This is a genomic window from Ruminococcus sp. 5_1_39BFAA, assembly GCF_964240875.1.
Lineage (GTDB): Bacteria > Bacillota > Clostridia > Lachnospirales > Lachnospiraceae > Blautia_A.
In genome coordinates, this window is the sequence record NZ_CAXSVO010000007.1 from 1 (window position 1) to 57,671 (window position 57,671).

The window sequence follows — 57,671 nt, forward strand, 5'->3', positions numbered from 1 at the left end:
TCGACAGCAAAACCTTACATATCTATTTCTTATCAGAAAGATTCACTTTCCAAAGACACAAGATTTTTTACAGCCTCAATGGCTTCGCTGTAATAGAAGAGTGAGTAGTAATATTTCCTTGAATAGTTTGTTCCAGTTGATTACAAATACCAGTTGCAATACCTTTTCCTTGATAATCGGCATGAACAAACAGTCGGTCAAGATACCCCGTTTTGTCTATATCCCCAAAACCTACAATAACTTCATTTTCAATAGCAACTATGCTGTAATGTTCTTGAAGCGACTGGTTCCATTTTTCTAAATCCACTTGTCCTGTTGCCCATACATCCAATTGTTCTTTTGTATAATCTTTTGCATTCACTGTATGGACTGTATTATAAAACAATTCAGTTATTTCTTTGCAATCCGATGGTTGATAATCTCTAATAATCATTTTTAAGTTTCTCGCAAATTTCAAGTTGTAGGGCTGATACCATCCAACTCTTTTCATATTTTTTATATTTATAACACCATAAACAAGGTTCCTACCGTAATAAGAATTGATCCAATTGCTGATTTCCAAGTGAATTGTTCATGTAAAAATATGAAAGCAAGTATCAACGCGAGCACAACACTCATCTTATCTATAGGAACTACTTTCGATGCTTCACCTACTTGTAATGCTTTATAATAACAAAGCCAAGAGCCCCCTGTTGCAAGTCCTGATAAAATAATAAAAATCCAACTTTTCCTTGAAATATCAGTAATTCCAGAATATGTTCCCGAAACAAACACCATAATCCATGCCATTACAAGTACTACCATTGTTCTAATGGCTGTTGCTAATGTGGAATTAACACCCTCAATTCCTATTTTCGCTAAAATCGAGGTTAGTCCTTATGCTGTATCATAGTTGCTCCTAAATTATAAAAAGCCAACATTTTATATTGTGAATCGTAACGAGCTACACTTGTATAATACTTTTCAGCATGATTTAAATCTATATCAAGACAAAGCCATCCTAATGAACATAGAATTTCGGCAATCAATGTTTTATTTCCTAATTCAATAGCATGGTTTAAACAAGTTTTATATAGATCGTATACCGAAAAAACATTATTTTGATACGCATATAGATTGGCATTAGCCTTCAAATTTCGTATAAATATCCATTCTTCATTATCAAGGATCGCCGACAGCTTCATCATAGACATATCCGCAAACATCGCAAATATATTTCATTTTACATTTTCCTTTCATTTATTCATTCCGCAGGGAGTGGATATTTTTCTGGAACCCGAATATTAGCTACATGATAAAATTTATGTTTTTCTACCATATGCTTCTTCATACGACTCAAATTGTAACGATAACAATCTGCTATGCCATCCGCAAAGGAATCTGCATTACCTTCCCTTAACCGTTGAAGCGCAAGAATAACTTGCTTGTTGAGATGTGAAAGTGTATGTTTCTTGGAAGGATAATAAGCAAAATGGTGCCCCCATTCAAGAAGATGATTGGTTTCAGACAATATAACATATAAAGGTTCTAACGTGGTATTTCTCATTATGGCTTTCAAAATATCCGACAAATAAATAGAGTCAGAAGAAGTAAATCTATCTGCCAACTCGTCCAGTTCTTCTTTAGTAAACTGTGGAGCAGCAGCTAAAGCGGCAGGACGAATAATTAGTACCATTAACTGCAAAGCGTGAAGGTAACGTAGTGCTTTTTCTACATATCCGGAATTAAGAGCCAGCTGATGAAGTTTCGTATCATCCGGTTCTATCACTATAGTACCTTTACCATTTAATGTCTTTACGAAACCTCTTTGCTCGAGTTCTGATAATGCCTTTCGGACAGTCGATATAGAGACCTCATACTGGTTGGCCAGCTGTTTTTCGTATGGAAGAAACATTCCAACAGAATACTCTCCAAGATCGATTTTTAGGTTCAAGTCATCAACAATTTTTGAGTAACAATAATCCTGACCACGCATGGGATTCCATGAAAATCTCAAACCAGTTTGTGAATGACATTTTGGGGTGACCTCTGACAGATAATTTAAGGTGTTTTCGATGAATTCCGTAAGTTTCTGATACATATTTGAGAGCAGTTTGTACTTTATGTATGGATCATCGCCTTTTAAGACATCTGGAATGACATTGGCTACAGATACCGCTTCCTGTGAAAAATGCTTAGAGAAGTAAGTACACTCCTCTGTAAAGAATGTAAGTTTATTATAAAGGCCAAACGTAGAGTAGAGTTCGCTGAATAGGGAATTACCGCCTATTCTTAATATCTCATATCCTAATTTAGAGGGAGGACGCCATCCACCAGCAGTATATCCTAAACGCAATGCTTTCATAGCCTGCTTATAGTGGGGCATTATCTCCACATCACATCCCTGTAAGGAAAAAACCAAAAGTGAAGGCAGTATTAGGGCAAAAGTTTGATATACCTGTAAAATACAATCCTTTTGTTTTAGAATCTCAAAAACAGTGCTTGATGAATTACAGGTATCTTTTGTTGAAATAACAATCGGCGCAAGGCGAGGCTGAATATCAACCAGTCCTTCCGCCCTCAATGCTTCGAAAACACGGTTAATCGTATATCTGCTAACATGGAATTGTTCGCAATACATCCTTGAAGATGGCAAGGCATTTCCATGAGGTATCTGTCCATCTAAAATACACTGCTTAATTTCATTATATACAAATTCAAATTTGGTCTCTTGTGGTTTCATAACTTGCCTCCTATCTGCTTGATTATATCATGGTGAACCTATTTTGTCAGTATAAAAAACGCTTACCTATTTGCACACCTTACCAATATGGACATTGCCAGTATGTTAGGATAACAATTATAATAAAAATGCAAAATTATTAGGAAAGAGCTTAAGTATCATGGATAAACAAAAAATTTTAATTGTGGACGATTCAGAGATGAATCGAGCTCTATTGGTGGATATTTTGGAAGGGCACTATGATGTGGTAGAGGCTGAGAATGGTGTGGAAGCAATTTCTCTCCTTTCAAAGCAAAGAGCAGATTTCTCCCTTTTGCTTCTGGACATTATGATGCCTGAAATGGACGGATTTGAAGTATTAGCTTACATAAACAAATACCATTGGAATGACACCTTCGCTGTTATTATGATTTCTGCTGATGACACTCCTGCTAATATAAAGAGGGCCTATGATTTAGGGGCTTTTGACTATATCAGCCGACCTTTTGATTCAACCATTGTCCAGCGTCGAATTTCTAATACGATGTTTTTATACGCAAGGCAGCAGCGCCTTGAAAAAATTATTGCAGAACAATTTCACGAGCAGGAAAAGAATAGTAAGCTGATGATCTCAATTCTGTCTCATATTGTGGAATTCCGTAATGGAGAGAGCGGCCTACATATCCTGCATGTAAATACAATTACAAAATATTTGCTGAAGCAGTTGGTTCAGCTGACAGATCAATATCCTTTGTCTAAAGCAGATATTTCTTTGATCAGCACTGCTTCTGCGCTGCACGATATTGGGAAAATCTCAATTTCAGATGCAATATTAAATAAACCCAGCCGACTTACGGCAGAGGAATTTGAAGTGATAAAAACGCACTCAGTGATCGGTGCTAACATGCTATTAGACCTGTCCATAGAGCAGCGCGAAAATCCGCTTATTAAAGTGGCTTCTGAGATCTGCCGATGGCACCACGAAAGGTATGATGGCAATGGTTATCCGGACGGATTAAAGGGAGAAGAAATTCCCATTGCCGCTCAGGTAGTTGCGCTGGCCGATGTATATGATGCCTTGACCAGTGAGCGCTGCTATAAGAAAGCTTATTCACATGGAGAAGCTTTGAAAATGATTTTAGAAGGACAATGTGGTGCATTTAATCCTACACTTTTACTGTGTCTACAAGAAATTGCTGAGACACTTGAAAGTGAGTTTATGGATACCTCTTCTGAACAGGAGACGAAAAGCATTCAAGATATAAGAAATGAAGTAGATTACGACAGGTTGTTTTCCTATGAAAAACACACCGTCTTGTCTCACAAACAGGAGCAACTGCAATTATTATATATTGATTTCTTAACCAGTGTTTACAATCGCCGCTATTATGACGAGCATTTTCAAGGCGCAGATTATATTCAGGCAATGGTCGTAATAGATGTAGATAATTTTAAGCACATCAATGATAATTATGGCCACGATGTTGGCGATATTGTATTGCAGAGCATTGCACAAACCGTTTTATCATGTGTGCGAAAAACAGATGTAGTTATCCGTTATGGCGGCGATGAATTTGTAATCATCTTTTTCAGTATACCCCAAGAGATATTTGAGAAAAAACTGGAGAGGATCAGGCATTCTGTTGATAGTCTGATAATTGATGGACATCCCGAACTACATATGTCTGTAAGCATAGGTGGGGCATATGGAAGCGGAACCGCAAAAAAACTGTTCAAAGTAGCAGACAATATGATGTATCAATCAAAAAAACAAAAAAATCAGGTGACCCTTTGTCTTCTAAACGAAATGTTGGGCAGCGCAGACAGCATTTAAAGGGAGGAATTGTAATTATGAATCTAAAAGATTGTTATATAAAATTTGGCGGCGATTTTGATGAAGTGCTGGGTAGACTGCGTCGTGAGCAAAGCGTTCAGAAATTTATGTATAAGTTCCTGGACGATAAAAGCTTTCATTTGTTTGAAGCGTCTATGGAGAATAAGGACTATGAAGAGGCTCTAAGAGCCGTTCATACACTCAAAGGAATTTGTCAAAATCTTTCATTTACCAGATTGTTTGAAAGTAGTAGTTTGGTAACTAACGCATTAAAAGGAAACGATTGGAGTAAGGCTGTCGATATGATTCCGAAATTATCAAAGGATTACTATGAAACCATCAATGTTATTAAAGATTTTAAGAATTCCAGGGAGGAATAACATCAATGAGAAATAGTAAAACCAAGGATTCTACAACACGTTTTCTAATATACAGTTTCATTGGGCTTTTAATTTTTAGTATTATTGTGTTTAGTCTGCTCGGAATCTATATGAGTCGAAAGAGTGAAAAGGCCGTTTACGAAATTGGTCAAATTTATATGTCTGGAATGAATGAACAAATGTCCAGACACTTTGAAACTGTTATTAAGTTGCGTTTTGATCAGGTCAGCGGCATTGTTTCTGTTGTCTCAGCAGATAATAACAATAAAGAAAAGTTATATGAGGAACTTGTTTACAGGGCACAGGTCAGGAACTTTGACTATTTAGCACTTTGTTCTGCTGATGGAAATTTTCAGACTCTTTATGGACAATCAGTACAGCCACTGAACCCAGAGCCCTTTGTAGAAGCATTAGTACGAGGAGAACAAAGAGTCGCTGTAGGCATTGATTCTGCCGGCAATGAAGTGGCATTGTTTGGCGCTGACGCTACGACTTACCCTATGCAGGATGGCAGTATGAGCACTGGACTGGTAGCAGCCGTCCCACTGGAGTACATCGGCGATTTCCTTTCTTTAGAGGATGAAGAGCAGCTGATGTATTACCATATTATCAGGCCGGACGGTAGTTTTGTAATACAGAACCCCAACACGGAGTTGGGGGATTTCTTTAAACAACTACAAAAGCAGCTTGATTCTACAGCAAATGAGTTATCTGAAGAAAGTTCAATTAAAGAATTTGGTGCTGCACTAAAAAAACGTGAAGAATATGTTGCAACGGTTGACGTAAATGGTGAAGAGCATCAGATATACGGTATACCATTACCTTATTCTGAGTGGTATTTGGTATCGGTAATGCCTTATAGTATATTGGACGATATCATAAATAATCTGAGCACCCAGCGTATGTTTATGACATTGTTATCTTGTGCTTCTATTTTGATCATTCTTACATTAATTTTTCTTCGGTATTTCTCCATAACCCGTTCTCAGGTGCATGAATTGGAGAAGGCCCGGCAGATAGCTCTTGAAGCAAGCACAGCCAAAAGCAAATTTTTAGCAAATATGAGCCATGATATTCGTACACCCATGAATGCAATTGTCGGCATGACCGCGATTGCCACAGCCCACATAGATGACCAGAAACAGGTACAGAATTGCCTTAGAAAAATTACATTATCAAGTAAACATCTATTAGGGCTGATCAACGATGTTTTGGATATGTCTAAAATTGAAAGTGGGAAATTAACTTTAACAACAGAACAAATTTCATTAAAGGAAGTTGTTGAAGGAATTGTTAATATTATGCAGCCACAGGTTAAGGCAAAAAGGCAAACCTTTGACATACATGTGGAAAATATCTTAACAGAAAATGTGTGGTGCGATGGTGTACGCTTGAATCAGGTTTTGCTAAATCTTTTATCGAATTCAACGAAGTATACACCGGAGGGGGGTTCGATACAACTATCCCTCTCTGAAGAAAAATCTCCGAAAGGAGAAAACTATATCCGAATCCATATCAAGGTCAAGGATAATGGAATTGGTATGTCGCCAGATTTTCTGAAAAGAATATATGAACCCTATAGCCGTGCTGATGGAGTCAGGGTTAGTAAAACGCAAGGCACTGGTTTGGGAATGGCGATTACAAAGTACATTGTGGAGGCAATGGAAGGATCCCTTAATATAACAAGTGAACTTGATAAAGGTACCGAGGTTTCTCTTACATTTGATTTTGAAAAAGCGGTTGCACTGGAAATGGATATGGTTCTTCCTTCCTGGAATATGTTGGTAGTTGATGATGATGAATTACTCTGCAGGACAGCGATAGACACGCTGAAAACCATCGGCATCAATGCCGACTGGGTATTGAGTGGAGAAAAGGCGATAGAACTGGTTACCCAACACCACCAAAAGAGAGATGATTATCAAATCATTCTATTGGATTGGAAACTACCTGGTATGAATGGGATTCAAGTTGCAAAAGAAATCCGGCGTAATTTGGGAGATGAAGTGCCGATTTTGCTGATTTCTGCATATGACTGGAGTGAATTTGAAGCGGAAGCTCGTGAAGCAGGTATTAGTGGTTTTATTTCCAAACCCCTTTTTAAATCCACTCTGTATCATGCTTTGCGTCAGTATATGGGCGCTGAAACAGAAAATGATCAGACATTGAACCACAATATCGATCTATCCGGACGTCGTATTCTGCTTGCTGAGGATAATGAACTAAACTGGGAAGTCGCTAAAGAATTACTTTCCGATTTAGGCGTGGAACTGGATTGGGCAGAAGATGGCCAGATCTGTCTGGACAAGTTCCAAAGATCACCAGAGGGATATTACGATGCCATTCTTATGGATATACGGATGCCGCATATGACAGGGTATGAGGCCACAAAAGCTATCCGTGGACTGAATCATCCTAATGCCCTATCTGTTCCAATTATAGCTATGAGTGCAGATGCTTTTTCTGATGACATACAGCATTGTCTGGAGTGCGGTATGAATGCTCATATGGCAAAGCCAATCGATGATATAGAATTGACTCGCATATTAAAAAGATTTTTAATTTAAATCTATCCATAAAAGCGCGTGTACGAAGACACGCGCTTTTATATTTAGTTTGCGCGCCATGGGCGCGCTCTAACGGGTGAAAGTCCCGAACACGCCTAGGCGACAAGGAAGTGTATAGCTGAACAGCAAGGGTGTCTATCGTAAGGTAGAATCTGAAGGAAGCTGTAAGCAAACTCTTGGTCCGACGGACAGAAATCACATATGAGGCTAGGTTCCGCTTGGTAAGTCTGCTAAATAAGACAAAGCCGTAAAGTTGCCGTTTGTAGGAACCGAGTAAATGTGGCGGATATATGAGAGGAAAGAGCGTGCACCTTAAGCGTGGAGGTCTCACAGAGGTTTCATTAGCCTAGTAACAACGAACTGTGAGAAGTCAGCCGAGCCCATAGTAGCGAAGAAGTCTCTGTAATGGAGATGGAGCGAAGGGGCGAACAATCAATAAGTTTGAGTATGTCTCGTATTGCAGAAATGACAACATCTGCCGTAACCAATCGGGAAAAGGGTGGTCAAATCAAGCGAGACGGAAAGGAAAGAACGCATGGACACAAGTAGTCTAATGAAGCAGATACTATCCAGCGATAATCTCAACAGAGCATATCTGCAAGTCGTACGAAATAAAGGTGCCGAGGGAGTGGACGGAATGAAGTACACAGAACTTAAAGAACATCTTGTAAAGGACGGCGAAATTATCAAGGAACAGTTGAGGACAAGAAAATATAAACCTCAACCAGTACGAAGAGTGGAGATACCAAAGCCAGACGGTGGTGTCAGAAACCTGGGAGTACCAACAGTAACAGACAGATTCATACAACAAGCCATTGCACAGGTCTTAACACCAATCTATGAGGAACAGTTCCATGACCATAGCTACGGATTCAGACCGAATAGATGTGCACAGCAAGCAATCCTAACAGCACTCGAAATGATGAATGATGGTAATGACTGGATTGTAGACATTGACTTGGAAAAGTTCTTTGACACAGTAAATCATGATAAGTTGATGACTATTATTGGTAGAACGATTAAAGATGGAGATGTCATCTCTATTGTTAGGAAATACCTAGTCAGCGGAATTATGATAGATGATGAGTATGAGGACTCTATTGTGGGAACACCGCAAGGAGGAAACCTTTCGCCGCTACTGGCAAACATCATGTTGAACGAACTGGATAAGGAAATGGAAAAGAGAGGGCTTAATTTTGTACGATATGCGGATGACTGTATTATCATGGTTGGAAGTGAAATGTCTGCAAACAGAGTTATGAGAAATATCTCACGATTCATCGAAGAGAAACTAGGGCTCAAAGTCAACATGACTAAGAGCAAAGTAGATAGACCAAGTGGACTTAAATACCTTGGGTTTGGATTCTACTTTGATTCAAGAGCACATCAGTTTAAGGCAAAACCGCATGCAAAATCAGTAGCGAAGTTTAAGAAAAGAATGAAAGGACTCACCTGTCGTAGTTGGGGCGTCAGCAACAGCTATAAGGTAGAGAAGCTCAATCAGCTTATCCGAGGTTGGATAAACTACTTCAAGATAGGTAGTATGAAAATCTTATGTGCGAAATTAGATGCAAATATTCGGTATAGACTTCGTATGTGCATATGGAAACACTGGAAAACTCCGCAGAATCGTGCAAAGAATTTGATGAAGCTTGGAATTGACAGGATTACAGCATACAAAGTTGGTTATTGTTCAAGAGCCTATGCTCATGTATGTAGCTGTGGTGCTGTAAATATAGCAATAACAAACAAGAGATTAGCCTCATTTGGACTTATCTCAATGTTAGATTATTACACCGAAAGGTGTGTTACAGGTTAAGTTGATTGAACCGCCGTGTACCGAACGGTACGCACGGTGGTGTGAGAGGTCGAAAATTCCTCATCAAGAGGAATTTTCTCCTACTCGATTCTCCAATTCCCACCTTTTCGTTTTTAGGGTAAGCGCTTAAATCTTGGGTAGCTTTACTATTTACGTTTTTGAACTCATAATGATAGCAAATAGATTTTTACTACACTCCGCTTGATAGGAGATAGAAATTTACTACATTTGGAGGTTTCATTATGAGTGATAAACGTGCTCCAGGGCGTTCCCTGGAAGAATGGATGGCTCTGGTGACCGAATGCAGGCAAAGCGGTCTGACAGATGCTGCATGGTGTAATGAACATGGGATATCACCCAGCTGTTTTTACAATGCAGTTACCCGTCTCCGAAAAAAAGCCTGCCAGATACCGGAACCTATTGGAAAAGCCAGCACGCTTGATCTTACATCCCATAAACAGGATGTGGTCCAGATTGCTATAGAACCGGAGGCTTCTCCGGCAGAACTGATTTCAGATAACGAAAGCAATTCTATCCACCTTGACAATTCACATACGATTGAAATCGAAGCAGAAGGATTACTTATCCGCATGAGCAATGAGATCAAACCAGTGCTTCTGAAGATACTTATGGATACGCTAAAGGAGTCATTATGCTAGCCGATATTTCCAGTGTTGATGCAATCTATATCGTTTGTGGCAGAACGGATATGCGCAAGTCTATTGACGGATTATGTGCGATCATTCAGGAACAGTTTTCGATGGAGATCGACCATGCACTTTTTCTTTTCTGCGGCCGCAAATGTGACCGGATCAAAGCCATTTTAAAAGAACCAGACGGGATCGTCATGATCTACAAAAGGCTGACCGCCCAGGGATCTTACCGATGGCCAAGGAATAAATCGGAAGTCCGTAACCTTACATGGCGGGAATTCGACTGGCTGATGTCGGGCATTGATATCGAGCAGCCCAAGGCAATCAGAACCACGTAAAAAGATGCACATAAAACTTGTATTTTTTACTGTATTTTCAGCATTTTCAAGTCCAGCAAATCCGCTGTTTTACTGGGAAAATCCGCTGTTTTCTGGTATAATAGAACCATCAGAAACAGGAGGAAAAAGCAGTGGCAGACAGTTCCAAAGATATCCAGCTCCGTGAGCTGAAGGACATGATAAACGATCTCAAAAAAATGATACAAACACTTCAGGCAACTGTCGATGCTGCCAATAAACGGGAAGAGGCTCTCACCCAGGAACGGGATAATCTGAAAGAAGAGATAGACCTTCTCCGTAAAAAACTGTTTGGCACCTCCAGCGAAAAAAGAACCTTCGATATTCCAGGCCAGTTAAACTTTTTCAATGAGGCGGAACTGGAACAGGATCCAGAAGCTGCAAAAGCAGAGGATCTTGAAGCACTTCTTCCAGAAAAAACAGCAAAAAAGCGAAAAGCAAGAGCTACAGATGCTGAGCGTTTTAAGGGAGTGCCTGTTGAAAAAAAGTATCTGGAACTTTCTGAGGAAGAGAAACTCTGCCCTGTCTGTGGTACCCCGCTGAAAGAAATCGGGGAAGAGTTTGTCCGCCGGGAACTGGTTTTTGTACCGGCAAAACTGAAAGTATATGAATACTACAGTAAGAGCTATGAGTGCCCGCAGTGCAGGCTTCAGGATATTCCGGTCAGGCAAAAACCGGGAGAGACAAGGCTTGATCTAGTAAATAAAAATGTAGCAATTGAAATAGCAAAGAGAAATTTTGCGGGTATCATGCTTGTAGTAGCGAATCCGGTAGATATTTTGACACAGGTAGCCATAAAGTTATCAGGACTTCCGGAAAACAGGGTTATTGGATCGGGGACAGTGTTAGACAGTGCACGATTAAGATATAAGCTTGGTGAGCATTTATCTGTGGACAGCAGGAGTGTTCACGCATTTATAGTAGGTGAGCATGGAGACAGTGAAGTTGTAGCATGGTCATCAGCCAATGTATCCGGTGTTCCATTGAGTGAAATGTGTGAAATGCGTGGACATTACAAGCACAAGGAAACCACGGCAGAAATAGCTACAGCAGTCAAGAACAGTGCTTATGAGATTATAAACAAAAAGCACGCTACATATTATGGAATTGCAATGTCTGTAAAAAGAATCTGCGAAGTGATTATGAGAGATGAAAAATCAATACTCCCAGTATCGCATATGATTCATGGAGTATATGACATTGACGGAGTATCGTTAAGTATGCCGGCTATTGTAGGTGCAGATGGCATTGAGTCTGATATACCTATTAATTTAAGTGGAGAGGAAGCGTTAAAGCTTAAGGAATCCGCAGATTCTTTAAAAAAGATTATAGAAACAATTGAATTATAAATTTTACACATGGAAGGAGATAAAAGCATGGAAGTAAAGTATTATATATGTAAGCATTGTGGAAACATTGTTGAAAAGATAAAGGATAAGGGTGTACCTGTAATTTGTTGCGGAGAACCTATGCAGGAATTAAAAGCCGGAGTGACAGATGCTGCTATTGAGAAGCATGTACCTGTATATACGGTAGAAGGCAGTCATGTTCATGTCGTGGTCGGAGAGACAAAACATCCAATGCTTGAAGAGCATTTCATTGAGTGGATTACATTAAATACAAACCAGGGAATATACAGAAAACAGTTAAATCCAGGGCAGGAGCCGGTAGCAGATTTTTGTCTTTGCGATGGAGAATATGTAGAAGAAGTATACGCATACTGCAATCTTCATGGACTCTGGAAATGCTAAAAACACTTGACTTTCGTGCTAAGATTACAAAATAATTCAGATACAACAGTAATATATGCTGGGTATTAATATATTTATAAGGAGGAACAAACTAATGAAATATGTATGTGACGTTTGCGGATGGGAATATGATGAAGAGGAAGGTTATCCTGAAGGTGGTATTGCACCAGGAACAAAGTGGGAGGACGTTCCAGAAGATTTTGAATGCCCATTATGTAATGTTGGAAAAGATCAGTTTTCAGAAGTTGAATAAAATTCTGATTATTTAAATACGGATAGATAAACAAAAACCCTGGTGCGTGTGAGCAACAGGGTTTTTTATTGCGATAGTTTGTGATGATATCACAGAAAATGATTTACCTTTTGCTTATAATGTAACTACAAACAAAGTAAGGAGGTAGTCTAAATGAGATTAAAAGATAAAGTTGCAATCATTACGGGTGGAAGCCGTGGTATAGGATTTGCTACAGCTGATAAATTCTTGAAGGAAGGTGCTTCAGTTGTGTTGGCAGCAAGTTCACAGGAATCGGCAGATGTTGCTGTAGATAAATTAAAAGAAAAATATCCCAATGCAATAGTTGCTGGAATTAGTCCAAATCTGGCAAGCATGGAGTCTGTCAGAAAGGCTTTTAAAGAGGCAACTGAAAAATATGGATGTGTCGACATACTGGTAAATAATGCAGGGATTTCAGAAAACACCTCATTTATGGATTATACAGAGGAGACTTTTGATAAAGTCATGGATCTAAATGTAAAAGGAGTATTTAATACTACTCGTGTAGCAGCAGAATGTATGGTGGCAAGAGGCAAGGGGGTCATTCTCTCAACTTCTTCCATGGTGAGTATTTCGGGACAGCCAAGTGGGTTTGCTTATCCGGCATCGAAGTTTGCAGTAAACGGATTGACTGTATCATTAGCAAGAGAACTAGGACCTAAAGGTATTCGTGTTAATGCTGTTGCACCTGGGATTACAGAAACTGATATGATGAAGGCCGTGCCAAAGGAAGTTATCGAACCTATGATTGAAAGAATTCCATTGCGTCGTCTTGGACAGCCAGAAGATATTGCCAATGCGTTTGTGTTTCTTGCTTCAGATGAGGCGAGTTACATTACAGGTGTTATATTAAGTGTAGATGGTATGGCAAGAAGTTAAGTTAATGAGGTATGGTGATGTAATCACGGAAAATAAATGAAATTAAGACTATAATAAATCTACAAAAAGAAAAAGATAAGGAGAACTGTAAAATGTCTGCTATTAATATCAATAAAAATAATTTTCAGAACGAAGTACTGAATTCCGATAAACCCGTTCTTTTAGATTTTTGGGCATCTTGGTGTGCGCCTTGCCGCATGGTAGTACCTATTGTAGAGGAGATTGCAAGTGAGCGTAGAGATATTAAAGTTGGAAAGATTAATGTAGATGAAGAGCCTGAACTGGCAAATAAGTTCAGTATTATGAGCATTCCGACTTTAGTGGTTATGAAGAATGGGAAGATTGTACAGCAGGTTTCAGGGGCGAGACCTAAGAATGCGATTTTAGAAATGCTTTAGGGAGGTGTGCTAATGGGATTTTTTGATCTCTTTAAACAGTCAAATATTAATCAAGGCATAGAAGAATATAAAAGGACTGATGATGCAGTTCTGCTGGATGTACGTACACCGCAAGAATATCAGGAAGGACATATACCAGAAAGTAAAAATGTGCCGTTGCAGCAACTTGACAATATTGCTTCTGTAGCGAAGAATAAGGATATCCCACTGTTTGTATACTGTTATTCCGGTTCACGAAGCCGCCAGGCAACTGGGATACTGCAACGAATGGGATATTCTAAAGTAAATAATATCGGTGGCATTGCAGCTTACTCAGGAAAGGTGGAAAAATAAGATGAAGGTAATAATTGTAGGAGGTGTAGCCGGAGGAGCTACAGCCGCAGCAAGAATACGCAGACTGAATGAACATGCTGAAATTACTGTGTTTGAAAGATCCGGATACATATCCTATGCAAATTGTGGACTTCCATATTATGTTGGAGACGTGATCACAGACCCGGAAGAACTTACACTACAGACACCAGAGAGTTTTTTTAAACGCTTCCGTATTAACATGAAAATTCATCATGAAGTTATCTCCATACATCCGGAACGTAAAACGGTTTCAGTGAAAAATTTAGAGAATGGTGAGATATTTGAAGAAAAATATGATAAGCTGATCCTCTCTCCAGGTGCAAAGCCAACACAGCCGAGACTTCCCGGAGTAGGTATTGATAAACTTTTTACACTTCGTACTGTAGAAGACACTTTTCGGATAAAGGAATATATAAATAAGAATCATCCAAAATCGGCTGTATTGGCAGGTGGCGGTTTTATTGGTCTGGAACTGGCAGAAAATTTGAGGGAGCTTGGCATGGATGTTACGATTGTCCAGCGGCCTAAGCAGCTGATGAACCCTTTTGACCCGGATATGGCATCCATGATCCATAATGAAATGAGAAAGCATGAGATAAAACTGGTACTGGGCTATACAGTAGAAGGATTTAAAGAAAAAGACAACGGAGTGGAGGTCCTGTTGAAAGATAATCCATCCCTTCAGGCTGATATGGTAGTTCTGGCAATCGGAGTCACACCAGACACAGTATTAGCAAAAGAAGCCGGTCTGGAACTTGGCATCAAGGAAAGTATTGTAGTGAATGACAGAATGGAAACCTCTGTACCGGATATTTATGCTGCAGGTGATGCAGTTCAGGTAAAACATTATGTTACGGGTAATGATGCGCTGATTTCTTTGGCAGGACCAGCCAATAAACAGGGCAGAATCATCGCTGATAATATTTGTGGCGGTGATAGTCGTTACCTGGGCAGTCAGGGAAGCTCCGTTATAAAAGTGTTTGATATGACAGCAGCCACTACAGGTATCAATGAAACCAATGCCAAAAAGTCAGGATTAGAGGTAGATACAGTAATTCTTTCTCCTATGAGTCATGCCGGTTACTATCCTGGTGGAAAAGTGATGACCATGAAGGTGGTTTTTGAAAAAGAGACCTATCGTTTGCTTGGCGCTCAGATTATTGGATATGAAGGAGTTGATAAACGTATTGATGTGCTGGCAACAGCAATTCATGCAGGGCTGAAGGCAACCCAGCTGAAGGATTTGGATCTCGCATATGCACCGCCTTATTCCTCTGCCAAGGATCCTGTAAATATGGCAGGATTCATGATAGACAATATAGCAAAAGGTACCTTAAAACAATGGCATCTGGAAGATATGGATAAGATTTTTAGAGATAAAAGTGTTGTGTTGCTGGATGTGAGAACGGTAGGTGAATTTAACAGGGGGCATATGGATGGATTCAAAAACATTCCTGTAGATGAACTAAGGGAACGTATCAATGAAATTGAGAAGGGAAAGCCTGTTTACCTGATATGCCAGAGTGGGCTACGCAGTTATATTGCAAGCCGTATTTTGGAAGGAAATGGATATGAAACATACAACTTTTCCGGCGGATTTCGTTTCTATGATGCAGTGGTCAATGACCATGCACTGATTGAAAGATCATATGCATGTGGTATGGATTATTAGAAATAAATAAAATATTTTTATAGTTTGATTGTAGTATAAAAAGATCCCCCATTTATTAGAATGACTTTCATAATTCTGATAAATGGAGGATTCTTTAGAGAAAAAAACGTTTTATGATCTTTGTAGTGTTTCCAGTCTTTTCGAATCAAGGATTGTTATTTTGCCGCGAGAGAGTTTGACGAGTCCTTCGCCTTGAAAGTATCGAAGCATTCGAGTGATAACTTCCCTGTGGGAACCAAGATGGTTTGCGATAGTTTCGTGAGTGATTTTCAGTTCATTTGTTCCTTCAATGGATGTTTCTTCTAAAAGAAATGAAGCAACACGCTTATCCAAACTCTTCCACATAATCTGTTCAATCAGCCACATGACATCAGAAAAACGGGTAGCCATTAACTCATTGGTATAGTTTGCGACAGGAGCAGATTCTTTCATGATGCCCTTATAGATTTCAGCAGGGATGATCCAAAGATCCGTATCTTTTTCTGCTTCAATGGTTACTTCAAATTGAATGGATCGCATGATACATGAGGCGGATAAAAGACACATATCCATATCGAACAGACGGTAAAGTGTAATCTCTCGTCCTTCATCTGAAAGTATGTAAGTTCGAAGCTGCCCGGATTTAACCAGTAATAATCCAGTACAATCCAGGTTTCCGTTGTGAATGATCGTTCCCTTTTTTACCTCCTGTGTGATTAAATTGTCTGAAATTAATTTTTTCTGTGCTGTATTTAAGTCATTCCATAGTGAAAAATAATTTTCGAAGCTCATAATAGTTATCTCCTTTATGAACATAGTATACTTACTTTTTTAAGATGCGTCAATTACATAATTGACATATGCCATAAATAAAAATATACTGACTATAGTACATGACGGTTGTAAATATGAGGGAGGGATAAATAATGCAGGGAGATGTCAGTTTTACATTTTTGGACCGAATTGAAGAAGTAGAACTGAATATTGTAGATGGACGATGGCAGTCTGCACTGGCATTGGCATTGACTTTGCCAGATATTTGCGGAGGTATTGCTTTCCCGGAAATTGTTAAACATTATCGAGATGGCCGGGTTATGCTGGATCGGCAAAAGAATCCGACCCGTGATGTGGGAACCCAGTATATTCGCTGGTTTGATGAATATGCAGGGGACTACTTTAAACTATCTCAATCCGGTGAAAAGCCATATATTTGCGGAGAACGCTGTTGGCAGCTTCGATGTGAATATCTTCATCAAAATAAAGGATTTTTGAATGATGAAAATAGTATACGCTTTCATCTTGGACTAAACTGTGGAATGTCAGTTTGTCAGTTGGACAGTATGAACATACAGGAGAACGGAAACGATATTCGTATAGACATAGAACAGTTTTGTCTGAGGATGTGCAAGGCAGCAAAGAGTTATTATGATAAAGTTCATTTGGAAAAAGACTTTAGTCTCTATAATACACCAGTTTTGGATTTTGTTCAGGTAACACAAAAAAAGAAAGCTGCTTCTATTATTGCACTAGTCTGTGGCAGTGAACGTTATGCAAAAGGATTAAAAGAAACATTGCAGTTTATTTCAGATCAGATCATGCTGTTTTACACACCAGAAAGTGCTAAAACAAAATTAGGCAGACATAAGCCGGATCTTTGGATTGTTACCGAAGATATGACGAGCCAACCGAATCAGCCATGGCGTGCGGACAGGACAACACCTGTAATTTTAATCACAGGCAATCCTGATGCTGTTGAGATTAAAAAGAATTCAGGAAAACTAACTGTTCTTTCTATGCCATTATCAATAGTTGATTTGCGGAAAACAGTCGAAATATATGTGTCGTGAGGAGAAGTTTATGCTGTACATAATACTATTATTTGTATTTGTAGTTGTATATTTGATGATGCTTATGCGGAGACAGAAAGAAAAGATGAGCGAAATTAAAATACAAATGGATCAACTGCAAGCACAACATGATCAATTGCAGAAAGAAAGGAATCGGTTACTAGAACAGATGAATCATCTGGAAGAGCAACGAGAACACTTGCAAATGCAAACAGACCAGGCATTTCGGAGTGCTGATGAAATTGAGAAAATTTGCGATGAGATATGGCATCATGCTAATACTATCCACCTTTATTCTTCGTTATCTGAAGAAGAAAGCAAATCTATAACAATGAAAGAAAAACAAAAAATAATTATTAAAACAATTGAGGAGATTCTAAACATCATATATAAACATAAAAGTGATGTATAATAAAAATATGTCTTTTTAGTTATTAGCGGTCAAGGTAAATTCTTATGTAATAATATCACAGAAGAATTTACCTTTTTCAGGTACAATAAAGATAACAAATTTGAAAGGGGAACAAAGCATTGGCAAAAAGAGTGGCAAGTGTCGATAAAAAAAGATGTGTTGCCTGCGGAGTATGCGAAAATACTTGTCCGTTGGCAGCGGTTAAAGTCCATCGTGGGTGCTATGCGGTAGTAGAAGAAACATTGTGTGTAGGATGCGGAAAATGTGCAAAGTCCTGTCCAGTAGGCTGTATTGAACTGAAAGAGAGGGTAACAGTGTGAAGAAAAAGAAGCATTGGTATGATTATTTATGGATATGGGCGATCATTTATTTTGCTCTTGGTTTTTTTAATATTTTGTTCGCTTGGTTTGGGATGATTGATTTCCTGGTGCCGTTAGGAATAGCAATATTCGGTGGAAATAAATTTTTCTGTAATCATTTGTGTGGACGTGGCCAGCTTTTTAGTAAGCTTGGTGGAGATTTAAAATGTTCAAGAAATAAACCAACCCCGAGATGGATGAGTTCAAAATGGTTCCGATATGGCTTTTTGATATTTTTCCTTACAATGTTTGGTAACATGGTATTTCAGACATATTTAGTTGGTGCCGGAGCATCCTCCTTGCGTGAAGCCATCAAACTATTCTGGACCTTCCGTGTTCCATGGGGATGGACATACACTGCAGGAACAGTAGCTGATTGGGTGGCACAGTTTAGTTTTGGATTTTATAGTTTGATGCTTACATCTCTGCTGTTAGGGTTGATCGTAATGGTGTTATATAAGCCAAGAACCTGGTGTGCATTTTGTCCAATGGGGACAATGACGCAGGGCATCTGTAAATTAAAAAATAATGGAAAATAAGTAATACTATTAGGTTATACATAAAAGGCATATGTCAAAAACGTTATTGACATATGCCTTTTATAAGGCTATTATATAAGAAAAGCAAGAAAGGAGCAGTTTATGCCGAGACCAGTAAAATGCAGAAAAGTCTGTCATTTCCCCAATATTTTAGAATTCCTTCCGGCAGATAATACTGAGAAAAAAACACCTATTGTTCTGACGGTAGATGAGTATGAGACAATTCGTCTTTTGGACAAGAAAGGTTATAGTCAGGAGCAATGTGCAGCATCTATGCAAGTCGCAAGAACAACAGTTCAACGGATTTACGAGATTGCCAGGAAGAAAATAGCAGATGCACTTATTGATGGACATCCGCTTAGAATTGAGGGTGGGGATTTCATAATCTGTGACGGTCAGAGCAGCAACTGCAGCTTTGGAGGATGTTATAAACAGGAAATATACAAAAAATATGCAGAAGAAAAAGGAGAAGGTATCATGAGAATAGCAGTAACATATGAAAATGGACAGATTTTCCAGCACTTTGGACACACAGAGACATTTAAGATTTACGATGTAGAGGAAGGAAAAGTAGTACATTCAGAAGTAGTAGATACGAATGGAAGCGGACATGGTGCATTGGCGGGAGTTCTTAGTGCATTGAATGCAGATGTTCTGATCTGTGGCGGAATCGGAGGCGGTGCACAGACAGCATTAGCGGCAGCCGGTATTAAGCTTTTCGGAGGAGTTTCCGGAGATGCGGATGAAGCAGTAGAAGCCTTTATTAATGAAACACTGGATTACAATCCGGATGTGAAGTGCTCTCACCATGAGCACAGCCACGGGGAAGGACATACCTGTGGTGAGCACGGATGTGGAAGCCATAGCTGTCATTAAGAAGAATAGTAAAAAATAATAATACGAAAGGATGTGCCAAGGTAATGGAGAAGTTACCGTAGCGCATCCTTTTTTGTTATTTTCATATTGATTATTTCCTACTTGCCGAAAGTAATGAATTGAACGTATAAAACTCCCAGCTTTTTGTAACTGTCAAAGACGGGAGTATACTTAATTTATTGAGATGTGTCAATTATATAACTTGCATATGCCGTAAATAGAAATAAAAAGAAGCGTAATAAAGTAAATTGTCTTTTCTGTGATATCATCACGGAAGCAAGATCTTTTATGCGGTATATTAAGTTCAAACAGGAGAAGGGGTAAAAAAATATGACATCAATAAATATAAATAAAGAAAAGTTTGGACAATTAATTAATAAGGAAAAACTGGTTTTGGTTGATTTCTGGGCACCTTGGTGTGGTTATTGCCGTAGAATTGGAGCAGCTTATGAAAAAATAAGTGAAGAATACAGCGATATTCTTATTGCAGGAAAAGTAAATATTGATGAAGAACCACAGATTGCAGAAGCTGAAAAGATTGAGATAATTCCTACACTGGTTTTATATCGAGATGGAAAGGCAATAGATTCTATTGTTGCACCCGAATCAAAAAAAATGATAGAAAACTTTATTAATGAAGCTTTGGAAAAATAAAATAGGAGGACTGTTGTATGAATGAAAATCATGTTTACGATATGATTATCGTGGGAGGAGGACCTGGTGGGTATACATCAGCATTATACGCAGCCAGAGCAGGACTTGAAACAATTGTTTTAGAAAAATTATCTGCAGGTGGCCAGATGTCACTGACATGGCAGATTGATAACTATCCTGGTTTTGAAAATGGAATTGACGGATTTTCATTGGCAGAGAAAATGCAAAAACAGGCGGAAAAATATGGTGCTAAAAGTGAATATGCAGAAGTTTTTAATATGGATTTAGCAGGAAAACTTAAAAGAGTAGAAACTAGTTCGGGAATTTATATTGGGAAAACAGTAGTGATAGCTACAGGAGCAAATCCAAGAGAACTTGGTCTTGATAAAGAAAAAGAATTGATAGGTCATGGAGTTGCTTATTGTGCCGCCTGTGATGGTATGTTTTATAAAGATAAGATTGTGGTTGTTGTTGGTGGTGGAAATTCTGCTGTATCAGATGCTACTCTTTTAAGTCGAATTGCTAAGAAAGTTATCATTGTTCATAGAAGAGATACATTACGTGCAACAAAAATTTACAATGACCAGCTGATGAAAACTGAAAATATAGAGTTTCGATGGAATAGTACAGTAAAAGAACTGCTTTATGGAGAACGATTGACTGGTGTGCGGTTGAAAGATACAGTTACAGGAGAAGAAAACATTATAGAATGTGACGGCTTGTTTGTGAGCATAGGAAGAAAACCGACAATAGATTTTTTAGATAATCAGATAGAACTGGATAATAAAGGATATATTGTAGCAGGTGAAAATACTGAAACGAGTATTCCAGGTGTTTATGCTGTAGGAGATGTCAGAACAAAGTTACTTCGTCAGATAGTAACAGCTGTTGCAGATGGTGCTATGGCAGTACATATGGCAGAAAAATATATAGGGAAAATGTAAAGTGAATTCCGCCTTTATGCATAGGAATTGTTTGGTTAAGTTAAATAATGAAACAGAAAATAGTCATTTTGATAGACCATATTTACTATAAATAATCAGAATTTGAATACTGAACTTTTTACACTGAAATATGTACGATTCTAATAATGACATGAACTTATGGGAACGTATTGCGGATACTTTGTGAACTTTATCCTGATACAATGATTATGCTGATGAAAGAAGGCATAGATAACTGAATACAAGAAAGAGACGAAAGCCTCAGTAGTTAAGAAAAAACTACTGGGGCTTTTTTTCGTGCCTTAATTTCTCAGCCAATAACTGCGGGTATGTCCCGGCAGGATAAAGGCGGAGCAGGCATGATTCTAAACAGAGGTCCGCCTTCTGGATTTGAAACGAGCAACAAGATTTCAAATTCAGGAGGAACGGATATGTATATTGAACACCCATATTTTTATGAAGGAAAGTACTACGCAAATATTGATGGAGAAATGATTGAGATTACAAAAGAAGTTGCGTATGCGATGAACAATTTTTACAGAAGCAGCAAGGCAAAAAAAGTTGAGATTAAGAACGAACAGGGGAAAGTCGTGGATAAGATGCTACGGGAGGTACCTTACAGTGGACAATCCATTGATGGAGAAGGATTCATGATTGAGGATTTCCCAGATCTGAATTGCGACGTGGAGCACAGTGTACTGACGAAAATGGAACAGCAGGATATTCATAAAGTGATCGATCAGCTGAATACCGAGGAACGCATGATTATTTATGGCATTTTCTTTGAAAACAAGACACAGACACAGATGGCAGAGATTATGGGGATTTAGGAAGATGCCGCTATAGGATTATAAGACGTAAGAAACTTTTTAGAGCTAATAATACTGCGAAAAAGCACTGACCAAAGCTAGTCGGCAGGCTGGTGATGCGATGACATGTGTGAGATGCGATACACTTGCAGACCCTGAGAAGTCTGTAACTGGTAAACCTATGAACTGCCAGAGCCTGGAAACGAGAGTTTTTAGGTTGTGGTCCGGAGTATGCATCCGGGCAGGTTATTATTCCCTTCCTGCATATGCGGGAGTAACGATTCGGGGTATCGAGGATAAATAGAATCGAGCGAGCACTGTTTAATAATCAAATTGGCTATAGAGGTTATGCGGCAGAGCTTTCCAGTTTGGAAAGGAACTCTGCCGTATCCCTGTGGAGCCAATATAGCGCTATGAATGCTTTACAAATTAAAAAGATTGGAGAGATGACAAGTGACGATTCGAAGAGGAGATATTTTATGGGCGAATCTCGGTATGTTCCCGACAACTTCGGTTCAGGGAGGAGTAAGACCGGTGATCGTAGTAAGTAACAACAAAGCTAATACATACAGTTCAGTCATTACAGTAGTTCCGCTGACATCAAGAATATATAAGAAGCGGTATTTACCAACACATGTTTTTATCAGTAAATACGATATGACAGGGATCCGAAAAGGAAGCCTGGCATTGGCTGAACAGGTTATGAGCATTTCTACAAAATGCATTATTGAGAAATGCGGAAGAGTAAATAAGTGGAGCCTGGATCGGGTACTGAAAGCAGTACGGATTCAGATGGGAATGGAAGGAGAAGTGCATGACGGCAGAGGAATATAGAAATTATTTGGAGCAGGATTTCAGTGATGTAGATATCAATGAAATGACTGATCTACGGATGATAAAAGCAGACAGAAATAAATCGCTTCAGGAACGGAGAGATATTTTTCTGAATAAAGTAGGAAATCCTTATCTGGTCCGGATCGGTAATATGAAAGTAAAAGTCAGATTTGCAAATAACGGTATATCTATGGAGCAGGCATTTGAGAATATGCTTCTGAGTGTCTGAAAAAGTACTGGTAAGATTGAGGGGACTGTGTTAGAATGTCGGTAAGGACAAATTATGCAGCCCCCTTTTATTACATGGATTTTCTGACGTAATAAAAGGAGGTAAGATATGTATCAGAATATCAATAAAATCTATCATGCCGCCATCTATGTCAGATTATCTAAAGAAGATGGCGATATTTCCAGTTCAGCAAAACTAGAAAGTAACAGCATTTCTAACCAGAAAGCTTTGATTCTGGATTTCCTGAAAGACAAAAAAGATATAGAAGTTGTTTCAGTCCGAGTTGATGATGGCTACTCAGGCTCTAATTTTGAGCGCCCAGCATTCCAGGCAATGCTGGAAGATATCCGGCGTGGGATTGTAGACTGCGTAGTGGTAAAAGACTTATCACGATTTGGAAGGGAATATATTGATTCCGGGAAGTATATCGAGAGATTATTCCCGGCTCTTGGTGTGCGCTTCATTGCCATCAATGACAATTATGACAGTCTCAAGGGAAAGAATCAGGCAGACGAAATCATTATCCCATTTAAGAATTTAATCAATGATGCTTATTGCCGTGACATTTCTATTAAGATCAGGAGTAATCTTGAGATTAAGAGGAAAAAAGGTGAGTGTGTGACTCCGTTTGTAGCTTTTGGATACAGGAAGACAAAGACAGATAAGCATAAATTAGAGATTGACCCATCGGCAGGCAGTGTAGTACAGGATATTTTTAAGATGAAGCTGCAGGGAATGAGTCAGGATGCGATCGCTAATCGTTTAAATGAACTGGGTATTCTTTCCCCATTTGAGTATAAAATCAGCAACGGTAGTCGTTATGAAACAGGCTTCCGGCAGAAAGAACAGGCACTTTGGAGTTCCGTTACGGTCCGCAGGATACTGGAAAACGAGGTTTATATCGGAAATCTTGTGCAGGGAAAAAGGACAACACCGAACCATAAAGTGAAGCAGATTTATGTGAAACCGGAAGATGACTGGATCCGGATTGAGAAAAACCATGAGCCACTGGTGAGTGACCGTGATTTTGAAATTGTGCAGAGACTTCTGGGCATGGATACACGTACTTCACCTGACCAAAAGCAGGTATATCTGTTATCCGGAATTGCTGTATGTGCGGATTGTGGTGCACCTATGACAAGAAAGGTTTCCACTGTGGCAGGAAAAAAATATGCTTACTATCTATGTTCCACAAATAAAGAAACAAAACGCTGTTCCAGTCACAGAATACCGGAAAAGGATCTGGAAGATGCTGTACTGGTGATGTTGAAACAGCATATCCAGAACATCCTGCACCTGAAAAGAGTCCTGGAATTTGTTGGTACTGTGCCATTTCAGGAGATCAATATGAAGAAGCTGCAGGACAGGCTGGAGAAGAAAAAACAGGAGACAGAACGCTGTAAGGAGTTACGGATGATGCTTTATTCGGATATGAAAGAGGGCATTGTATCAAAAGAAGACTATGTAGAGCTTCATGCAGCCTATGGAAAGAGGCTTAGAAATGCGGAAGAGAGTATTCGTGCAATCCAGAAAGAAATGGATAGTGAGCTGGAAAAAGTAGACAATGCCAATACCTGGCTGGATTATTTTGTGAAATATCAAGATATTGAAGAACTGTCCCGCACAGTGGTGGTAGAACTGATCAGGAAAATCCGAGTATATGATAAAAAGAATATAGAGATCACTTTTGATTTTGATGATTGTTATCAGATATTGCTGAATCAATTACCGGCTATGGGAGTTGATACGGTAATAGATGATGATAATAATCTGCAGGTCAAGGTAAAGGAGGTTGTATAAAATGGCACGAAAGAGCAGGAAAAACATTCCGGAAGTAGTCAGCAGTGCAACCGTCCAGACAGAGATGAGCAGACCATTCCGGGCAGGTTTGTATGCCAGAATTTCAATGGAAACAGAAGAAACCTTAGAAAGAGGAACGATAGAAACCCAGGTGGAATTGATGAAAAACTTTGTAGCAGATACGGAAGATATTTCGGTTGCGGAAGTTTATAAGGACTCAGACTATTCAGGTACAAATTTTGACCGTCCTGGATTCGTACAGATGATGGAAGATATCAAGCATGGAAAAACCAATTGTGTTATTGTAAAAGATTTGTCCAGACTTGGAAGAAATTATGTCGAAACCAGCAATTATATTGAACGAGTATTCCCGTTTTTCCATGTAAGATTCCTGGCTGTGACAGATGATTTCGATTCCTTTAGAGAGGGTGTGGATCTTACAGTTCCACTGAAGAATATTATCAATGAGTTCTATTCGAAAGACCTTGCCAAAAAGAGCAGCAGCGCAAAAAAAGCTCTTTGGAAAAAAGGAAAATTTACAAGTGCCTGGGAACCGTATGGTTACAGAAAGTCAGAAGAAGACCATCATCAGCTGATTGTTGATGAAGAAGCTGCAGAACATCTGAAAAGTATATTTTCTATGTATATGGATGGCAGGAACTATAGTGATATTGCAAGACAGCTCAATAAAGATGGAGTTTTATCACCGACTTTACAGAGAAAATTCTATAAAACCGGTGAAAAGCCGCTTCCGGAGTCAAAACCCTGGAACAATTATGAAGTGAAGCGAGTACTTCAGGATGTTCATTGCACAGGTGATTCTGTATTTGGAAAATATCAGCAAAGTGTTTTCCAGGGAAATAAACAGAGAAACCGACCAGAGAGTGAATGGGTGCATGTGGAGAACACGCATGAAAGGATTATAGATAGAGAGTTGTTTCAACAGGTACAATTTAAAATCCAGGAATATACGGAGGCTTATAAGAAGAAACATCAGCAGAACAATGGGGCTATTCGAAACCATAATTTCTATACAGGAAAGATATGGTGCGGAGGCTGTGGCAACCGCATGACGTTGTCCAGAGAAAGAAATGGCACATTCTTTTATATCTGCGGAGCCAACACTAACCATAAATCCGGAGGAAAGCAATGCAAAGGGCACAGAGTCAGAAAAGAATATGTGGATGACGATGTTCTTCGCCTGATCCAAACGCATATGAAAACCGTATTGGATACAGAAAAAATGATTCAGGAAATGAATGCAGCTTCCAAAAATCAGACACAGTACCTGCTTTTGGATAAAGAGGTGGGGAAACTTCGACGGGAACTAAGCCGTATCAGTAAGCGTAAATCGGATTTATATGAAGATTACTCGGAACGTTTGATTACAGAAGAAGAGTACATACAGTTTTCTCGGATCTATTCCAATGAAATTGAGAATATCAAGAGCCGTCTGGACACAGTATTGGCGGCACAGGTTCGGTATTCCCAGGATTACCACATTGAAGAAGGCTGGGGAAATGTGATACATACTTATATGTCAAAGCGTAAGCTGACAAAAGAAATGGCAGATGCCTTTGTGGATTCAATTATTATCCATGGTAAGTATGATTATGAGATCAAGCTGGTATATGACGATCAGTTTGCAGATTTACAGAAATTAAAGAAAGAGAAGGAGGCGCAGTCAAGATGACAGATCTTAGAAAAACAGCTGTTTACATCCGTTTGTCCGCAGAGGATGACAATGTAGATGGCAGAGCCAAAAAAGAGAGCGACAGCGTAACTTCTCAGAGAATTCTGTTAAAATCATTTGTGATTGATCAGTTGGGTGTTGCTGAGGCAGATATCCTGGAATATGTGGATGACGGTGTCAGCGGTACTCATTTTAAACGGCAGGGATTTCAACAGCTGCAGGATGACATGAAAAGCGGAGAAATCGGCTGTGTAGTTGTAAAAGACTTTTCCAGATTCGGAAGAGACTATCTGGAAGTTGGATTTTATATTGAATATATTTTCCCACTTCTACAAATTCGATTTATTTCGATTAATGACAGCTATGACAGTGCATCAAGCAGCGGAATGACTGGTGGAATGAATGTAGCATTGCAGAATCTGGTATACAATATGTATAGCCTGGATTTGTCCAAGAAAATTTCATCAGCAATGCAGACGAGAACAAAAAACGGCACACGCCTTCCGGTAAATGCCAGATATGGCTATAAAAAAGGAAAAGATGGAAGGCTGGAAGTTGATCCGGAGGCTGCAAAAGTCGTGAAAATGATTTTTCGGATGGCAGCGGAAGGAACAAGTTTTGCAGATATTACAAGGGAATTGAACAGACAGGCGATTGCCACTTGTGATGAGCAGAAATTATCAAGAGGGGATCAGGTGCAGTTCCAGAGGTTTGACACGATCAAAAAGAAACACTGGAGCCCTACGACAGTAGCGGCAATTGTCCGGGATGAGATTTATATTGGAACCAGAATCTGGGGAAAAACACGTTGCAGTATGCATACCGGTCATAAAGCAGTTCTGAATGATGAAACAGAATGGGTTCGCCTGGAAAATCATCATACGGCAATTATAGACAGGGCATTGTTTGAAAAAGCAAATGAAATGCATCCGAAAAAGAAGAGAAGTGTTGCGGAATCACGCACCAATTTTACTCTGGAAAGGCGTAAAAAACAGCCGGCATTACTGATATGTGCCAACTGTGGGCATTCTTTACTAAAAGAAACGGAGCATCTGCTAAAATGCTCAGATGCTCGAACCAATGGAGATCCTGTGTGTCGAAGTCTGGTGATCCGACGGGAACCGCTGGAGGAGAATATCCTTGGGCTTGTTCATCAGTATGCAGCGTCAATGTTGGAAAAAGAAAAGAAAGTATCTTCCAACAGGCAATGCGACTACAAAGAGATCAATACCGCAGAATTGCAAAAACAGAGCCGACAGTTGACCTCGGAAAAGATGAAACTCTATGATGATTACAAAGATGGTCGTATAAGCAGAGAGCTGGAAAGATAAGTGTACAGCTGGATGAAATAAAACGAAAGATAGAAGATGCGGAGAATAGCAAAAAGCTTCTTGAACAAAATGAACTTTCTGATAAAATAAAACTAAAAGATTTCTTGGGAATTCAGAAGTTCGATACAGAGAAGCTGCGTGAGATTATCAAGGTGATCCGTGTTCATAGTCAGGATGAAATTGAAATCGAATGGAATTTTGATGATATTTTTTCGGAACAGAGATAACTTGAACAGGACAAGAAGGACTTATCAGAAGATAATAAAGGTGCTGGGACTACCTGATGGAAGCGTCAGATAGTCTTCGGCAGAAAAAAATAAAATTTTTTTGTCCTATACTTGACACATCCACACATTCTGCGGCATACCGCCTGCACCAGAATGGCAGAGCGTGGCATGGATATAAAAGTGTTGCAGTATATTATGGGTCACGCTAATGTAGAAATTACCATGCAGATATATAACCATATATCAGATATGGCACGAATCGAGAATGAAATGGAAAAAATGGAGAGTATGGTGACAAAACTTTTATCTTTTGAAACTTCAAGTAAAACGATTGGACTGGAAACAAGAGAACTTGAATACGAGAATGGTGAAAAAGCATTAGAAGATATCATGGATAAATTCAGTACGATATGTGATTTAGTTGGTTAATCGATATTTATAGGAATGTTTAAACATAAGCGCAGTTAAGAGTGGAAATCCTTCGGAAAAAATCTGAAGGATTTTTTTAGTCCTATCTTGACATTAGCAGATGAGCCGACTGGCAACTTGGACCGGAAGAATTCAAGGGAAATTATCGACATGTTGAAACTGTCTAACCGCAATCTGAATCAGACGATTTTGCTGATCACCCATGATGAAAAGATTGCACTGGAGGCAGACCGTATTGTAACGATAGAGGACGGGCGTATCATCAGCGATCATTTCTGCGGATCTGCCGAATGGCACGCGTGCCCGGAAGGGTATAAAGGTATCTTTTAGGGGAAACGGGGGTAAGAAAAATGTGGAAGGATTACTCAGCAAGTTTTATTAAAAAGAACCGGGCTTCCAGTGTGTCTATTATGGCGGCGGCATTTATTTCTGCCTTGTTTTTATCTTTACTGTGCAGTCTGTTTTTTAATTTCTGGAACTATGAAGTGGAACAGATTATTTTAGAGGAAGGAGACTGGCAGGGGCGTATTACCGGTAAGATAGGTGAAAATGATTTACATACGATACAAAACTTTGCAAACGTGAAAAAAGCGGTGGTCAATGAGAAACTATCGGAAGGGACTGAAATTGTGGTTGATGTGAACTTTCAAAACACCAGAACCATTTATCAGGACATGCCGCTTATCACAGAGAAACTTGGTTTGGATGCAAATGCAGCATCTTATCATGAGCTGCTCTTATCCAGATATCTGATCCATGATCCGCAGGATAAGGAACCGCCGCTTTTGATGACATTTTATCTGGTCATACTGATCATTATTTCGCTATCCCTGATTTTAATTATCCACAATTCTTTTGCGGTATCCATGAATGCGAGGATTCATCAGTTTGGGATTTTTTCCAGCATCGGAGCGACACCTGGGCAGATTTGCACTTGTCTGATGCAGGAGGCAGCAGTGCTTTGTACAGTGCCGGTACTGGTTGGAAGTATCATGGGAATTGGTCTTAGTTTTGGAACAATACATGTGATTAATCTGTTGGCGAAAGACGTGTCAGGACGGCATGAAGCTGTTTTCCAGTACCATCCGTTGGTGTTTGCGGCTGCCATTTTGTTATCCGGCCTGACCGTGCTTATTTCGGCATGGCTGCCAGCGCAAAAGTTAAGCAGACTGACGCCGCTTGAGGCAATACGAAATACAGGAGAATTGCGATTAAAAAAGAAGAAGCATTCCCGTATTTTATCATTGTTGTTTGGAATAGAAGGCGAACTGGCCGGAAATGCACTGAGAGCACAAAAGAAAGCCCTGCGTACATCGACAATGTCATTAACACTTTCGTTCTTAGGCTTTACTGTCATGTTGTGTTTTTTTACCCTTTCTGGTATAAGTACAAACCATACCTACTTTGAAAGGTATCAGGATGCATGGGACGTAATGGTAACGGTAAAAGATACAGGGATAGAAAACATAAATCAGTTGGAAGAAATCAGGGTGCTGCAGGGAGTCCGAAGCAGTGCTGCGTATCAGAAGGCGGAGGCAGCATGTTACATTCCGGAAACGGATATCAGCGATGAAATAAACGCATTAGGCGGGCTTGGAGCAGTAGCTGGCAGTTCCGTAACTGCGGGGGAAGGTTCCTATTTGGTGAAGACTCCGGTTGTGGTTATGGATGATGCGGGATTTAAAGAATACTGTGAGCAGATTGGTATCGTGCCGGAAGTAAGCGGAACGATTGTGCTGAACCGCATTTGGGATAGCATAAACAGCAATTTCCGCTATAAAGAGTATCTTCCTTTTACCAAAGAGGAACAGAATACGATCACTTTGCAGAATGCTGGACAATCAGAAAATTCAGTGGAAATTCCGGTACTTGCCTATACGCAGCAGGAGCCGGTTTTAAGGGAGGAATATGCTGACTATACTCTGGTGCAGTTTATCCCTCTGGCTGTATGGAAGGAAATCGCCGGACAGATTGGAAATGCGGAGGCAGATACTTATATCAGGGTACTTGCCGAAGAAGGGATCACACTTACGGAATTAAATGTCTTAGAGGCAAATATCGTGCAGGCTGTCAGCGGTGAATATACAGTAGAAAGCGAGAACCGTATTCAGGAAAAAGTATCAGATGAGAGCATGAGGAAAGGTTCCATGCTGATTTTAGGAGCGTTCTGTGCCCTGCTTGCCGTGATTGGGATCGCCAATGTATTCTCCAATACATTAGGGTTCCTGCGTCAGAGAAAGCGGGAGTTTGCACAGTATATGTCCGTTGGTATGACACAGGGAAGTATGCGGAAAATGTTCTGTATTGAAGCTCTGGTTATTGCCGGACGTCCGCTGCTGATAACATTACCGCTCACAGTGGTATTTGTAAGTTTTATGATAACCGCAAGCTATCTGGATCCTATGGAATTTTTGGTAAAGGCTCCAATTGTACCGATTGCGGCATTTATTCTGGCTGTCTTCGGTTTTGTTTCTCTTGCTTATTATATTGGCGGAAAAAGAATGATGAACTGCAATCTGGCGGATGCTCTGCGAAATGACAGTATGGTGTAAGCACTGTGTGTAGCTGCGGGGTGTGATGGGAGAGAGGAAAGTATCCTCTCTCCTAAATTTCTACATAACAAACTGAAAAATGCAAAATCCCCCATAGATCACCAGCAGGATGATCCCCTGCCAGCGGGAAAGCCTGCCACGCTTCAATGCCGGAAGGGTAAGAAAAGCCATGACAAACAGCATAAGAGGCAGATCCACCAATAGAGAAGAATTCATCCCTGCGATGGATTTGCTGTCAGGAATATCAAATGGCGCTAAAACGGAGGAAACTCCGCTCACCAGCACCAGATTAAAAAGGTTTGCACCGATCACATTCCCAAGAGAAAGGGCGCCATGTCCCTTTGCCAGCGAAGTGATAGCCGTTACCAGCTCCGGCAGGGAAGTGCCAAGAGCCACAAAGGTAAGAGCGATAACAGATTCCGGCACACCAAGCTCTGTGGCAATGATGGTCCCATTGTCAACCAGAAGATTTGCTCCGACAGCAATGAGAACTGCGCCTATGACCAAAAGCCCAATATCCTTTGCGGCAGAATTCTGCTTTCCCTCCTGTTCCTCAGAAGTAGCTTCAGGCTGCGGCTGCATTTTTACCTGCCGCACAGTAATGATCATGTAAACCACAAAGATCACCAGCAAAATGGCACCCACGCCTCTGGAAAACCGTCCTGTAAAATAAGCGACTCCCATATAAAAAAGAGCAGCAATAAAGAAAAAAATAACAGGAGTTTTCAGCGCGCGCCGATCAGTCCGGGAGGGACAGACCGCAATGGTAATGGCCGCGATAAGCGCCGTATTACAGATAATAGACCCGATGGCATTTCCATAAGCCATCTCTCCATGACCGCCCAGTGCAGAGGTAGCAGAAACCATAACCTCCGGCAGGGTAGTACCGATCGAGACGACCGTAGCGCCGATCAAAATCTCCGGAACATGAAAGCGATGAGCAATTCCCGTGGCGCCTTCTACGAACCAGTCGCCTCCCTTTATCAGCAGGATAAGCCCAACTATAAACAAAACTACAGGTATAAACATTTCCACATCTCCTTTAAAACATATTACTCAAAAATATTTCCACTCCAATGGCGATCAGGATGACTCCGCCCAGAATCTCAGCTTTTCCTGCAAGCCGTGTTCCGAAGCTTTTTCCGAGAAGCAGGCCGCACATGCAGATAAAAAACGTGACAGCAGCAATAATAAGTGAACAGACCAGTGCCATGAGCCCGTTATAATCTGCAATGGTAAATCCCACAGACAAGGCATCAATAGAGGTCGCAACTCCCTGAATGAAAAGAGCCCGCATTCCCACATCCAGATGTTCTCTTGGCTCATTCTTTCCGCGTATTCCGCCAATAAGCATCTCCCCTCCAATATAGCACAGAAGAATCAATGCAATCCAGGGGATAAATTTCCGGAAAGCCTGGAAATATCCTGCGATCGTGTGCACACATATCCATCCAAGCATAGGCATAAGAGCCTGAAAGCCTCCAAAAACACCGGCAATCTGGCACATTCTTTTTGGGCGCATACCGGATTCGTTTAATCCGTTTGCAAGAGATACGGAAAAGGCATCCATTGCAAGGCCCACACCCAACAGTGCGCTGTTCAGGAAAAAAAGGGCATTGTAATCCATTTTTCATTATCCTCCGTTATATTTATTTTTCCCGAAACAAGGCGAAAAAAAACCACATACAACCAAATGGTCATACATGGGACACAAAAAACAAAAAGACTCCATGTATACCATAAACAGTTATACATGAGTCTCGCAATTTAAAACAGGCCAGACCAAAAAGTCGATATGTTGACCTGTTACACGGCAAATACCGCGCTCGCTACTCCCCCACGGGAAACTTTCCTACATATTAGCAGTTTTGGAAACCATTGTCAATGAGAAATTTTATCCTGCTACTGTCCACGGGTGATATTCGACAGGGTATTTACATTGGGGCGATTTTTCGGTATGGTAATAGAAAAATTTAAAAAGAGGAAAAGGATTATGAGAATACGTTTTATTGAGGAAAAAGATATTGAGTCTGTGATGGAGATATACCGTTATTATGTGGAAAACACAGACATTACTTTTGAGTATGTGATGCCTTCCAGGGAGGAGTTTACCGGAAGGATCCGGGATATCCTGAAAAAATACCCCTATCTGGTAGCGGAAGAGGACGGTATTGTGACAGGATATGCCTATGCGGGGACGTTTAAGGGAAGGGCTGCCTATGACTGGGCGGTGGAGACTACCGTTTATGTAAGAAAGGATCTCCATAAAAAAGGAACAGGCAGAGCGCTGTATCTGGAGCTGGAGCATCTTTTGAAGGAACAGAATATCCAGAATCTGAACGCCTGCATTACGTGGCCCAATGAACCAAGCGAAGCCTTTCACAAAAGTCTTGGCTATAAGACCGTAGCACATTTTGAAAAATGCGGCTATAAATTTGAACGTTGGCTTGATATGATCTGGATGCAGAAATTTATAGGCAGCCATCCGGACAAGCCGGATCCGGTCATATGGCGAAGGAATATATCTTGACAAATGCCATATATTAGCATACACTAACTTTGGATAGATGATAAAAATTATCAATTACAGTCTGCGTGTAAGCTTTACCCAAGACTGAATCTATACTAAGGAAAGAGGATATACATATGACACTAAAAGACCTGCCGATCGGCAAAACAGCTACAGTTCGGGCTGTAGGAGGGGAAGGCGCACTCCGCCAGCATTTTCTTGATATGGGGATCATCCCCATGGCAGACGTTACCATGGTAAAATATGCGCCAATGGGAGATCCGGTGGAAATCCGTATCCACAGCTATGAGCTGACGTTGCGTCTGGCTGATGCCGAAAAAATTGAGATTGAAAATGTGCGCCAGGCGGAAATTGCAAAAACACATGTGAGAAAAAAAGCTATTCCTCACCCGGGACTTGGAGAGGGAGGAAAATACCACGAAAAAGCAGAGGAAAATCCGCTGCCGGAGGGAGAAACTCTTACCTTTGCCCTGGCAGGAAATCAGAATTGCGGAAAAACGACCCTGTTCAATCAGATTACAGGCTCCAATCAGCATGTGGGAAACTTCCCCGGCGTTACAGTTGACAGAAAGGACGGCTCCATCAAAGGCAGACCCAATACCCTTGTGACAGACCTGCCGGGCATTTATTCCATGTCCCCCTATTCCAGTGAGGAGATCGTGACCCGTAATTTTGTCCTGAACGAGCATCCGAAAGGGATCATAAACATCGTGGACGCCACCAATATTGAACGGAATCTCTACCTTACCATGCAGCTTATGGAACTGGATGTGCCTATGGTGCTGGCTCTGAATATGATGGATGAGGTGCGGGAAAACGGAGGTTCCATCCTGGTAAATCAGATGGAGGAAATGCTGGGAATCCCGGTAGTACCGATTTCGGCGGCAAAAAATGAAGGAATCACCGAACTGATCGATCATGCGGTACATGTGGCAAAATACCAGGAACGTCCAAAGAGGATGGATTTCTGCGATGCCAATGAGGATGGCGGTGCGGTGCACCGATGCCTTCACAGTATTATGCACCTGATCGAGGACCATGCCGAAAAAGCAGGCATACCTGTGCGCTTTGCGGCCAGTAAGCTTGCGGAGGGAGATGAGCTGATCCTCCGGCAGCTTGAACTTGATACCAACGAAAAGGAAACGCTGGAGCATATTGTAATACAGATGGAAAAGGAGCGGGGACTTGACCGGGCAGCAGCTATGGCACATATGCGTTTTGATTTTATTGAGAAGGTCTGTGAAGAGACAGTCATTAAGCCGCATGAAAGTAAGGAGCATTTGAGAAGTGAAAAAATCGACAGGCTTCTTACGGGAAAATACACGGCAATTCCCTGCTTTGTTGGAATTATGGGGCTGGTATTCTGGCTTACCTTCAGTGTGATCGGTGCAGGCCTTTCGGAGCTTCTGGAAATGGGAATCTCCGGTCTGACCGGGCTTGCGGAGTCTCTTATGACAAGCTGGAATGTGAACGAAGCTCTGTATTCTCTGGTGATCGATGGCATTTTCAATGGTGTGGGCAGTGTATTAAGCTTTTTGCCCATCATTGTAACATTGTTTTTCTTCCTTTCACTTTTAGAGGACAGCGGATATATGGCACGAGTTGCCTTTGTGATGGATAAGCTTTTAAGAAAGATCGGTCTTTCCGGACGAAGCATCGTACCTATGCTCATCGGCTTTGGATGTACGGTACCCGGCGTTATGGCAAGCAGAACCCTTCCCTCTGAGCGCGACAGAAAGATGACGATTCTGCTCACGCCTTTTATGAGCTGCTCTGCAAAGCTTCCAATTTATGCCTTTTTTACAGCAGTCTTTTTCCCAAAAAGGGGAGCGCTGGTAATGGTAGCATTGTATTTCGGCGGCATTGCAGTGGGGATCCTTATGGCTCTTCTTTTCGGAAAAACCATGTTTAAGGGCGAGGCTGTACCTTTTGTGATGGAGCTTCCGAACTATCGAATGCCGGGAGCTAAAAATGTTGGGCATTTACTCTGGGATAAGGCAAAAGACTTTTTGCAGAGAGCGTTTACTGTTATTTTTGTGGCGACGATCGTGATCTGGTTTTTACAGACTTTTGATGGTCATCTGAATGTAGTAAGTGATTCAAAGGACAGCATTCTGGCAGTTGCGGCAGGAGTCATAGCTCCTCTGTTTGCACCTCTGGGCTTCGGGGACTGGAGATTTTCCACAGCTCTGATCACCGGATTTATGGCAAAGGAGAGCGTGGTTTCCACTCTGTCTATTCTTTTTGGAAGTACGGCGGTACTTTCCGAGACGCTCACACCGCTGGCAGCGGTAAGCCTCCTTGTGTTTTGCCTGCTGTATACGCCCTGCGTGGCGGCAGTGGCATCCATAAAAAGGGAGCTTGGAGGAAAATGGGCTGTGGGCGTAGTGATCGGTCAGTGTGCGATCGCCTGGGCAGCAGCATTCATTGTCCGTCTTGTAGGTTTGCTGATTGGTATGGTATAATATGAACACTTAGCGAATGCAAGCCGAAGGCGCAGCATGAACTTAGTGACCATGGTATAATATGAACACTTGAGTAGAGAGGAGTGGCTTTATGACATTGCAGCAGGTTCTTGAAGCTGTGAAGGAGGGAAACATCTCGGTACAGGAAGCGGAAAAGCTTCTGAAAGCAGACAGTTATCAGGAGATGGGTTATGCAAAGCTTGACACCGGACGAAAGGAGCGTACAGGCTTTGGGGAGGTAATATACTGCAGCAATAAGGCTGACGACCACTTGCTGAATATATTTGAGAGACTTTACCGGGATGAAGGAGAAGTGCTTGGAACAAGAGCGTCCCAGGAGCAGTACGAGCTGATAAAGGCACATTTTCCCCAGGTACAGTATGATCCTGTTTCCAGGATCATTAAGATAGAGCCAGCGGATAAAAAGAGAGTAGGAAAGGTGGCTGTGTGCACCGCAGGAACGGCGGATATTCCGGTGGCTGAGGAAGCGGCACAGACAGCAGAATTTTTCGGTACCGCTGTGGAGCGGATCTATGATGTGGGGGTAAGCGGAATGCACAGGCTTTTTTCCAGGCTGGACACCATACAGAGCGCAAACTGCGTGGTGGCAGTGGCGGGAATGGAGGGCGCCCTGGCAAGTGTCATGGGGGGCCTTGTGAGCCGCCCGGTCATTGCTGTTCCCACCTCAGTGGGCTACGGAGCCAGCTTTCACGGGCTTTCCGCACTTCTCACCATGATCAATTCCTGTGCAAATGGAATCGCAGTAGTAAATATTGATAACGGCTACGGGGCAGGATATCTGGCAACGCAGATAAACCGCCTGGCAGTAGGCGAATAAGCGGGGGAAATATGGGAAAAACGTTATATCTGGAATGTTATTCCGGAATCAGCGGCGATATGGCGGTCGCCGCTTTGCTTGACTTAGGGGCGGACAGACAGGTGTTAAACGATGTTCTGAAAAGTCTGCCTGTCCAGGGATTTGATATTCAAACAAAACAGGTTATTAAATCAGGCATCAGTGCCTGCGATTTTGAAGTGGTGTTGGATGCGGCGCATGAGAATCATGACCATGACATGGATTATCTGCATGGGCATGAGCACCAGCATTGTTGCAGTCATGAAGAGCCGAATGGCGAAAAGGATCATCACGGTCATGTAAATTATCATGGTGAAAAACATCATCATGGCGCTGAGGAGTCTCATGAGGCGGAACATCATCACAGCCATGAGAAGAGTCATCATCACGAGCACAGAGGCATGAAGGAAATCAGGGAGATCATAAATAAAGCTGCTATGACACCACGTGCGCGAGGGACTGCCCTGCGGATTTTTGAAATCCTTGCGGAAGCGGAGTCAAAAGCGCATCAGGTTCCTGTGGAGGAAGTGCATTTCCACGAGGTTGGCGCGGTAGATTCCATTGTGGATATCATATCTGCAGCAGTCTGCCTGGACAACCTGGATATTACGGAAGCCGTGATTCCTGTTCTATGCGAGGGGACAGGAACTGTCCGCTGCCAGCACGGAATCCTGCCCATTCCTGTTCCGGCAGTGGCGAATATCGTCAGTGCCCACGGCATGGCGATGAACATCACCGCAGTCCAGGGGGAGTTGGTAACACCTACCGGGGCAGCGATTGCGGCGGCTATCAGAACCAGTGAGAAGCTCCCGAAGAATTTTTCTATTGAAAAAATCGGTGTTGGCGCCGGAAAACGTCAGTATGAGTGCCCGGGCATTCTGCGTGCCATGATCATTCAGGATAAGAGCGTTGGAACAGACAGGATCGTGAAGCTGGAAACCAATGTGGATGACTGTACAGGAGAAAACCTGGGATATGTGATGGAACAGCTTTTTGCCGCAGGAGCCAGGGATGTGCATTACACGCCGGTTTTTATGAAAAAGAATCGTCCCGCATGGCTTCTCACTGTCATCTGCGGAAGAGAAAAGGTAAAAGAGCTGGAGGAGATCATTTTCCGGGAAACCACTACCATCGGAATCCGGAAGGCGGAGATGGAAAGAACAGTTTTAAAACGGGAAATCCGTAAGATAGAAACTTCCCTGGGAACAGCGGAAGTAAAGGTGTGCGATCTGGGCGGGGAAAAGAAGTTTTACCCGGAATATGAGAGCCTTATAAAAATATGCCGGGAAACAGGAGTTTCCTACCAGGAGGCATACAGGCTGGCTGTGGAAGCCTGCTGCTGCCAGGAATGATGGAAGTGAAAAATATAATAAAATACTGCTTGATTTCCACCAGGGGATGATGTACTATATATGGTGCTGATTATTAAAAAGACTTACAACATGTGCCAACAATATGAAGGAGGCACCAGGAGGTTTACTTATGAACGTTCGAAAAAGAAGCGGCAAAGTAGTGCCCTTTGATGCGGAATTTATATCCAGAGCCATTTCACTGGCATCGGCGGCTACCGGAGAGGCAGACCCGGAGCTGGTAAAAAACATTACGGATGATGTGGTGAAACGTCTGGAGAAAAAGGGTAAGGAAATCGTTGACATTGAAAAGATCCAGGATGTGGTGGAGGATTCCCTTTTTGAGAACCGCTGCTACCAAACTGCAAAGGCGTATATCCTGTACCGTACGGAAAAGGAAAAAGAGAGAACAAACGGAAGCTGGAAGGAAGGATTGTTAAGCCGTGAGTTCTTAAGCCCATATAAACATGCTCCCAATCCTATGGAGCAGCTGGGCTCTTTTGTATACACCCGTACCTATTCCAGGTTCCTGCCCCGTATCGGCAGAAGAGAGTTTTGGTGGGAGACAGTAAGACGAGCTGTGGAGTATAACTGTTCCCTGGCTCCTACTACCCGTGATGAGGCGGAAAAGCTTTATGATAACATCTACCATATGCGCCAGTTCCTTTCCGGCCGTACACTGTGGGTGGGAAACACTCCGGTGGCAGAGGAATATCCTATGGCAAACTACAATTGTGCCTTTGAAGTAATTGATGATTTCCACGCATATCATGACCTTTTCTATCTGCTTATGGTGGGCAGCGGCGTGGGTGTCCGCGTGTTGAAGGAGGATGCTGCGAAGCTTCCCAAGATCCGCACCGATATGAGGATTCTCCATAAGGCATATGATGCGAAGCCTATGGGTGAAAGACTGGAGTTTACGGATGTGAATTACAGCGGAAGTACAGCAACCCTGTCCGTGGGAGACTCCAAGGAGGGCTGGGCGCAGGCTCTGGAACGCTACTTCGATATTATGACCAATAACGAATACGTGAAAATCAAAGAAATCGTAGTGGTTTATGATTCCATCCGTCCCAGAGGCGAGCGTCTGAAAAACTTCGGCGGAACTGCCAGCGGCTATGAATCCATGATGACCATGCTGGACAAGATCCACAAGGTGATCGTAAGCGCAGGAGCCAGGGATCACGCAAAGCGTACCCAGCTTCAGCCTATAGACCTTCTGGACATTGCAAATATTATCGGTGAGAACGTGGTATCCGGCGGTGTCCGCCGTACCTCTGAGATCGGTTTGATCGATGCAAATGATAAAACCTGTATTGAGGCAAAGAGCCGTCTGTACCGCCAGGTAAACGGACGCTGGGAAATCGATAAATCCATTGCACACCGCCAGATGAGCAACAACTCCATCTATTACCGGGAAAAGCCAACCAGAGAGATGCTTCACTGGCATTTGCAGCAGATGCGCTACTCCGGCGAGCCAGGCTGGATCAATGAAGAAGCAGGACGGAAGCGCCGCCCGAACTTTAACGGCTGTAATCCTTGCGGTGAGATCCTTCTGGACAGCCATGGACTGTGCAATCTGACCACCTTAAATGTAATGGCATTTGTCCATGACGGTGTTCTGGATGAGAAGGGACTTCTGGAGGCACAGAAGCTTTCCGCCAGAGCCGGATACCGTATGACCTGCCGCGAACTGGAGATCCACCGCTGGAATAAGGTGCAGCAGCGCGACCGTCTCCTGGGCTGCTCACTTACAGGATGGCAGGATATGGTAAATGCAGTGGGACTTGACCGGGAAGGGCAGATCGAGCTTTTGAAAAAGCTTCGCGAGACAGCACATGAAGCAGCGGAGAAGATTGCGGGAAGATTAGGCGGAGCGAAACCGCTTCTGATCACCACCGTAAAGCCGGAGGGAACTCTTTCCCTGCTTCCTACCGTATCAAGCGGTGTACACTATTCCCATGCACCGTATTATATCCGCCGTATCCGTATCAGCGCCACAGATCCGCTTTGCAAGGTGTGCGAAGATCTGGAGTATCCAGTATTCCCGGAGGTGGGACAGGATCCGGAGAATCCGATGACAAAGGTTGTGGAATTCCCGGTACAGGCACCTTCCGGCATGGTAAAGGCGGATGTTTCCGCTATTCAGCAGTTGGAAAACTATAAAATGTTTATGAAGTATTATGTGGACCATAACTGCTCCATCACGGTTCATGTACGTGAGAACGAGTGGGACCAGGTAGAAGACTGGGTTTGGGAAAACTGGGATGACGTGGTAGCACTTTCCTTCCTGAGCTACGATGATAATTTCTATGAGCTTCTTCCCTACGAAGAGATTTCTAAGGAGGAGTACGAAAAAAGAAAGGCGGCCCTGCGTCCCTTTAATCCGTCTCTGCTTTCTAAATATGAATATGATGAGACAGAACTGGATATCGGAGATTCTGAGTGTGTAAACGGTGTTTGCCCAGTCAGATAATAAATGAAAGTAAGACTTCCTGTTTTACCGTAAATTGCGGACAAGTCCCCCAGCATTGAGGACTTGTCCGTTTTTTTGAATGAAAGTTGCAAGCGCTGGAATAATATGCTACAATACAGGTTGATTCCCGTGAGGGTATTGAAATTAAAAACAGACGATGGAGTGAATATGAAAAAATATCTTGATAATTTCAGACAATACCAGTTTTTGTTAAGTGAGCTGGTAAAAAAAGGAATTAAACTGAAGTACCGCCGTTCCTATCTTGGAATCGTCTGGTCCATGCTGGAACCTCTGCTGACCATGGTGGTGCTGACCATTGTATTCGGAACTCTGTATGGAAACACAGACAAGACCTTTCCGGTGTACATCCTTTCCGGAAGGCTGCTCTATTCCTTTTATGCTTCCGCCACAAAGGGCGCATTGAAATCCATACGTTCCAACTCAGCGATGATTAAAAAGGTCTACGTGCCTAAATATCTGTACCCGCTGTCAAATGTAATTTTCAATTACATTATTTTCCTTATTTCCATGGTGGTGCTGGCTCTGGTAAGCCTTGTACTGGGAGTGAAACCTACCATTTATCTCCTGCAGGCTCCGGTGCCTCTGATCCTTCTGCTGTTTCTTGCTTACGGCTGCGGCATGATCCTGGCAACCATCGGAGTATTTTTCAGGGATATGGAATACCTTTGGTCCGTAGTGATGATGCTGATCATGTATACCTGTGCGATTTTCTATTATCCAAGTAAGCTGTTAAAGAGCGGCTGGTCATGGATTCTGAAATTCAATCCGCTGTACTGCATCATTCAGCTATTCCGCTCCGCTATTTTCGGAGAGCCCATGTACTTTCCGTACCTGCTTTACGCAGTGGTATTCAGCGCAGTGTGCACCATTATCGGACTGATCTGCTTTAAGAAAAAACAGGATAATTTTATCCTTTATATTTAATAGGAGAAAAAAATGAGTAAACCTGCCATAATCGTTGACGATGTAAGCATGAAGTTTAATTTAAGCAAGGAAAAGGTCGACAGCTTAAAGGATTATGTTATTAAAATGATAAAGCGCGAAATTCATTATAATGAATTCTGGGCATTAAAAAATGTTAGCTTTACTGTAGAAAAGGGAGACCGGGTAGGCATACTGGGTTTAAACGGCGCAGGAAAAAGTACGCTTCTGAAGGTTATTTCCGGCGTGTTCAAGCCTACGGAGGGAACAGTTACAAAATACGGCAAAACAGTTCCGCTGCTGGAGCTGGGGGCAGGCTTTGATCCACAGTATACAGGAACCGAAAACATCTTTTTGTATGGAGCCATGCTGGGCTACACCAAAAAGTTTATCGAGGACAAGTATGATGAGATCGTCGCTTTTTCCGAGCTTCAGAAATTTATGGACGTACCGGTAAAGAATTATTCCTCTGGTATGAAATCGCGTCTTGGTTTTTCCATTGCCACAGTGGTGGAACCGAAGATCCTGATCCTTGATGAGGTACTTTCCGTAGGGGATGCCAAATTCCGCAAAAAGAGCGAAAACAAGATCATGAGTATGTTTGACTCCGGTGTGACGGTACTGTTTGTATCACATTCTCTTGATCAGGTGAAGCGTCTCTGCAACAAGGCTGTCATTCTGGAAAAAGGCCAGTTGATCGCCTATGGAGATATTGATACTATATCAGAACAGTATAATAAGATGATCGGCTGATCTATGGGAGCAGGATGCTGTAGGAGGGATTATGGAGAAAGGGTTAAAAAAGGAAGATTCTGCAGCTTTAAAAGGTGTTGCCATCTTGCTGATGATTTTTCATCACTGTTATCGTTCAGAAGAAAGAATTGCAGCGCACCCAGAGTTGATATTTGCCCCATTTCGTGCTGGGCAGATATTGCAGGTAGGTCTGTATTGTAAAATATGTGTCTGCATTTTCGCTTTTGTGTCAGGATACGGACTTTTATATAGTTACCGGAAAAATCAGCAGGAAAGCTTAAGAATATCGGATGCCGGATGGGTAAAACATCATTTGCTTTCCACGCTTTCAGGCTTCTGGTTCATCTCGTTTCTCTCCTGTATTTTGCTGGGGTTAACTGGCAGGATCAATATAGAAAGATGGGGAAATACGAGAGTAAAGGTTTTTCTGGGGATTTTTTCAGACTGCCTGGGGTTGTCCGGACTTTTTGACGGAAAGACTTTGAACGGTTCCTGGTGGTATATGGGAGCTGCAGTTACATTTATTGTAATCTTACCTATACTTGCTGCTGTTATAAAAAGGTTTGGTGGTTTTGTCTGCATTGCTTTGATTTTTTTGTTGCCCAGAGTATTGGATATAGATTTTTTGGGCGGAAGATCGCCTTATTCTTTTCTGGCAGTATTTGCTTTGGGAGCAGTATTTTGTGAATACGGCTTATTTCAGCGGATTGAAATGCTGAAAGTGGTAAAGAATGAGAAATTAAATGAAGGAATCAGATTTTTCATACTTTTATTATGGGTATTGGCAGGACTTTGGAGCTATAAAAGGGTTCCAATCTCACAGTATTGGGAATACCAGTTTGTATGGATACCCACAGGAGTAATTCTGTTCTGTAAGGAATATTTATTTCGGATAACTTTTTTCAAAAAGATACTACAGTATCTGGGAAAACATTCCATGAACATCTGGCTTGTCCATACATTTGTAAGAGATCACTTGAAGGAATATGTATGGTCGGCAAGACATTTTCTTTTGGTACCGTTAGTGATTCTTCTGATTTCCCTTGTAATCAGCTACGCAGTAGATATTCTGAAAAAATACAGCGGATATGACAATCTGATTCAGTTGTGCAAAGAAAAGATGAAATGAGGATCTTTCTGTGAAAATATTGCAGGTGGGACTGGGAAATAACCCGGGAGGCATGGAAGCCTTTGTGATGAATTATTACCGGGAGCTTTCCAGACAGGGGATTTCCTTTGATTTCCTCTGTATGTATGAAAAAATCGCATATGAGGAGGAGATAAAAAGCCTTGGCGGCAGGGTTTTTTATGTCCCTAATGTAAAAAAAGATTATATTGGATATGTGAAGCAGGTGCGGCAGCTTTTAAACCGCGAAAAATATGACGTGGTGCATGTGAATATGCTTTCTGCAGCTAACATTGTACCTCTGCGTCTGGCGCATGAAGCAGGGGTAAAAAAAGTATTTGCCCATTCCCATAATGCTTCGGCTCCCGGGCTGGTGCGAAAAGTGATGGATCGGTGGAACCGTGGGAAGATCGCAACCTATGCCACCTTAAAGCTTGCCTGCGGCGAGGCGGCGGGACGGTGGTTGTTTGGGAATGCTTCCTTTGAAAAGGGAGAGGTTACGCTGGTTTCCAATGCCATTGATGTGGATAAGTATGTTTTTTCCTCTGAAAAGAGGGACAAGATCAGGCAGGAGCTTGGATTGGAAGGCAAGTTTGTGATCGGTCATGTGGGGCGTTTCGACCTTCAGAAAAACCATGAGGGCCTGATCCATATTTTCGGAGAGGTTGTAAAGCAGGACTCCCAGGCGGTCTTATGTCTGGTGGGAGACGGGGGGCTGAGAGAGTCGACAGAGGAGAAAATCCGCGCATCAGGTCTTGCGGCAAATGTAGTGTTTGCAGGGATAAGACAGGATACGGAAGCGCTGTTCTCTGCTTTTGATGTGTTCGTACTGCCGTCCTTATTTGAAGGGTTACCCTTTACCATGCTGGAAGCCCAGGCAAACGGCCTGTCCTGTGTGGTATCCGATACCATTACCCGGGAAGCGGCGGTATTGGAGGATCATGTGGAGTCACTGTCACTTGACGTGCCTTACAGCCTGTGGGCAGAGACGATACTAAAGCATAAAAATGAAAAGAGAAAAGATGAGGGCGTGATCAGAGAGAAGCTGGCTGACGCCCATTTTGACATAAAGAAAGAGGCAGGGCGGCTTTTAGCTCTGTATGAGGAATAAGATGCACAATAAGATTGATTTTGTCCTTACCTGGGTGGACGGCTCGGACGAAGCATGGCTTCAGCAGCGGAGACAGTATCAGCCGGGAAAAGGGGCAGACGGTGGAGAAAGCCGTTACCGTGACTGGGAAAACCTACAGTTCTGGTTCCGTGGGGTGGAGAAATTTGCTCCATGGGTCAACAGGATTTATTTTGTAACCTGGGGCCATTTGCCAAAATGGCTGAATACTGCCCATCCCAAGCTTACCGTTGTGCGGCATGAGGAGTTTTTAAAGAGAGAATATCTGCCCACCTTTAACATTAATTCCATTGAGCTGAATCTTCACAGGATCCAGGGACTTTCAGAGCAGTTTGTATTCTTTAATGATGACACCTTTTTGATCAATGACGTAAAAGAGGAGGATTTTTTTAAAAACGGTCTTCCCAGGGACTGCTGTATTGAGACAGCACTGGTCCAGGACGACATTGACAATCCTTTTGCCCATATTCTCATGAATGATGCCGCTCTTGTAAACATGCACTATAAAAAGCGTGAGGTTATCCGGAAAAACCGGAAGAAATGGTTTCACCCTGCCTACGGCAAGATGGTGCTCCGAAATGTCCTGATGCTTCCTTATCGTGATTTTTCCAGCTTTAAATATACCCATATGCCAAGTGCTTTTTTGAAAAGCACCTTTGAGCAGGTGTGGAGACAGGAAGAGGAGCTGTTGGATGAGCTGTGCCATAACCGTTTCCGCACGGTGTTTGATGTAAACCAGTATGTGATGAAATACTGGCAGTATATGGAGGGAAAATACGAGCCTCAGTCACCTAATGTGGGGAAATTCTGCATCATTGGACGTGATGATGCGGCAATGTTTGAGGCGCTTCGCAGGCAGTCACCCCAGATGCTTTGCATCAACGATGATTCTTCTATTGACAATTTCGGGGAGATGAAGCAAAAGGTTATAGATGCCTTTGAGAAGATTCTTCCTGAGAAATCGGAGTTTGAGCTATGAACATACAGTCCATAAAGAAAAAACTGAAGGAAGAGGGTCTTTTTCACGGGGGAATGTACTATTTCTGCCATTTTTTCTCAAAGGTTTCCTTGCCCCTGGTGGGAAAATGGACGGTAAATCACCGCAGTGTATGTGAAACTCGAATCGTGTTCAAAAACCGGGAAATGCAGGATTTTACCGACAATGCAAGAGCTTTGTTTGAATATCTGGTGGAAAAGGGGTATAATGAAAAGTATCAGATTATCTACATGGTTTCTGAGAAGAAGAAATTTAAATACCGGAAATATAAAAACGTAAAATTTGTGACAGCGGAGAACCGTTATGGATGGAACAGCCCTCGTGCCTATTATTACGGGGCAACAGCTAAGTATTTCTTTTATACAAATAATTCCGCAGATCTGAACCGCTATCACTGTCCGGGTCAGGTTACGGTAAACCTGTGGCACGGCTGCGGTTACAAGGGCGCTACCCGTGCGAATAAAAATATCCCACACAGTGATTCCATGTCTTATTTTGACTATGCAGTGGTGCCGGGTCCTGTTTTTGCAGAAACAAAATCAGAATACTGGCAGTGTCCAAAGGATAAAATCCTGCCGCTGGGATATCCGCGGTATGACTGGATGCTGGATAAGGATAATAATAAGACAGAACTTCTGGACAAGCTGTTTGGCTGGAAGGATGAGGAGACAAAGGCAGTGATCTGGATGCCTACTTTCCGCAAAAGCAGCCTGACAGGATATGGGGAAAACGACATCGAGCTTCCCTATGAGCTTCCGGCTGTGGAAGGTCCTGGCGATATGAAAAAGCTGGATGACCTTTGCCGGGACAAGAATATTTTGCTGATGATCAAAAAGCATCCCCTGCAGATCGGATGGTCTGGCAGTCAGGAGGGCTTTACCAATATCCGCTATGTGACGGAGGAGCTTCTTGAGAGCAAGGATGTGCTTCTTTACCGCCTGGTAGGCGTGTGCGACGGACTGCTTTCGGATTATTCTTCCATTGCGGTGGATTATATTTTGCTGGACAGACCCATTGGGTTTGTGCTGACAGATTTTGAAATGTATAAGAATGCCAGAGGGTTTGTATTTGAAGACCCGTTAAAATATATGCCGGGAGAAAAAATATATGATTTTTCCCAGCTAAAAGCCTTTCTTGCCCATGTGGGAGATGGTGAGGATTTATTTGCAGAAGAAAGACATCAGGTTTTGCCGGAAATGCACAGCTGTACGGATAACTACAGGAAGCGTCTGGCAGAGCAGCTCGGTCTGTGAAAGGAGCGGATAAAATGGGAAAACTGATTGGTTATACCCAGGGAACCTATGATATGTTTCATATTGGTCACCTGAATCTTATAAAAAATGCAAAAAGGCGGTGCGATTACCTGATTGTCGGCGTGAATACGGACGAGCTGGTGGAGAGCTACAAGCACAAACGTCCCATCGTGCCGCTGGAGGAGCGCGCGGAAATCGTGCGTGCCATCAAATACGTGGATGAGGTGATCATCACGAACACTCTGGACAAAAGAGAGATATGGGACAGGCTTCGCTTTGATGAAATTTACATCGGAGATGACTGGAAGGGGAACGAGCGCTGGGAACAGACAGGAAAAGAGATGGCAGCACTTGGATCAAAGCTTGTGTACCTGCCCTATACAAAGGATACCTCTTCTACTATGCTGAGAGAAAAGCTGAATCATTATTGAGGAAAAAGAGAATATGAAAAGAGCGAAAAGAATCATAGCGAAATTGAAAAAAATGTGGTCCGAGGATGGCATATCAGCCGTGTATCTTATGATGTGCGCTTATGTGACCTATGCCCTTTATGACAGATGGAAGATCAAAAGACTGCGGAAATTCCCTCCAAGGCTTGTGAACAACCGCATTCTTTTTGAGACTAACGATGATTTTACGGATAACAGCAGGGCGCTTTTTGATTATCTGGTGGAAAAGGGCTACAATGAAAAATATGAGCTTGTATGGCTTGTCCACGAACCGGAAAAGTACACCGCCTATGCTGCAAAGAATGTAAAATTTGTCCGGAATTTCAAAAAAGGGACGACCATCCGAAGGGCTCAGGCTTACCATTATGCCCTGACATCCCGCTACATCTTTTATACCCAGGCTTTTAACTGGATCGGAATGGCGAGAAAGAATCAGGTGTTTGTAAACCTGTGGCACGGCTGCGGCTATAAGGCAAACAAGAACAACCGAAAGGTTTTCTTCGATTATTGCCTTGTTCCGGGAGATGTGTTCATTGAGACGAAAAAGGAATTTTTCGGCTGCAGCTCCAAGAAGCTTCTGCCCTTGGGGTATCCTCGTTACGATATGATGCTTCGCGGCAGCGATACTGCCAGGGCTTATAAGGAACGGCTGTTAAAAGCAGCAGACAGCGAGAAACTGATCTTATGGATGCCCACCTACAGACACGCAACCAGCGAACGCCTTAACGAAGAGACGCTGAATAATGAGTTTAACATCCCGATCCTGGAAAATAAGGAGAAGCTTCTGGCATTTAACAATTTCTGCCGTGACAATCATATGCTGGTTGTGATCAAGAAGCATTATCTGCAGATTCCTTACGATTTCGGGGAGAATGTACTGACCAATATTGTTTATCTGGAAAATAAGGATCTGGACGAAAACGGCCTTCAGCTCTATGAGTTTATCAACTGTGCGGATGCCCTTGTTTCCGATTATTCTTCCGTGGCGATCGATTACCTGCTGCTGGACAGACCTCTTTGCTTTACGCTGGATGATTATGAGGCATACACAGAGTCAAGAGGATGGGTATTTGATGATCCGCTGGAATATATGCCGGGCGAACATGTATACAATATGGAGCAGTTTGAACAGTTTGTGCTGAATGTGAAAAACGGTAAGGATGAGTATTGCAAACAGCGCAGGGCAGTAAGAGAAAAGACTCACAATGTATGTGATAATTACTGTCAGAGAGTGCTGGATTACTTCCATATTACAAAATAAATCTCACTCCGGAAAAAAGGATACCACGACTATGAAAATATGTATTTGGGTAACAAAAATCTTTGATCTGGGAGGAACCAAGCGAGTGGTGACCCTCCTTGCAAACGAGCTGGTGAAGGAGCATGATGTTACTATCATGACTTATGAGGACCGCTTCCGGGAAGACAGGAACATGTATCACTTAAGCGAGGATATTAAGGTGGATTTTATTGACAATGACATGTTTGTAAACCGCCACCACACACCCGCTTTATGTTTCCGTTTTCTCGTTAAGAAATTAAATGAGAGATACGGTATTTTTAATAAAAAGTGTTTCAATTCCCTGTTGGCAGAGGCAATTTTTCCGAAAAAAACAAGGGAAAAATGGGTTGCCTACCTAAATGAACAGGATTACGATATCATTATCACAACGGCAGCCCTGAGCCTTCGTCTGGGAATGCTGGCGCCGGAGCTATCAGCAAAGACTATAGGCTGGCAGCACAACTGCTATGACGGATATATCCATGTACCGAAGGTGGTTTTCTGGAAGCAGGAATGCCTCCTTCAGGAATACCTTCCTAAGCTTGGAAGATATATTGTGCTCAGTGACTACGACAAGCGGGATTATAAAGAAAAGCTTGGCATTGATACAGAGGTGAAGATCAATCCGCGAAGCTTTGTCAGCGAAAAGAAATGTGATGTCAGCTCAAAGCGTTTTCTGATGGCTACCAGATTCGTATACGCAAAAGGTCTGGATCTTATGCTGGATTCCTTTGAGGAATTTTGTAAAGAGGACGATGAGTGGGAGCTTGATATAATCGGCGCAGGCGATTTGTTTGACAGTATTGTGGCAGATGCAAAGAAGCGCGGTCTGGATAAGAGAGTTCATTTTATCGGCTACACCAATGAGCCGGAGAAGTATTATCTGGGTTCCTCAGTTTTTCTTCTTCCTTCACGCTGGGAGGGCTGGCCAATGGTTATCATGGAAGCGTTTGAGTTTGGACTTCCGGTCATTGCTTACCATATGGGAGCCATGGATCTGATCATTGATGATGAAAAGACAGGTTTTCTTCCGGAGGCGTTTGACACCCACAAATTTACCCAGGCGATGTTAAAACTGGCTCACGATGATGAACTGAGAAAGCAGATGTCTGCTAATGCCATAGAAAAATCAGGGGATTTTGCTATCGAACATGCGGTAAAGGATTGGAACGGTTTATTCAGCCGTCTGACACAGAAATAAGCAGGCTGGCTGATAAAAGGAGAAGCCCATGAAGATTAGTTTAAAAAGTATCAAAAACCTGTTTGGGAAAGGAAAAAAGGAAACAGCGGAGCCTGTAAAAAGCAGTGAGGAAAAGCTTGCGGCTGCCTTAAAAACAGCTCAGGAGGAGCGCCGTTTTAACCTAAACGAGGATCTGCGGGCGCAGTATGCAGATTTTTGGGAGAACAGCGCCATAAAAGAAAATTGTATATTATATGAGGCATTTGGGGGCAGAGGCATGACCTGCAGCCCTCATGCCATTTTTAAGTATTTACTGACCCAGGCGGATTTTAAAGAGTTTCTTCACGTCTGGGTCATTGACGATTTTGACGACAACCGGGAGCAGATCGTTCTTTACAGGGATTATGAGAACGTAAAGTTTATTCAATATCAATCCCTGGAATACAGAGAATATCTGGCCACAGCCAAATATCTGGTAAATAATGTAAGCTTTCCGGGATATTTTACAAAGCGAAGGGATCAGGTGTATGTAGATACCTGGCATGGAATTCCGTTAAAGACCCTTGGATTTGACATCCCTGCAGGCAACATAAGCGCAGGAAATTCGGCAAAAAATCTGCTGGCAGCAGACTATCTTATCTCTCCCAACAGCTTCATGACGGAGATTTATAAAAGGGCATTTAAGATGGAAGGGCTTTATGAGGGAACCATTCTGGAGGAAGGACAGCCCAGAAATGACAGCTATTTCCACACGAACCGAGAGGATATTGTGAAGAAGCTGGAAGCCTTTGGAGTCTCAGTTGCACCGGATAAAAAGATCATTCTGTATGCGCCAACCTGGAAGGGCAGCAAGTATTCCAGCCCGGATACCAGCTTGGAAGCATATTATAAGATCATCCATACGATTGAAGAAAATGTGGATACCAGTCAGTATCAGGTATTTGTAAAGCCTCATCAGATCGTGTATTACCACATTAAAAACACCCAGGGGATTACCGGACAGTTTATTCCTGCGACAGTGGACACAAATGAGCTTTTATCTGTGACAGACATCCTGATTTCTGATTATTCCAGTATTTACTTTGATTATCTGGTATCCGGAAAGCCAATTCTGTTCTTTATCCCGGATCTGGATGAATATCTGGGATACAGGGGGCTTTATTTTGGCATTGACAAGCTGCCGGGGCCTATTGCAAAAAGCTATGAGGAGCTGGCAGAGCTTGTAAAGGACCCGCAGAAGGCTATGGAGCCTCACTGGAATAAATACAGGGAGGAAGCAAGCTGGGCATGTCCGAAGGATGACGGGGATGTATGCGCCCGTGTGGTTGATGCGGTTTTCCGGGGAAAGGAGTCCACTGCTGAGGTGAGATGCAGGGATACACATAAAAAGAAGGTGCTTTTATATGCCGGAGATTTTCTGGACGAGGACATTACTTACTCTGTTATGGCGCTGGCAGGATACCTGGATTATGAAAAATTTGATGTCACCCTCCTTGCAGGAGGCGAGGGAGATGAAAAGTCTGAGCGGAAATTGAAAAGCCTGCCCGGCCAGCTTCGTGTGCTTTACCGTGGGCAGCCCTTTAATGCCATGCCGCAGGAAAAAGCATATCATATGATGGCAGTGGATGGTGATCCGGAGGTACAGGAGCCGGTAAAACTTTATAAAAGGGAGATCCGCAGGCTTTTTGGTGAAGCAGAGTTTGACTATGCCGTAGATCTGACCGGAAAATCTTTGCTGTTTTCCAGGATTTTTTCACATATGGAAAAGACCAGGGTATGCAGCTTTGATAAGCTTTTGGTGGATACATGGCGGATACGGGAGCAGCTTTCCGCCCAGCCGGTGATCGTTTCGGAGAAAGATAGCTATTACATTGCAGAGATAGATGGAACCAATCCTACGGTCTGGAATCTGGAAACCATTGCGCCTCCGGATCCGGAAGAAACAGGCTTTGTGTGCATGGGAGGCTCAGAATGCGAAGCAGTGATGAACGGATTTGTCCATGTGCTGCAGAAGAACAGCCGCGCACGGTTGTATATCATGGAAGAAAAAAATCAGAAAAAGCGTCTGGAAAAGATGATCGTAGAAAAGCATCTGGAAGGGGCTGTACTCCTTCTGGGAAAACAGGAGAGACCTTTTGCGTTCATGCAGATGTGCGGCAATTTTGTCTGCGCACCGGGACAGAAGGAGACAAGCCTTTCTGTAATGGAAGCAAAGGCACTTGGTATGAAGCTTCTTCGTGAGGACTGTGTGACAGAAATAGAATACGCTTTTGAACCGGAGGAGTATAACAGAAAGCTCTGCCTGGAATTTGAGAGCCTGTTTGATGTGAGAGGATGAGGGAGCCAAGATGAGTGAGATAGAAAAGCTTCTGAGAGAAAATATAGAGGAATATGAAGCTGCCAGCCGTCAGGCCATGAAATATGTGGCTGAAAATAAAAAGGATCTGGAGCCGAAATATGAGTACGCTGGATATCTGGATAAACCGGTGAAGGAAAATCAGATTTTCTTTTTATGGGAAAATAAGGGCGCAGAATGGAGTTTGCCGAAAAAAATCCTGGACTATGTGCAGCATACCTACGGAAGGGAATATACCTGTATCTGCATGGCAAAGAGCGGTGTGAAGCTCCCCGGAAGTATGGGTGTGAAACAGGATACTCCTCAGTATTGGGAGGCGCTGGCCTGTTCCAAATATATCATCAGCAGTATGTCTCTGCCTCTGGCTTTTGTGAAACGAAAGGAGCAGATTTATTTTAATACCATGTCCGGCGCATATGAGGCGGAAAGCCTTGATACCACCGAAGGAATTTCGGTGCTGGCCCGTGAAATGCTGAAGACAGATTTTTCCTATGCAGTTTCCCCGGAAGAAGCAGAGAAGCTATGGACAGAAAAAACAGGAATTGGAAAGGTCTATGACGGAGTCATCCTGGTAAGCAAAGAGCCGGAGGAGGATGCAGGCGAAATAGGAGAGATCATCCTGGGAAAAAAGGCAGAGGGAATAACAGGAAAAGTGGAACGTCTTACCTTTAGAGAGCCGGGAAAGAAAAAGCTTCTGGTGCTTACAAGCTGGAAGGCAGAGCGCGAACAAAAGCTTGTTATCCGCAGATTTCTGAGGGAAATCGACAGAAGCCGGTATGATGTGGCGGTGATGAGCGCCTGGGTAAATGAACCGGGGGCCTTCAGGGATTTTGCTGTCTCTGTTCCCGGGAACATGGCAAAGGTGATGTACCGGGGCCGTATGGTCATGAATGAGGAGGATTACCGGAATTACAGGATCATCGAAAAGAATCCGGATGTGTACGTGAAGTATGGAGAAGTGCGGCGGTATGTAAACAGCTTGGTGGAACGGGAGTGGGGCCGTGCGCTGGGAACGGGCTTTTGGGATGTATGCTTGCTTCTTGGCAGTATGGGCTATCTTCAATATTATATGGCTGCAGGTCTGGGGGCAAAGACAAAGGTTCTTGTGGATCTTGATTTCCTGGCCTATATCCGGGAAAAGCATCCATCCAAATGGCGTGTGGGAGTAACGGTATTTGACCGTATTTATGCTCCGTCAGGCAGCGTGAGCCTGGCTGATTATGGAATGGAAAACCGGATACGGGCTATGCGGCTTCCTGTATTCGTATCAGAAAAGCCATCGGATGTGCCGGAGACCGTGCAGTTTAACGGAAATCCCTATCTGATCTGTGACAAATGGCAGAATGAGGATGGGAAAACGGGTATGAAGCTTGTGCAGCTTCCCTCAGAGGGCGGCTTCCTCGTAAATGGCGATATGCTTCCGGATGAGAAACGGAAGGAGGCGTTAAAAGCCCTTGGCAAAGAACATAGCATTTATGTGCTTGGAATGAACGCTGCCGGTTATACCTCCTTTTTGCCGGATGCAGTGGTGTTGGATGAGTTTGTTCGTCAGGGCTTGTATCTTCTCCCCTCTGCATGGACATTCTACGGAAGATTATCCGGCTATTTGGGGGATTCCAGACTGGACCATGATGTACTGAGTGATATTTGCAAGGCTTATGGGGTAAATGTCTGTGAGACAGTGGAAGTATAAAATAACAGCCGGAGATGAGGGGAAATCTCTGGGAGAGATATTAAAGGCGGCGGGTTTTTCCAAAAAGGAGATCAGCCGCCAGAAATTTATTGCAGATGGAATTACGTTGGACGGAGTGAAGTGCAGGATCAGTGAGCATGTCCGTTCCGGTCAGACAATAGCTCTGCATTTCAGGGAAGAGAAGGGGATGGCGCAGGCAAAGAGCAGTTTCGTACCATCGGTTCTTTATGAGGATGATTGCCTTCTCATTGTGGACAAGCCCTCCGGGTTGTCCTGTCATCCCGGGCGGGGACATTATCATGACAATCTGGGTACCTTTGTTCTGGCATGGTGCAGGGAGAGGGGAGAGGAATTTCCGATCCGTCAGATCGGCCGCCTTGACAAGGACACGTCGGGAATCGTGGTGTTTGTAAAGGACCAGATGACGGCGTCCAGGCTGTGGAAGCAGCGGAGCAGGGGCGAGCTTGCAAAGACCTACTATGCCGCTGTTCACGGAAGGCTGCCGCAGCAGGAAGGGATCATTGATAAGCGCATGTGCAAGGTACCGGGAGAAAAGAATAAAATGCAGGTCTGCACGGCGGGCATGGAGGCCGTGACTTGCTACCGTGTCCTGAAGGAGACTGTGTTTGAGGGAGGGCTGATTTCAATAGTGGAGTTCTCTCTGAAAACAGGCAGGACGCATCAGATCCGAGTGCATATGGCAAGCCTGGGAAATCCGGTTCTGGGAGACAGCATTTACGGAGTCCGGGATAAGGCATCAAGACTTTGCCTTCATGCGGGAAAAGTAAGGCTGACACACCCCTTTACGGGGGAACACGTTGCGGTTGAAGCAAGCGCAGATTTTATGGAACTTGGGTAAGGACTTATGAGAGGAAGGATGAGAGGCTATGGAACAGCAGAGGGTTATTTTTCATATTGATGTAAATTCGGCTTTTTTGTCCTGGGAGTCCGTGTACCGGATAAAGGTTTTGGGGGAGGAGCTTGACCTTCGGACTATTCCGGCTGCTATCGGAGGAGATGAAAAACAGAGACGGGGAATTATTCTTGCGAAATCCATTCCTGCCAAAAAATTTGGCGTGCGCACAGGAGAAAGCATTATGGAGGCAAGAAGGAAATGTCCTCAGCTATACCTGGTTCCCTCTAACTATGAACTGTATAAGAAAAATTCCAGGGCATTTATGGCAATACTCCAGGAATATTCTCCGGATGTGGAGCAGTATTCCATTGACGAAGCATTCATCGATATGACAGGAATGCAGGCGCTTTTCGGAGAGCCTGTAAAAGCGGCGTATACCATTAAGGACCGCATTCGGGATGAGCTTGGATTTACGGTGAACGTGGGGATTTCCCGGAATAAATATCTGGCAAAAATGGCTTCTGATTTTGAGAAGCCGGATAAGGTACATACTCTTTTTCCGGAGGAAATCCAGGAGAAAATGTGGCCTCTTCCTGTGGGGGACCTGCTTTTTGTGGGCAAATCCACTGTGAAAAAGCTGGAAACCATGGGAATCCATACCATTGGCGAGCTGGCAAAAACGGACCGGGAAATTCTGAAAAAGACTTTGAAAAAGCAGGGGGAAAGTATCTGGAATTTTGCCAATGGGATTGATTTTTCACTTGTTCAGACAGAGCCGGAGATGAATAAGGGATATGGTAACAGCACCACTATAAGCTTTGACGTGACGGATGCGGAGGCGGCGCGGACCGTGCTTCTGGCACTTTCAGAATCCGTTGGCGCGCGGCTTCGGAAGGATCAGGTGAAGATTCAGGTAGTAAGCGTGACCATTAAGGATAACCAGTTGAAAAAGATGTCTCACCAGAAGATCTTGCCGTCAGCTACAGATATTACCAATGAGATTTACCAGGCAGCCTGCGAACTGTTCGAGGAGCTGTGGGACGGAAGACCCATACGGCTTCTCGGGGTACAGACAAGCCATACAAAGGAAGAGGAAGCGAGACAGCTTTCACTTTTTGACGATGGAAGCTATGAGAAATGGGAGCAGATGGACCAGGCGGTAGATGCCATACGGAAGAAATATGGACGGGATGCGGTAAAACGCGCTTCTTTTTTGAAAAAGGATTCTATTAACAAAGGATTCAGCATCCGGCATCGGGGAGATTAAACAGGAGCAGCCATGAGGCTGCTCCCATTCTGTGAACGCTTATGCTCTTTTCATTTTTCCGATGATCCAATTCAGAAGCTGATTATAATGCAAAAGCTTTTTCAACTGCTCTATGGCAATGGAGACAACCAGAGAGTCCGCAAGCAGCACCAGCACGATGAGAACCGGATACTGGAAGGAGTAGGTGAAATCATAAAACCATTTTACACGGATAAAGTTATGCACAAGGAAGATATTAGCAGAGTAAATTCCCAGGAATTTCAAAACCTCTTTCAGTATCGGAATACGGAAGAGAAATTCACAGCAGAAGCAGACTATGATCAGCGGGATAATGGCATCCCAGAAACAGTATAATTCTGACTTCAGCGGTCCCTCCCTTAAGACCATTAGAACAAACAGGGAAAAGCCTTCGAGGCAGAATTTCAAAATACTGTTTCCAATCTCTGACTGGATGAGCCTGCAATGAACCCAGCGTGTAATGGTATTTCCATAGGCGCACACCACTCCTATGGCGACACACATAAAATAGTGACGGATATTTTTATCGCGGAATTCCACTACAAAATTCAGTACTGTGACCAGCGCCATAAAGGGCACCGTGCCGATGCGTTTCAGCAGCAGATAAAAAAGCGGAACGATCAGAATAATAAAAATGGCAAGACCATAGTACCAGAAGGTGGCAATAAGGGTTGGCGTTTCAAAAAAATTGGCAAGGCCAAGCATATCCAAAAGGAAATATTCCGCATTATCCGGGAATTTGGTCCCATAGCATTCCGAAAGTCTGCCGGGAGTCAGAAAAATGCTGGCAGCTTCAATGAGAAGAAATGCAAAGATAAAGGTTCCCAGCAGCTTTACAAGGCGTGAGCTGATAAGATTGCCAATAGATTTGCTGAGTGTACGGGCATCCGTATCCGTATTCATGGACATCATTTTTTTCGTCAGACCATAGGCGCTTATGAAAGCAAAGAGGCTGACGCAGATTTTACAGAACAGCGCAAGATAATTCAGATAATATTCCGGAAAAAACAGCTTTAAGGTCTGGCCTTCATAACGGTCCGGTCTTAGAAAGCAATGATGAAAAACCAGGAGAATGATGGCAACGCCTTTCAGACAGTTGGAATAGTCAATGCCGAAGATGTCAGTGTCATTTTCTCTCTGGGAGGTACGAAGCGAATCATACATTTTTATACTCCTTATTGATCTTTCTGGTTAAGTTTTTACATAGACACACTATGTTATTTTAATAGGTGAAATTATAGCATAGATGTAGACCATCCTTTAGAATCTATAGAAGTCAGCACCATATTCTTTAGAAGAGAACCCCGTCTTCCATCGTAGTACTAGGAAAGTTCCGTCGTTTTCATTTTTCTACTTTGTTCATTTGTTCCCCTGACCCTCGATTTTTCCTATATTTACAGCAAATTTTCAATGCCCTTTTGGGGCTTTTTTTATTGAAAAAATTTTTAAGATATGTTATAATAATAGCACTTTATAGCACTTTATTCGGAGGTCGGTTATGGCATACTATTTAAGAAAAGAAAAGAAGAAAAAAGGGATATA

The 57,671-nt window shown here is 42.6% G+C and carries 55 protein-coding genes and 4 pseudogenes (1 of these 59 running past the window's edge); 50 read left to right on the plus strand and 9 right to left on the minus strand.

The features are described from left to right. Positions 1–79: 79 nt before the first annotated feature. The 5 genes and pseudogenes from ACESZH_RS09640 to ACESZH_RS09660 all read right to left on the minus strand — a co-directional run. Positions 80–433, minus strand: a pseudogene (locus tag ACESZH_RS09640) (GNAT family N-acetyltransferase); the annotation flags it as partial. A gap of 68 nt (positions 434–501) precedes the next feature. Continuing rightward, positions 502–864, minus strand: a complete 363-nt coding sequence (locus ACESZH_RS09645) for an EamA family transporter (RefSeq protein WP_373215367.1) — start codon at positions 862–864, stop codon at positions 502–504. A gap of 5 nt (positions 865–869) precedes the next feature. Next, a complete protein-coding gene (locus tag ACESZH_RS09650) occupies positions 870–1,187 on the minus strand; it encodes a hypothetical protein (protein ID WP_373215355.1) in 318 nt (105 codons plus the stop codon). Continuing rightward, positions 1,162–1,239, minus strand: coding sequence for a rubredoxin (locus tag ACESZH_RS09655; RefSeq protein WP_373219902.1), 78 nt, complete (start codon positions 1,237–1,239; stop codon positions 1,162–1,164). The genes ACESZH_RS09650 and ACESZH_RS09655 overlap by 26 nt, the downstream gene beginning before the upstream one ends. 4 nt (positions 1,240–1,243) lie before the next feature. Next, entirely contained in the window at positions 1,244–2,722 is a 1,479-nt protein-coding gene (locus tag ACESZH_RS09660; protein ID WP_373215353.1) for a GntR family transcriptional regulator, read from the minus strand. A gap of 160 nt (positions 2,723–2,882) precedes the next feature. Here ACESZH_RS09660 and ACESZH_RS09665 point away from each other — a divergent pair, with 160 nt between their 5' ends. The 14 genes and pseudogenes from ACESZH_RS09665 (at position 2,883) to ACESZH_RS09730 (ending at position 15,638) form a co-directional block, all read left to right on the plus strand. Beyond that, entirely contained in the window at positions 2,883–4,535 is a 1,653-nt protein-coding gene (locus ACESZH_RS09665; protein WP_373215351.1) for a diguanylate cyclase, read from the plus strand. Positions 4,536–4,552: 17 nt separating this feature from the next. Further along, a complete protein-coding gene (locus ACESZH_RS09670) occupies positions 4,553–4,915 on the plus strand; it encodes an Hpt domain-containing protein (RefSeq protein ID WP_069409856.1) in 363 nt (120 codons plus the stop codon). 5 nt (positions 4,916–4,920) lie between these two features. Continuing rightward, positions 4,921–7,482 (plus strand): response regulator, encoded by a 2,562-nt coding sequence (locus ACESZH_RS09675; RefSeq protein ID WP_373215347.1) that lies wholly within the window; start codon positions 4,921–4,923, stop codon positions 7,480–7,482. 553 nt (positions 7,483–8,035) lie between these two features. After that, a complete protein-coding gene (ltrA, locus tag ACESZH_RS09680; protein WP_373219904.1) occupies positions 8,036–9,301 on the plus strand; it encodes a group II intron reverse transcriptase/maturase in 1,266 nt (421 codons plus the stop codon). A 242-nt stretch (positions 9,302–9,543) separates the two neighbouring features. Beyond that, complete coding sequence (locus tag ACESZH_RS09685) at positions 9,544–9,960, plus strand: IS66 family insertion sequence element accessory protein TnpB (RefSeq protein ID WP_373215342.1); 417 nt, start codon at positions 9,544–9,546, stop codon at positions 9,958–9,960. Then, on the plus strand, positions 9,954–10,292 hold the full coding sequence (tnpB, locus tag ACESZH_RS09690) for an IS66 family insertion sequence element accessory protein TnpB (RefSeq protein ID WP_370826073.1): 339 nt from the start codon (positions 9,954–9,956) through the stop codon (positions 10,290–10,292). Before ACESZH_RS09685 ends, tnpB begins: the two co-directional genes overlap by 7 nt. 197 nt (positions 10,293–10,489) lie before the next feature. Beyond that, positions 10,490–10,942 (plus strand): annotated as a pseudogene (locus tag ACESZH_RS09695) (IS66 family transposase zinc-finger binding domain-containing protein); the annotation flags it as partial. A 36-nt stretch (positions 10,943–10,978) separates the two neighbouring features. Further along, a pseudogene (locus ACESZH_RS09700) lies at positions 10,979–11,659 on the plus strand (L-lactate dehydrogenase); the annotation flags it as partial. A 27-nt stretch (positions 11,660–11,686) separates the two neighbouring features. After that, positions 11,687–12,061: a desulfoferrodoxin family protein gene (locus ACESZH_RS09705; protein WP_373215340.1), complete on the plus strand. Its 375-nt coding sequence runs from the start codon at positions 11,687–11,689 to the stop codon at positions 12,059–12,061. A 94-nt stretch (positions 12,062–12,155) separates the two neighbouring features. Next, positions 12,156–12,314: a rubredoxin gene (locus ACESZH_RS09710; RefSeq protein WP_005339874.1), complete on the plus strand. Its 159-nt coding sequence runs from the start codon at positions 12,156–12,158 to the stop codon at positions 12,312–12,314. 153 nt (positions 12,315–12,467) lie between these two features. Then, positions 12,468–13,214, plus strand: a complete 747-nt coding sequence (locus ACESZH_RS09715; protein WP_005421611.1) for an SDR family NAD(P)-dependent oxidoreductase — start codon at positions 12,468–12,470, stop codon at positions 13,212–13,214. A 92-nt stretch (positions 13,215–13,306) separates the two neighbouring features. Continuing rightward, positions 13,307–13,612, plus strand: coding sequence for a thioredoxin (gene trxA / locus ACESZH_RS09720; RefSeq protein WP_005421612.1), 306 nt, complete (start codon positions 13,307–13,309; stop codon positions 13,610–13,612). Between the two features lie 12 nt (positions 13,613–13,624). After that, positions 13,625–13,945, plus strand: coding sequence for a rhodanese-like domain-containing protein (locus tag ACESZH_RS09725; protein WP_005421613.1), 321 nt, complete (start codon positions 13,625–13,627; stop codon positions 13,943–13,945). 1 nt (position 13,946) lies between these two features. Continuing rightward, positions 13,947–15,638: an FAD-dependent oxidoreductase gene (locus ACESZH_RS09730; protein WP_373215338.1), complete on the plus strand. Its 1,692-nt coding sequence runs from the start codon at positions 13,947–13,949 to the stop codon at positions 15,636–15,638. A gap of 111 nt (positions 15,639–15,749) precedes the next feature. On the opposite strand, the gene ACESZH_RS09735 is transcribed toward ACESZH_RS09730, so the two are convergent. Next, entirely contained in the window at positions 15,750–16,409 is a 660-nt protein-coding gene (locus tag ACESZH_RS09735) for a Crp/Fnr family transcriptional regulator (RefSeq protein WP_373215336.1), read from the minus strand. 134 nt (positions 16,410–16,543) lie between these two features. Here ACESZH_RS09735 and ACESZH_RS09740 point away from each other — a divergent pair, with 134 nt between their 5' ends. From ACESZH_RS09740 to ACESZH_RS09820, 17 genes and pseudogenes are all read left to right on the plus strand, one after another. After that, positions 16,544–17,464 carry a hypothetical protein gene (locus ACESZH_RS09740; RefSeq protein ID WP_373215334.1) on the plus strand — a complete coding sequence of 307 codons (921 nt, stop codon included), beginning with the start codon at positions 16,544–16,546 and terminating at the stop codon, positions 17,462–17,464. Between the two features lie 85 nt (positions 17,465–17,549). Further along, complete coding sequence (locus ACESZH_RS09745; protein ID WP_373215333.1) at positions 17,550–17,876, plus strand: hypothetical protein; 327 nt, start codon at positions 17,550–17,552, stop codon at positions 17,874–17,876. A gap of 119 nt (positions 17,877–17,995) precedes the next feature. Further along, positions 17,996–18,196, plus strand: coding sequence for a 4Fe-4S binding protein (locus ACESZH_RS09750; protein WP_373215332.1), 201 nt, complete (start codon positions 17,996–17,998; stop codon positions 18,194–18,196). Continuing rightward, complete coding sequence (locus ACESZH_RS09755) at positions 18,193–18,774, plus strand: 4Fe-4S binding protein (protein ID WP_373215329.1); 582 nt, start codon at positions 18,193–18,195, stop codon at positions 18,772–18,774. The genes ACESZH_RS09750 and ACESZH_RS09755 overlap by 4 nt, the downstream gene beginning before the upstream one ends. Before the next feature lie 102 nt (positions 18,775–18,876). Continuing rightward, positions 18,877–19,650, plus strand: coding sequence for a NifB/NifX family molybdenum-iron cluster-binding protein (locus ACESZH_RS09760; RefSeq protein ID WP_373215327.1), 774 nt, complete (start codon positions 18,877–18,879; stop codon positions 19,648–19,650). Positions 19,651–19,980: 330 nt separating this feature from the next. After that, positions 19,981–20,304, plus strand: a complete 324-nt coding sequence (locus ACESZH_RS09765; RefSeq protein ID WP_181991610.1) for a thioredoxin family protein — start codon at positions 19,981–19,983, stop codon at positions 20,302–20,304. Positions 20,305–20,321: 17 nt separating this feature from the next. Then, a complete protein-coding gene (gene trxB, locus ACESZH_RS09770) occupies positions 20,322–21,248 on the plus strand; it encodes a thioredoxin-disulfide reductase (protein WP_117677480.1) in 927 nt (308 codons plus the stop codon). A gap of 431 nt (positions 21,249–21,679) precedes the next feature. Continuing rightward, positions 21,680–22,078, plus strand: coding sequence for a sigma-70 family RNA polymerase sigma factor (locus tag ACESZH_RS09775; RefSeq protein ID WP_373215324.1), 399 nt, complete (start codon positions 21,680–21,682; stop codon positions 22,076–22,078). Between the two features lie 432 nt (positions 22,079–22,510). Next, a complete protein-coding gene (locus tag ACESZH_RS09780) occupies positions 22,511–22,891 on the plus strand; it encodes a type II toxin-antitoxin system PemK/MazF family toxin (RefSeq protein WP_373215322.1) in 381 nt (126 codons plus the stop codon). Beyond that, positions 22,872–23,120 carry a DUF6870 family protein gene (locus ACESZH_RS09785; RefSeq protein WP_015568866.1) on the plus strand — a complete coding sequence of 83 codons (249 nt, stop codon included), beginning with the start codon at positions 22,872–22,874 and terminating at the stop codon, positions 23,118–23,120. Before ACESZH_RS09780 ends, ACESZH_RS09785 begins: the two co-directional genes overlap by 20 nt. Positions 23,121–23,228: 108 nt before the next feature. Beyond that, positions 23,229–24,920: a recombinase family protein gene (locus tag ACESZH_RS09790; protein ID WP_373215321.1), complete on the plus strand. Its 1,692-nt coding sequence runs from the start codon at positions 23,229–23,231 to the stop codon at positions 24,918–24,920. A 1-nt stretch (position 24,921) separates the two neighbouring features. Further along, a complete protein-coding gene (locus ACESZH_RS09795) occupies positions 24,922–26,613 on the plus strand; it encodes a recombinase family protein (protein WP_373215319.1) in 1,692 nt (563 codons plus the stop codon). Further along, positions 26,610–27,944, plus strand: a complete 1,335-nt coding sequence (locus ACESZH_RS09800) for a recombinase family protein (RefSeq protein WP_373215318.1) — start codon at positions 26,610–26,612, stop codon at positions 27,942–27,944. The genes ACESZH_RS09795 and ACESZH_RS09800 overlap by 4 nt, the downstream gene beginning before the upstream one ends. A gap of 104 nt (positions 27,945–28,048) precedes the next feature. Further along, positions 28,049–28,171: a hypothetical protein gene (locus ACESZH_RS09805; protein ID WP_256444803.1), complete on the plus strand. Its 123-nt coding sequence runs from the start codon at positions 28,049–28,051 to the stop codon at positions 28,169–28,171. A 168-nt stretch (positions 28,172–28,339) separates the two neighbouring features. Next, positions 28,340–28,600: a hypothetical protein gene (locus ACESZH_RS09810; RefSeq protein WP_373215315.1), complete on the plus strand. Its 261-nt coding sequence runs from the start codon at positions 28,340–28,342 to the stop codon at positions 28,598–28,600. Between the two features lie 87 nt (positions 28,601–28,687). Further along, positions 28,688–28,930 (plus strand): annotated as a pseudogene (locus ACESZH_RS09815) (hypothetical protein); the annotation flags it as partial. Positions 28,931–28,950: 20 nt separating this feature from the next. Continuing rightward, complete coding sequence (locus tag ACESZH_RS09820; RefSeq protein ID WP_373215313.1) at positions 28,951–31,152, plus strand: ABC transporter permease; 2,202 nt, start codon at positions 28,951–28,953, stop codon at positions 31,150–31,152. A gap of 60 nt (positions 31,153–31,212) precedes the next feature. On the opposite strand, the gene ACESZH_RS09825 is transcribed toward ACESZH_RS09820, so the two are convergent. Both ACESZH_RS09825 and ACESZH_RS09830 read right to left on the minus strand, forming a co-directional pair. After that, a complete protein-coding gene (locus ACESZH_RS09825) occupies positions 31,213–32,181 on the minus strand; it encodes a calcium/sodium antiporter (protein WP_373215311.1) in 969 nt (322 codons plus the stop codon). A 13-nt stretch (positions 32,182–32,194) separates the two neighbouring features. Next, a complete protein-coding gene (locus ACESZH_RS09830; protein ID WP_373215309.1) occupies positions 32,195–32,779 on the minus strand; it encodes a manganese efflux pump MntP family protein in 585 nt (194 codons plus the stop codon). A 366-nt stretch (positions 32,780–33,145) separates the two neighbouring features. Between ACESZH_RS09830 and ACESZH_RS09835 the strand changes: the two genes are divergently transcribed. The 18 genes from ACESZH_RS09835 (at position 33,146) to ACESZH_RS09920 (ending at position 56,111) form a co-directional block, all read left to right on the plus strand. Further along, complete coding sequence (locus ACESZH_RS09835) at positions 33,146–33,682, plus strand: N-acetyltransferase family protein (RefSeq protein ID WP_373215307.1); 537 nt, start codon at positions 33,146–33,148, stop codon at positions 33,680–33,682. A 116-nt stretch (positions 33,683–33,798) separates the two neighbouring features. Further along, the gene (gene feoB, locus ACESZH_RS09840) at positions 33,799–36,147 is read left to right on the plus strand and encodes a ferrous iron transport protein B (RefSeq protein WP_373215305.1); all 2,349 of its coding nucleotides are present in this window, start codon (positions 33,799–33,801) and stop codon (positions 36,145–36,147) included. A gap of 91 nt (positions 36,148–36,238) precedes the next feature. Continuing rightward, a complete protein-coding gene (gene larB / locus ACESZH_RS09845) occupies positions 36,239–36,985 on the plus strand; it encodes a nickel pincer cofactor biosynthesis protein LarB (protein WP_373215302.1) in 747 nt (248 codons plus the stop codon). A gap of 11 nt (positions 36,986–36,996) precedes the next feature. Next, entirely contained in the window at positions 36,997–38,355 is a 1,359-nt protein-coding gene (larC, locus tag ACESZH_RS09850) for a nickel pincer cofactor biosynthesis protein LarC (RefSeq protein ID WP_373215301.1), read from the plus strand. 130 nt (positions 38,356–38,485) lie between these two features. Continuing rightward, positions 38,486–40,828 (plus strand): ribonucleoside-triphosphate reductase, adenosylcobalamin-dependent, encoded by a 2,343-nt coding sequence (nrdJ, locus tag ACESZH_RS09855; RefSeq protein ID WP_373215300.1) that lies wholly within the window; start codon positions 38,486–38,488, stop codon positions 40,826–40,828. A gap of 168 nt (positions 40,829–40,996) precedes the next feature. Further along, positions 40,997–41,773: an ABC transporter permease gene (locus tag ACESZH_RS09860; RefSeq protein ID WP_373215299.1), complete on the plus strand. Its 777-nt coding sequence runs from the start codon at positions 40,997–40,999 to the stop codon at positions 41,771–41,773. Positions 41,774–41,785: 12 nt separating this feature from the next. Beyond that, positions 41,786–42,523: an ABC transporter ATP-binding protein gene (locus tag ACESZH_RS09865; protein ID WP_373215298.1), complete on the plus strand. Its 738-nt coding sequence runs from the start codon at positions 41,786–41,788 to the stop codon at positions 42,521–42,523. A 31-nt stretch (positions 42,524–42,554) separates the two neighbouring features. After that, positions 42,555–43,652 carry an acyltransferase gene (locus ACESZH_RS09870; protein ID WP_373215297.1) on the plus strand — a complete coding sequence of 366 codons (1,098 nt, stop codon included), beginning with the start codon at positions 42,555–42,557 and terminating at the stop codon, positions 43,650–43,652. A 10-nt stretch (positions 43,653–43,662) separates the two neighbouring features. Beyond that, the gene (locus ACESZH_RS09875) at positions 43,663–44,760 is read left to right on the plus strand and encodes a glycosyltransferase family 1 protein (RefSeq protein ID WP_373215296.1); all 1,098 of its coding nucleotides are present in this window, start codon (positions 43,663–43,665) and stop codon (positions 44,758–44,760) included. A gap of 1 nt (position 44,761) precedes the next feature. Further along, positions 44,762–45,757: a Stealth CR1 domain-containing protein gene (locus tag ACESZH_RS09880; RefSeq protein WP_373215294.1), complete on the plus strand. Its 996-nt coding sequence runs from the start codon at positions 44,762–44,764 to the stop codon at positions 45,755–45,757. After that, entirely contained in the window at positions 45,754–47,028 is a 1,275-nt protein-coding gene (locus ACESZH_RS09885) for a CDP-glycerol glycerophosphotransferase family protein (RefSeq protein ID WP_373215293.1), read from the plus strand. The genes ACESZH_RS09880 and ACESZH_RS09885 overlap by 4 nt, the downstream gene beginning before the upstream one ends. A gap of 14 nt (positions 47,029–47,042) precedes the next feature. Further along, positions 47,043–47,459: an adenylyltransferase/cytidyltransferase family protein gene (locus tag ACESZH_RS09890; protein WP_373215291.1), complete on the plus strand. Its 417-nt coding sequence runs from the start codon at positions 47,043–47,045 to the stop codon at positions 47,457–47,459. A 13-nt stretch (positions 47,460–47,472) separates the two neighbouring features. After that, a complete protein-coding gene (locus tag ACESZH_RS09895) occupies positions 47,473–48,738 on the plus strand; it encodes a CDP-glycerol glycerophosphotransferase family protein (RefSeq protein ID WP_373215289.1) in 1,266 nt (421 codons plus the stop codon). A gap of 31 nt (positions 48,739–48,769) precedes the next feature. Next, entirely contained in the window at positions 48,770–49,960 is a 1,191-nt protein-coding gene (locus ACESZH_RS09900) for a glycosyltransferase (RefSeq protein ID WP_373215287.1), read from the plus strand. A gap of 28 nt (positions 49,961–49,988) precedes the next feature. Beyond that, a complete protein-coding gene (locus tag ACESZH_RS09905; protein WP_373215285.1) occupies positions 49,989–52,277 on the plus strand; it encodes a CDP-glycerol glycerophosphotransferase family protein in 2,289 nt (762 codons plus the stop codon). Positions 52,278–52,287: 10 nt separating this feature from the next. Next, positions 52,288–53,988, plus strand: coding sequence for a CDP-glycerol glycerophosphotransferase family protein (locus ACESZH_RS09910; protein WP_373219894.1), 1,701 nt, complete (start codon positions 52,288–52,290; stop codon positions 53,986–53,988). Beyond that, positions 53,969–54,847, plus strand: a complete 879-nt coding sequence (locus tag ACESZH_RS09915) for an RluA family pseudouridine synthase (protein ID WP_373215280.1) — start codon at positions 53,969–53,971, stop codon at positions 54,845–54,847. The genes ACESZH_RS09910 and ACESZH_RS09915 overlap by 20 nt, the downstream gene beginning before the upstream one ends. Positions 54,848–54,875: 28 nt before the next feature. Further along, on the plus strand, positions 54,876–56,111 hold the full coding sequence (locus ACESZH_RS09920) for a DNA polymerase IV (RefSeq protein ID WP_373215278.1): 1,236 nt from the start codon (positions 54,876–54,878) through the stop codon (positions 56,109–56,111). Positions 56,112–56,150: 39 nt separating this feature from the next. Here the strand turns inward: ACESZH_RS09920 and ACESZH_RS09925 are convergent, their stop codons facing one another. Next, entirely contained in the window at positions 56,151–57,293 is a 1,143-nt protein-coding gene (locus ACESZH_RS09925) for an acyltransferase family protein (RefSeq protein WP_373215276.1), read from the minus strand. 334 nt (positions 57,294–57,627) lie between these two features. On the opposite strand from ACESZH_RS09925, the gene ACESZH_RS09930 reads away from it, so the two are divergent. Then, positions 57,628–57,671: the 5' end (the start) of an IS1634 family transposase gene (locus ACESZH_RS09930; protein WP_373215274.1), read on the plus strand. The gene runs 1,714 nt beyond the window's last position; the window shows 44 of its 1,758 coding nt (coding positions 1–44); its start codon is at positions 57,628–57,630; its stop codon lies off the right edge, out of view.

Coding starts and splice junctions, on each gene's coding strand:
- ACESZH_RS09835 (WP_373215307.1), top strand. CDS start 33,146: ATGAGAATACGTTTTATTGAGGAAAAAGATATTGAGTCTGTGATGGAG.
- ACESZH_RS09685 (WP_373215342.1), top strand. CDS start 9,544: ATGAGTGATAAACGTGCTCCAGGGCGTTCCCTGGAAGAATGGATGGCT.
- trxA (WP_005421612.1), top strand. CDS start 13,307: ATGTCTGCTATTAATATCAATAAAAATAATTTTCAGAACGAAGTACTG.
- ACESZH_RS09765 (WP_181991610.1), top strand. CDS start 19,981: ATGACATCAATAAATATAAATAAAGAAAAGTTTGGACAATTAATTAAT.
- ACESZH_RS09665 (WP_373215351.1), top strand. CDS start 2,883: ATGGATAAACAAAAAATTTTAATTGTGGACGATTCAGAGATGAATCGA.
- feoB (WP_373215305.1), top strand. CDS start 33,799: ATGACACTAAAAGACCTGCCGATCGGCAAAACAGCTACAGTTCGGGCT.
- ACESZH_RS09890 (WP_373215291.1), top strand. CDS start 47,043: ATGGGAAAACTGATTGGTTATACCCAGGGAACCTATGATATGTTTCAT.
- ACESZH_RS09910 (WP_373219894.1), top strand. CDS start 52,288: ATGAGTGAGATAGAAAAGCTTCTGAGAGAAAATATAGAGGAATATGAA.
- ACESZH_RS09705 (WP_373215340.1), top strand. CDS start 11,687: ATGGAAGTAAAGTATTATATATGTAAGCATTGTGGAAACATTGTTGAA.
- nrdJ (WP_373215300.1), top strand. CDS start 38,486: ATGAACGTTCGAAAAAGAAGCGGCAAAGTAGTGCCCTTTGATGCGGAA.
- ACESZH_RS09725 (WP_005421613.1), top strand. CDS start 13,625: ATGGGATTTTTTGATCTCTTTAAACAGTCAAATATTAATCAAGGCATA.
- larB (WP_373215302.1), top strand. CDS start 36,239: ATGACATTGCAGCAGGTTCTTGAAGCTGTGAAGGAGGGAAACATCTCG.
- ACESZH_RS09730 (WP_373215338.1), top strand. CDS start 13,947: ATGAAGGTAATAATTGTAGGAGGTGTAGCCGGAGGAGCTACAGCCGCA.
- ACESZH_RS09830 (WP_373215309.1), bottom strand. CDS start 32,779: ATGGATTACAATGCCCTTTTTTTCCTGAACAGCGCACTGTTGGGTGTG.
- ACESZH_RS09920 (WP_373215278.1), top strand. CDS start 54,876: ATGGAACAGCAGAGGGTTATTTTTCATATTGATGTAAATTCGGCTTTT.
- ACESZH_RS09745 (WP_373215333.1), top strand. CDS start 17,550: ATGAGCGAAATTAAAATACAAATGGATCAACTGCAAGCACAACATGAT.
- ACESZH_RS09785 (WP_015568866.1), top strand. CDS start 22,872: ATGACGGCAGAGGAATATAGAAATTATTTGGAGCAGGATTTCAGTGAT.
- ACESZH_RS09675 (WP_373215347.1), top strand. CDS start 4,921: ATGAGAAATAGTAAAACCAAGGATTCTACAACACGTTTTCTAATATAC.
- tnpB (WP_370826073.1), top strand. CDS start 9,954: ATGCTAGCCGATATTTCCAGTGTTGATGCAATCTATATCGTTTGTGGC.
- ACESZH_RS09795 (WP_373215319.1), top strand. CDS start 24,922: ATGGCACGAAAGAGCAGGAAAAACATTCCGGAAGTAGTCAGCAGTGCA.
- ACESZH_RS09870 (WP_373215297.1), top strand. CDS start 42,555: ATGGAGAAAGGGTTAAAAAAGGAAGATTCTGCAGCTTTAAAAGGTGTT.
- ACESZH_RS09660 (WP_373215353.1), bottom strand. CDS start 2,722: ATGAAACCACAAGAGACCAAATTTGAATTTGTATATAATGAAATTAAG.
- ACESZH_RS09865 (WP_373215298.1), top strand. CDS start 41,786: ATGAGTAAACCTGCCATAATCGTTGACGATGTAAGCATGAAGTTTAAT.
- ACESZH_RS09900 (WP_373215287.1), top strand. CDS start 48,770: ATGAAAATATGTATTTGGGTAACAAAAATCTTTGATCTGGGAGGAACC.
- ACESZH_RS09925 (WP_373215276.1), bottom strand. CDS start 57,293: ATGTATGATTCGCTTCGTACCTCCCAGAGAGAAAATGACACTGACATC.
- ACESZH_RS09825 (WP_373215311.1), bottom strand. CDS start 32,181: ATGTTTATACCTGTAGTTTTGTTTATAGTTGGGCTTATCCTGCTGATA.
- ACESZH_RS09775 (WP_373215324.1), top strand. CDS start 21,680: ATGTATATTGAACACCCATATTTTTATGAAGGAAAGTACTACGCAAAT.
- ACESZH_RS09885 (WP_373215293.1), top strand. CDS start 45,754: ATGAACATACAGTCCATAAAGAAAAAACTGAAGGAAGAGGGTCTTTTT.
- ACESZH_RS09655 (WP_373219902.1), bottom strand. CDS start 1,239: ATGAAAGGAAAATGTAAAATGAAATATATTTGCGATGTTTGCGGATAT.
- ACESZH_RS09860 (WP_373215299.1), top strand. CDS start 40,997: ATGAAAAAATATCTTGATAATTTCAGACAATACCAGTTTTTGTTAAGT.
- ACESZH_RS09820 (WP_373215313.1), top strand. CDS start 28,951: ATGTGGAAGGATTACTCAGCAAGTTTTATTAAAAAGAACCGGGCTTCC.
- ACESZH_RS09790 (WP_373215321.1), top strand. CDS start 23,229: ATGTATCAGAATATCAATAAAATCTATCATGCCGCCATCTATGTCAGA.
- ACESZH_RS09800 (WP_373215318.1), top strand. CDS start 26,610: ATGACAGATCTTAGAAAAACAGCTGTTTACATCCGTTTGTCCGCAGAG.
- ACESZH_RS09760 (WP_373215327.1), top strand. CDS start 18,877: ATGCCGAGACCAGTAAAATGCAGAAAAGTCTGTCATTTCCCCAATATT.
- trxB (WP_117677480.1), top strand. CDS start 20,322: ATGAATGAAAATCATGTTTACGATATGATTATCGTGGGAGGAGGACCT.
- ACESZH_RS09740 (WP_373215334.1), top strand. CDS start 16,544: ATGCAGGGAGATGTCAGTTTTACATTTTTGGACCGAATTGAAGAAGTA.
- ACESZH_RS09895 (WP_373215289.1), top strand. CDS start 47,473: ATGAAAAGAGCGAAAAGAATCATAGCGAAATTGAAAAAAATGTGGTCC.
- ltrA (WP_373219904.1), top strand. CDS start 8,036: ATGAAGCAGATACTATCCAGCGATAATCTCAACAGAGCATATCTGCAA.
- ACESZH_RS09670 (WP_069409856.1), top strand. CDS start 4,553: ATGAATCTAAAAGATTGTTATATAAAATTTGGCGGCGATTTTGATGAA.
- ACESZH_RS09905 (WP_373215285.1), top strand. CDS start 49,989: ATGAAGATTAGTTTAAAAAGTATCAAAAACCTGTTTGGGAAAGGAAAA.
- ACESZH_RS09880 (WP_373215294.1), top strand. CDS start 44,762: ATGCACAATAAGATTGATTTTGTCCTTACCTGGGTGGACGGCTCGGAC.
- larC (WP_373215301.1), top strand. CDS start 36,997: ATGGGAAAAACGTTATATCTGGAATGTTATTCCGGAATCAGCGGCGAT.
- ACESZH_RS09650 (WP_373215355.1), bottom strand. CDS start 1,187: ATGATGAAGCTGTCGGCGATCCTTGATAATGAAGAATGGATATTTATA.
- ACESZH_RS09810 (WP_373215315.1), top strand. CDS start 28,340: ATGGATATAAAAGTGTTGCAGTATATTATGGGTCACGCTAATGTAGAA.
- ACESZH_RS09710 (WP_005339874.1), top strand. CDS start 12,156: ATGAAATATGTATGTGACGTTTGCGGATGGGAATATGATGAAGAGGAA.
- ACESZH_RS09715 (WP_005421611.1), top strand. CDS start 12,468: ATGAGATTAAAAGATAAAGTTGCAATCATTACGGGTGGAAGCCGTGGT.
- ACESZH_RS09735 (WP_373215336.1), bottom strand. CDS start 16,409: ATGAGCTTCGAAAATTATTTTTCACTATGGAATGACTTAAATACAGCA.